The sequence below is a fragment of the Vibrio sp. ER1A genome, assembly GCF_000733315.1.
Taxonomy (GTDB): Bacteria; Pseudomonadota; Gammaproteobacteria; order Enterobacterales; family Vibrionaceae; genus Vibrio; species Vibrio mediterranei.
In genome coordinates this window covers 677,362-732,064 of record NZ_JPJA01000086.1, presented here as the reverse complement: position 1 = coordinate 732,064, position 54,703 = coordinate 677,362, and the positions used below count along the sequence as shown (strand labels likewise).

Below are 54,703 nucleotides of genomic sequence, written 5' to 3'. Positions count from 1 at the left end.
AATTATAACCTAACTAGACGATATATATCGTCGGTATTCGCTTGTATTTAATATTTACATATTTGCGCAAAGGAATAAGCAATGAGAAATGTAATAGTAACAGCAATAGCAGTAGGTATCGCATTTAACGTTAATGCGAAAAGGCAAGATCAAGAGCCGATCAAGGTGATTGAACCCGTTGTTGGCTTGGACCAACAAAAGGTCGACTTGGGTAAAGCCCTTTGGTTTGAACCAAGGTTATCTGCATCCAATACGATCTCGTGTAATTCTTGCCACAATGTGGCGAAAGGTGGCGTTGATAACCTTCCGAGCTCTATTGGTCATAAGTGGGCAATTGGACCTATCAATTCACCGACGGTTCTTAACTCAGATTTAAACTTCGTACAGTTCTGGAACGGACGTGCGAAAGACCTTCAAGAGCAAGCCACAGGGCCTATTGAAAACCCGATAGAAATGGCGTTTTCACATGAACTCGCTATTGGGACTTTGCAATCCATCCCTCAATACCAACAGTGGTTTGAAAGTGCGTATGGTTCAAAGAACTTTACCATTAACGAAGTAACAGATGCTATTGCAACGTTTGAAAAAACGCTTCGAACCCCCAATGCGGCGTTCGATAAGTGGCTAAAAGGTGATGATTCAGCCTTGACTGCCGAACAGGTCGAAGGCTATTCGTTGTTTAAGCAAAAAGGCTGTACCGCTTGCCATAGTGGACCACTTGCAGGAGGCCAGATGTATCAAAAAATGGGCTTGGTCAAAGCATTTAAAACAGATAATCCAGACATCGGCAGAGCCGCGGTAACAGGAAAGGATTTCGATAAATATGTGTTTAAAGTTCCTACACTCCGCAACATAGAACTTACCTACCCATACTTCCATGACGGCTCTGTATGGGATTTGCAAGAAGCAGTAGAAGTAATGGCTGATATTCAGTTAGGGCAAAGCTTAACTAAAGACGAATCGAAGAAAATCACCGCATTCTTAAGATCGCTTACAGGCGAGCAGCCTGAGATCACTTTACCTCACCTTCCTCCGTCAACGCACTCAACTGCAAGACCACAAATTTAAACAAGTTAAAAAGCGCTCAAAGTTGGGCGCTTTAGTCATTTTCAATCTAATCTTATCTTAAACTTCGTATAAGTCCGCGTTAACGTATATTAAGGAAGAAGTATTTATATGAAAAAGGTTGGCTGGGTTAAGAGTTTTGGCTTATTTGTCAGTTTGTTAATTGTAACAGGGTGTACAACCAAATTTCTATATAGCAATTTGGATTGGTTCATTGTTGATTATATTGATGACTATGTAACGCTTGAAGACGGCCAGGAGGAAATATTAACTGAGCGTATTCTTGTTCTTGGTGATTGGCATAAGTCCAATGAATTGCCTCGTTACCTACAACAGTTGACGGATATACGAAATAAGGACCCAAAAACTGTGGATGCAGAATATGTTTCTTTGCAGATGGAACAGGTGAGGCAGCATACAAAACGATTAGTCGCTCAGATTACCCCTGATCTGTATGCATTGACACAACAGATGACAGATAAACAAGTGAAAGAGTTACTTGAAAATTTAGAGCAGAAAGACGATAAGTTCATTAAAAAGTATCAAGGCCTCCAAGACGAAGATGTTCGACTTATTTACCAACAGCGAATTGAAGAGAATTTAGAGCGTTGGTTCGGACCTCTGACGGAGCAGCAAGAAACACTTGCGAGTCGTTGGGCAAATGAAATGGATGTTACGGTATTTGATTGGCAAGCCCATCGTCAGCAGATGCAACACTTTATGCGCCAGCTGCTTAACCGGCGTTCTGACCTAGGCTACTTTCAACCAGAATTTCAGCGTTTTTTAAATGACAGTGAGAGTTTTTATAGCGAGAAACTAAAACTTAAAATCGCTAACAATCGAATAGTGGCAGAAAAATACATAGCTCTTGCGCTCAACAGTGTGACAGAAAAACAACATCAACATCTAATAGAAGAAATTGACGGTTGGCGAGACATCGCTTCAGACTTAATGACAAGTGCGCTATTAGACTATAGTTCTACAGAAAAGTACGCCGTTCCATCATAAACTAGTTACGAACCAGTTTAAGGAGTGAGTTGGGTTATGATAGAGCAAGGTGTTTTTTGGACAGAGAAACTTCTGTTACTTGCCGGTGTATTGTTCATTATCACGGGTATCGTGCAATATGGTCGTCGTAGTCAAGATTGGAAGGGCGTCGTCACTATGTTCTATAAACGCGTTCCCATGAGCGTTGATGAATACAAACGATATCGATTAGGTGTAGCTTTGATCATTTTCGCCATTGTCCTGAGGTTTGCGCTGCATATTTTCTGGCCTCAGTTTTAACTTGTAATCTCATTCACACCTTTGTAGTGCCCTGTTTGCTAACATTTGGATAAATACCAATAAAAAGCGAATAGCTAACGCTTTAGATCCCCTTACTTGTTGCCTAACAAGCTGAAACTAGGGTTAAAACGGGAGCACACAATGATCTCTTCGAACCAAAATATAACTTCCTTGCCTGAATCGCTCTTCACTTCGCAACAAGTTCGCGAAGGAGAGAAGATCGTAGCTCAACAATTGCGTATAGAAATGTATACCTTAATGCAGCAGGCTGGTGCCTCAGTATTTGAACTTATGCAAACTTACTATTCAGAGACTCGAAAGCTACTAGTTTGCTGCGGTAAGGGTAACAATGGCGGTGATGGGTATATCGTCGCTAAACTAAGTCTTATTGCGGGCTACGACGTTACAGTTTGGCAAGTCGGCGACTCGAGCGCACTTAAAGGTGACGCATTGCGAGCTAGAGATGAATTTCTTGCCGCTGGTGGCATTATTGATTCACCGGGAAATGCGGTAACGGATGACGTTGACGTTATTATTGACGCTTTGTTAGGGACGGGTATTTCAGGTGAAGTACGTCCTTTCTATTCTCACGTGTTCGATCGTTTAAACCAGTCTTCTAAACCAATCATCTCGATAGATACTCCGTCCGGGCTTGATACTGATACCGGTGTTGTTTTAGGAAACGCGATCGAAGCAGATAGAACCGTGACTTTTATTGGCGTTAAACAAGGGTTAGTTACGGGTCGAGCTAGAGCATTCACAGGACAACTGCATTTTGCTGGATTAGGAGTGGATAGGGAGTTTGCTCAACAGAATAAAGCAAACGTCACATTAACCAACAAGCATTGGCTGAATTATCTCCCGAAAAGAGCAAAAGATTCTCACAAAGGAACGCATGGAAAGTTGCTAGTGGTTGGTGCAAACAATGGAATGAGTGGCGCGGCTTATCTGGCTTCTGCGGCTTGTTTGAGAGCAGGAGGTGGGCTTTGCGCCGTCTTAACCCACGAAGCGAGTGTCACACCAATAAGAACGTTGCTACCAGAGGCGATGATTGATGCGTGCACCACCCAATCATTGACTGAGCGCGTAAATTGGAGCTCCGCCATCGCAATTGGAGTGGGGTTAGGACGAACAGCTTGGTCCGCTAGAGTTTTTGACCAAACACTGAAGTTGGCGATGTCGTTGGATCTTCCAGTCGTCATTGATGCAGATGGCCTATATTGGCTTAACCAGATACAAAGCGACACAGCTGTCTTGAAGAACCATATCATCACACCTCATCCAGGTGAGGCCGCACAATTATTAAACTGTCGTATAAGTGATATAGAGAAGGACCGTTTTCAGGCAATTAGAGCATTACAAAAAACTTACGGTGGAGTAGTGGTACTGAAAGGTGCAGGAACACTGATTTATGATGGTCAGTCAATGGTTGTCTGTCATGCAGGAAACCCAGGGATGTCCAGTGGTGGAATGGGTGATTTATTGACTGGAACAATCTTAGCTCTATTAGGACAGGGAAAAAACAACATGCAGTCTGCAACTCTTGGCACTTTGATTCACAGCCTTGCGGCTGACCAGGAGTCAAAGGAACATGGAGAAGTAGGCATGCTAGCTTCTGATTTACTCCCACAAATTCGATTAGTTCGAAATCATGACAATTATGTTTCATCTTAAGCGTTTGAAGTATTCGTGATGGCGATAAGAACAATGACTTTTGATTTGAACAGTTCAGAGGTTATATAAAATAGCGGTTTTTTTCCGAATCAATCGGTAAAAATGAGCTAATAGATAACAAGAATAACCACAAAAATTGGTTAATAAATGCACATTCAGGTGTTGAGAGCTCGATATTTGCACAGTGCAAAAACGTTTGCGTCGAGTGCTAAAGTAAGCTTGTTTATGTAAATAACATGGGTTTTTTCTGTTATATCAGAGGGTTGGAGAGATTTTATTTCGTTAAGATAGGATTGATAATCAGCGGATTTGCAACTTGTCGGAATAGTAACACAAAAAAAATTAAAATATCAGTCTTGCGAGATTATTTTCGCGACCTATAATGCTGAAAACCGGAGCGTCTGCCAACGCTCCGGTTTTTTTGTGTCCGAAGAAAGGTAAACCGTCTGCCAACGGAGAGCCAACGCACTATGCTTAGTCATATGCCCACTGGAACATGTACTATATAAATCAAGGAATTTACACAATGCGTATCGAACAAGAACTTAAGTTAGGCTTTAAAGATGTACTGTTTCGCCCTAAGCGTTCAACACTGAAAAGTCGTTCTCAAGTAAATTTAACCCGCGATTTTACATTCAAGCACAGTGGTCGTCAATGGTCTGGTACACCAGTAATTGCAGCTAACATGGATTCTGTTGGTAGTTTTGAAATGGCTACAGCGCTAGCACAACACGGTGTAATGACAGCGATGCATAAGCATTACACAGTAGAGCAGTGGGCTGAGTTTGTTGCTGGTGCAACAAAAGAAACATTGAACAAAGTATTCGTATCAACGGGCACGTCTGAGCGTGATTTCGAGAAAACAAAAGAAATCTTAGCATTAAGCGAAGATCTAGAATTCATTTGTATCGATATTGCGAACGGGTATTCAGAGCACCTAGTTGAGTTTGTACAAAAAGTACGAGCTGAATTCTCAACGAAAACGATTTCAGCAGGTAACGTAGTAACTGGCGATATGTGTGAAGAGCTGATTCTAGCTGGCGCGGATATTGTTAAAGTAGGTATCGGTCCTGGTTCAGTATGTACTACACGTGTTAAGACAGGTGTTGGTTACCCACAGCTTTCTGCAATCATCGAGTGTGCTGACGCTGCACACGGCCTAGGTGGCATGATCATTGGTGATGGTGGTTGTGCGTGTGCGGGTGATGTTGCTAAAGCTTTCGGTGGCGGCGCAGACTTCGTAATGCTAGGTGGTATGTTAGCTGGTCATGAGCAATCTGGTGGCGAAGTCATCGAGCAAGATGGTAAGCAATTCATGAAGTTCTACGGCATGTCTTCTCAGTCTGCTATGGACAAACACTCTGGTGGTGTTGCTAACTACCGTGCCGCTGAAGGTAAGACGGTTCTTCTGCCTTACCGTGGTGACGTAAACAACACAATCCAAGACATACTTGGTGGCGTTCGTTCAACTTGTACATACGTAGGCGCAGCGAAACTGAAAGAGCTAACTAAGCGTACGACTTTCATCCGCGTACAAGAACAAGAGAACAACGTATTTGGTAAAGAAGGTTAATTAGCTTTTAATCCAAGTCCTGATAAAAGAGTCGCCTAGGCGGCTCTTTTTTGATCTTATCTTTCTGCATTGTTTCTGCTTCAATTCCAATACTAGACTCAAAAAAGTGCCTTGCTTACATGGTATTACGTATCTCACAACAGGGGTTTGGTACTATTGCGCCGATAATTCGTGCTGCAACCCGCAAAGAAAGGACTGCTTGCGTAATATGGACATTGGCAATATATATTCTAATCAATATGACACGGTGCAAAAGCTGCTAAAAATACAACCAGATGGCTCTGCCACTGGTGTGTATCAAGACATTCAATTTACTAGTGTGTTCCAACCGATTTTCAACCAACAATTAGAACTTGTTGCACTTGAGGGGCTAGCTCGGATAAAGCACATCTCTGGTCAGAAACTGGAACCGGCGCGTTACTTTGCTGATTTAGAGCGACAAGTAGAGATAAATGTTGTCTGTACTATTCTATGTTGTAAGTTACACCTGCATAACTTTTCTTGTTCTCGTTTTAGAAGACGAAAGTTATTCCTAAACGTCTCTCCGTGCGTGTTCGAGCTGCTTGCAAATGAACCTCTTGCCGTTGAACGTTTCATGACACGAATAGGTGAATTTGGTGCAGTACCATCACAAATAGTGTTTGAAATTACCGAGTTTAAAGAATCTGATATCCGCGCTATTGTCATGGGTAAGGGCAAACTCGCGAGATTTGGTGTGCAGACGGCACTTGATGACTATGGGACAGACTATTCCACTAAAGATCGCGCACTAGAAATTAAAGCTGACTATCTAAAAATTGATAGAAGCGTCTTATTGTGTGATGAGAAAATTTCTGAAGCGGTAACCATTGCGAATAAAATAGGCGCAACTACAATAGCAGAGGGCATTGAAAATCAAGATACATTAACGCGCTGTCAACTGCATGGAGTGTCATTGTTTCAAGGGTTCGGCTTAGCAAAACCCAATGCTATGAAAATATTGGAAAGTAACTTAGATTGATAGGAAGCAAGCCAATAAGGTTGCTTCCTAGAGCAGGAATTATTGCGCGAGGGAGTATGTGCGATCTTTAAACTGAATAGCCTCGAAATTCGCTAGGGTATCTGTTCCCGTGTTTGAACATTGCACTGCAACTGCGTATTTCTGCTCTGTGATAACGCAGTTAGCAAAGTCCTCATCAATAATATAGACGTCATTGCCATCCTTACCATCAACCACATTGTCTTTATTATTACCTTCAATATGATTGTCCTGGTTGTTGGCATTAAGGTTAATCGTTGCATCACCTACGATTTTTGCGTTAACTAGCCAGCGAGATTTAAAGGTATACGGTTCAAGAGGTGGATGAGTGCTTTTCGACATATTGAACGTCGGAGTTAAGCCCCCTTGCGGAAATCGGTGGTTGTAATACGTCTTGACACCGTTGGAATCGATATTTGCGGTGTATTGTAAGTAGTCGTGGAACATGTTTTCTATCCAAAAGGCTGACTCGGTATCAATAGAACGCATTTGAGAGCGAGTTACAGCTTGGTAGTTATCTAAACCTTCGCTCTTGTGCTCCCACATGCCCATGTAAGCTTCGAAAGCAGCCGCAAAGTACTCATGAGAATAACTTGGTCCGATAGCTGGGTCTATGTCGTCATTTTTCCAATCTTGCCAACTACTGTTGCTTGGTTGCCATGGTGAATACTGGCCGTTTTTGTGATTGGTATAGAGTGAGAGCGCTCGTTGTTGAATCTGTTGTTGAAACACATAAAACGTCGGATTAGGAGCGATACCTTGTGCTTGAAACAAGTGAAGTATTTCTTCAAACCCTGCGTCTCTATCTGCATGTTTACCTAAGTTTTCGCAATAGTTTGCGAAGTTACTCATATAGTGGCAGTCACCTTCAAGTGTTAACTCTCTGAACATTAATGATTGGCTGTTGATGAGCCACTTGGGGCTATCGGGACTTTGTTGTACGCCGGTTAAGATCGAAGTAATAATATTATCTAAGAGATCCTCATCAGACGACGCTAGCGGTATTAGAGAGTTTAAGAAATTAGATTCTGATGTTGTATCAAGGACACTTGGTGCAGAAGGAACTTTTGATACCCAATCATCTATTTTGTTTTGACGAAACGCTTCGCTGACAAAGAGTTTGGTGAGCATCATTTGGTTTTGATCATCGTTTTCCGTCATTATCAATGTGGCTTCTCGTTGAGCCATGAGTGCAGCGATTGATGATTTATTCTCTCCATACTGTGAGTTAGGGACGTTGGACATCAGATGTTGAAGAATCTTGGTTGCTCGTTCGATTTTATAGTTGACGATTGTTCTATGCTTCTCCTTTTCTACAGTATCTGGATATTTTGATTCATCAAAATACGCGATGATATGTATAGCACCATTATTTATACCTGACGATCTCAATTGCGTCGTCGCTGTGCCTGATGGAGTTACTGAAACGTAGAGGTTAAAACCAGCATTGGTTGCGATGTTGAGCTCTGGTGGAAGTGACTTACTAACTTGACTAATTGATATGTTGCTCACGGTCTTCGATGTTGGAATTGTTGGAGGGGGTGAAGTTGGATTACTTGAATCGCTGTCTGACTTACAGCCTGAAGCAATAGCTAGTGTCATTGCGCTCAAGCTTAGCAACTTAATCAAATGCATTTTATTTCCTAATGATTTCTAACGGTAACCTTTACAAGCTCAACATTATTAGAAATACGTTAATGCTTATAAACGAAGTGGGGCAGTTCTAAAACGTGAACCTAGCCTCTGAATTGTGCGCGATAGTAATAAATACAGAGCAGAAATCTAGGTGTAAAAAAGGAGTTACAGTACTCAATTAAGGTGTTTGTAAGTATGAGTTCAATAATTATTTAGTCACATTTAGTCATTAAATGTAATCTTTCGGTTCTGTGAGTAATTTGATACCACTAAAGTATTAATTTAAACGGGGTTGTGTACTGTATGTTTGGGAGAAGTAAGCTAATGTAAGCAAGGCCGTTGTAAAATCCGTGATACTAAACTTTTTTATGTTTTTTTATATTGGCATTGAGAAATGCTCAAGTTTCAATATACTCCGGCGCGTTTACGTTTTAAGGGGGAGTTATGGATTGCAATATTTTGCTTATCGAAGATGACATGCATATTGGAAATTTAACCAAAATGTTCTTGGAGGCAGAAGGCTATACCGTGAACTGGATTGAAGACGGATCAATAGCTCTGAACAAAATCGATTCTCTTAAACCCGATATAGTGATATTAGATTTAATGTTACCAGGAAAGTCAGGGGTGGATATTTGTCGAGAAGCGCGCGCATTTTATTCTGGAATGATTATGGTAGTTACGGCAGCAGAAGATGAAATGAGTGAGGTATCGCTATTCAAACTAGGGGCCGACGACTATATAACAAAACCAGTGAGAGGCCATATTCTTGTTGCTCGTATTGAAGCGTTAATGCGTCGTTATAAACCTGTGCAACAAGCTGAAAAAACACTATATATATCAGATGCGTATGGAATCGTCGTTAATAGTGAGAACCAGACTGCATACTATGAACAGAAACCTTTAAACCTTACTAACTCTGAGTTTGAAATTCTTCAGTTACTTATTGAAAATAAGGGAAAAACAGTTTCTAGAGAGCATTGCTGTCGAGTTGTAAGAGGGATTGAGTACAGTTCCTACAACCGTTCGATCGATATGCGAATCTCAGGCTTAAGGAAAAAGCTGATTCAAGCTGAAATATATGACGCAATTATCAAAACAGTTCGAAACCAAGGATACAGACTGGTTAAGGCTTAACGATGAAAATTAAGTCTCAGCCGAAAAACATGTTTACGTGCTTGTATATAGAAAGTCTAGTAGGGTTAGTATTAACCTTCTTCATCTTTATCAATGTCACGAACGTTTTATTAAGACACGAGGATATTGGCTCTTTTATCGACAGTGGTAATTCTTACGTTCAAGATTATATCGATAGTCAATATGAGAGGCACGGATTTTATCATAATCTCAACACCACGTCCTCTTTGCTGTATTACGACTACAAATTGATGCTATCGGACAGTGCTATTTCCATTACAGACGTCTGTTCAGATTGTGAACTATTCAAACGAAGAGATGGCATTGATGTTTATATAAAAAATAACCAGTTATTCGTAGCCGCTTTTCCAATACCACGTGCCAACAAGCAACTATTCTTTATAGAAACCGAAGACCCGTTTAGTGCTGACGCTCAATGGTATGAAGACAGCGATAACCAGTTCTTTTTTGCCTTATTCGTGACATTGAGCATCGCTTTAGCAGGATTAATTTACTTGCCGTTGCGCAGAGTCAACAAGCGCATTAACAAACTATTAGCTGTGCAGACAAAATTTGGACAAGGTGACCTTAGTGTTCGCTCTGAGGTGTTCCATATTTCACCGATAAAAGAGCTCGCTCAAAGTTTTAATGATATGGCTGATGATATCGAACTAAGAGTGAAAGAATCGCTGGTGTTTTCTCAGGCTATTCCTCATGAAATCCGAACGCCCCTAACTAGAATTCAAATGGCCAGTGATTTACTCAGGAGAGAGGATACAGAGGACAAACAAACGCTCTTTAACGACATAGACAGTTATATTGAAGACATTTCCCATTTAACCAGTGATATTCTTAAGTTATCGAGGCTCACTAACGGTCGGTGTGGTGATCTACCAATCGCTCGCGAGGTATTTTCTGTTTCTGAATTAGTTGAAAAACGTATCGATGTTATCGCTGATACTAAGCAAATTCAGTTTATCAAAGATTCAAATATCCAAGATGATAGGTATTTGGCTTCTAAGTGCTTGTCCAAATTGGTTATTGATAACTTACTTAAAAATGCACTTCGTTACGGCGGCGGGGTAGTCAATGTCACCTTGAGAGAGTACCAGTCATGTTGGACTTTGGACGTAGAAGATAATGGTCCTGGCATCCCTATTGAAAAGCGAGAGGAAGTATTTATCGCCTTCTCACGTTTGGACTCCTCGCGAAATCATAACAATGGTGGATTCGGTTTAGGGTTAGCTATTGTCGCTCAGGCAAGCAGAAACTTAGGTTGGAGTGTATCTGTAGATGAAAGCCACATTGGTGGAGCCCGTTTTACAGTAGTGCTCCCGAAAGCGTGATTTATTTTGTACCAAAGAACTCATGACTAGCAAGAGATAAAGCCATGAGTTCTTAATGTAGAAACTAGCGTTTGAACAAGCCTTTACGGTTTAGGTAACCGAGAATATGAGGTCGAGATTCACCTTCTAGTTTACTAGTAACTTGTGAAGACCAGGTACTGCTCTTTTGGTTTGTTGAACGATGCGCGTAATAGGAAAGCATCACATCGTCGTATTGTGCAACTGCATTTTTATCTAGCTGATGATATTCATTTTCATGCACTATGACATCGAGCGGCAAGCGTGGTTTTACCTCTGGTATTTGGTCTGGATATCCTAAACACATCCCAAAAAGAACGGCAGCGTGCTGGGGCAAACCTAACAGTTCATCAACCTCAGCCGCTTTATTCCTCAGGCCTCCGATATAGACGCCTCCTAAGCCTAGTGACTCGGCCGCCACTAAACAGTTCTGTGCCATTATTCCAGCATCAATAGCACCGATTAGACCTAACTCTGTGTAGTCAACTTTTACGTTTGGGTTCAACTCTTGGTGTCGCTGATAGTCTATACAGAAAACCAGAAATTCAGCGGCTTGGGCCACATAAGGTTGATTACCAGAAAGTTCCACCAGTTTGTTGCGCTTATCTTTCTCTGTAACCCTGATAATAGAGACGACTTGCAGTAGGCTAGATGATGATGCGGCAATTCCAGCTTTAAGAATAGTGTCTAGAATATCCTTATCGATAGATTGCTGCTTAAATTTTCGAATAGAACGGTGGTTGAGTATTGTTTCTAGAGTAGAGTTCACGTTCCTTTTGTCCCTATGGCTAAGATAACTTACTGAACCTTAGTTTCTTTTCATAGGAGATTGCAAGTTTGAATTGCATAGAGGATTGCAGAACAAAGAAAAAAGCCTCGCATTAAGCGAGGCTTTGGAATGTGGCGGAGAGATAGGGATTTGAACCCTAGATACGCTATTAACGTATGCCGGTTTTCAAGACCGGTGCTTTCAACCACTCAGCCATCTCTCCGTTTTGTGGCGCTAATAATAGAGTCATAAGAAAGGGCTGTAAAGAAGAAAATTCCCTTAGGGATACTGACTGCGTTAAATGTAGTCAAAGTGATGTTGATTTGTTCATGGTGCTCGTTGTTTGTGTGATTCTAAGAAGTTTGTTTTACTAAAAGAGCCCATTTGGGGAGCTTTACTGCTAAATAAAATAATGTTTTTTATTGCTAAAGTGTTGAAAAGTATAAATAAAACAGTGTTCAGAATACGCGTGTTCGCTCGAAATAGTTTGCGTGATGAAGGGACATGCTTCAAAATAGTAGGGTTAGTTCTTATGAACTGAGATTTGAGGTCAAGATGAAAGTTGTAAAATTGTTTAAACAAAGAGCTGATTCGGTTAAGCATCAGTCTGAGCTTATGCAATGGATGTCGCCCGCTATTCGCGAATATTGGACTGAGTTTGTCGACAAGACAAATCATAGCAATTTTTTAGCATGGGTCAGAGACTATCACAAGCCTGCAGTAAATGAACCACATGTAGTACAGGTCGAACCAGAAATTGTGCTCAAGCCCGCAGCACAGGCACTATTTGATGAACTGCAAGACAAGATTGGCACTGTGATTCATGAAGGTAACTGGATTCACGTAGGTCAAGAACGAATCAATCAATTTGGTTCAATTACGGAAGATAACCAGTGGATCCACACTGATCCAGAAAGAGCAGAGCAAGAATCACCATTTAAGACCACTATCGCGCATGGTTTCTTAACGCTGTCTTTGTTGCCAGCCCTAACTGATAGTGTTGACCCAGATAAACCTCTATTTCCGACTGCGAAGATGATGGTAAACATCGGGTTGAACCAAGTCAGGTTCCCATACCCAGTTAAGGTAGGTAGTAACCTTCGAGCTAAGAGCACATTGGTCAAAGTTACACCGATAAAGAAAGGTCTTGAGATAGAGCGTGAAATACGCGTAGAAATAGAAGGAATCCGTCGCCCCGCGTGTGTTGCGACATCTGTGATTCACTTACACTTCTAAGTCGAGTTTCATAAAAACCAGCATCATTGCTGGTTTTTTTTTGCCTGCTACTACATCAGTCATGATTTACGTAACACACTTCATAATTAATCTTTAATCTCTCCATCTGTTTAAACCAACGTTTTTGATTATTCTGAAGTTTGTCACCAGGTCCCTTTACCTCGCACCATAACCATTCGTTGCCTTTAAACGCGACAAGATCAGGCATACCATTGCGATATGCTCTTAGGTCTGAGAGAAGAACAGCAAACAAATCTGCTAATTGCTCATAGTTAATGGATGTCATTGCCAACTCTAACCATTCGGTATCCACTAGGTCCCAAACAATGAATGGGTTCTGAATATCTTTTTTGGTTTCTAGAATGCTTAGGTACGGTTTAATACCAGTTCGTTTAACTTCGGATAGTCTTTGCTCTATTGCGCCTTTTCGCCTTTCAGTAAATGACGGATGATATAAATCGAGCGGTTGGCGTTGGTATGGATTGATAAAAGCGCCTTCTACAGGGGCAAAAATAATGTCCCAAAATACCAAGCCAAACATAGTGTTGAGAAACTGATTCTCTAAATAGAAAACCTCCCATCCTAGATCAGATAACTTATTGCAAACAACTAACTCAACACGCTCATGAGATAAGTCAAGATTGAACCTACGTTCTAGAAAACTAGGTTTGACCGTCTTCTCAAGAGTTGTCTTTAATTTCCTGTCGAGTTTAGCTTTTAGTCGTTTTCCGACTTCTTGCTCATCAATGCTTAGAGGGTTTTTAATCATTGTTAGTGCAAGTTTAATGGCTGCCTCGAATCTTTCTTGATGAATAAGTATACGAACTTGTCGCTCCCTCGATGGCGGAAGTCGGGAGGATTCAAACAAGCGCAAAGCGAGGTCGAGGTCGCCCTGTCGTTCGAGATCTCTTGCGATTAAATTAGTGAGTTTGTCTAATTGTCTAGTGGCGTACTGTCCGTTTGCAGATGGGAGCAAGTGAGCAAATTGCCTTATGAGCTTAGAACAAGGCTTTGTGAGTTCTGTGTACGCTATTCTTAGATCTGTAATTTCTAGAGTGGAGTCGATTTCTGCTCTATTATTGAACAGCCTAGTTGCCTTAGACACTTCATAATTCTCGAACTTATGAATTCCTAAGTTCTCTAAAACGAATTGTGCAAACTCCTGGTGCCGATTTCCAAAGAATAGTAAACAAAGAAGGGGTAACACCTCATCGTCCAACAGTCTGACGACAGTGAACGGAAGTTTCGGCACATGATTAGGCTGTTGGTGATGTAACTCATCTATCAGTTCGTTCTTTTTAGCGGTACGTTTTAGACCTGAATAAAAAGTGAGAATCTCAGGTTTTGATAACAACGTGGATGCGAGTTCAAATGAACTTGTCGGTGGCTCTGTACTTATAAAACCATACTCTATGAGTTCTAATATAGGTGAATCGAGACAGCCGATCTCGGGATAGTTCAGTTTATCGTCTCTAAACCAAATCCCCTTGCGAGTCATTAACCGAATAACAAGGCATTGTGCGTTTTCACTAAGAGTGTGAAACGATTCAATCCAATGTCGTTCACTCTGTTTCAATAAATCAGAGTAGATAGACTCAACATGCAACAGCAAACGTATGAAGTTGTCTCGATAATACTTAGACGGCAGAGTAGGTGGTGAAAAAACAGGCACTAGGAACGACGCTTCTTGTTTAGGTGAATTCCGCTTTATTAAATAGTAGTTGAGTAATTTGAGCTATAAAAAATATCACATTACCAAAAACAGACCGTTTGTTGAGTCGTAGATTAGTGATGTAGATCTATCAGCTAAATGGATGTTTTTCTGACAACCCTAACTAACTGTATGATTATTATTCAAAAACGCCTGTATTGATATGTTTACACTGTGTCTAATTTTAAAAACGAGCAATTAATTTGCCTTTTTATTTAAATAGTGATTGAACTTATTGTTCGAAGCAGATAAGTTACAAGGAAAGAGCACGACATAAGTCACAAAATGGAATGCGGTCGTGTATCAAAGATGTAGATTTAAAAGAATAGGAAGAAGTAAGCAATGTTTCAAACTGATGATGTACGAATTAATAAAGTAAAAGAACTATTACCACCAGTTGCTGTTTTAGAGAAGTTTCCAGCGACAGAAGTTGCTTCTTCAACAACGTTTAACGCACGTAAAGCAATTCACAATATCCTTCAAGGCGACGATGACCGTCTACTAGTGATCGTCGGTCCATGTTCTATTCATGACACTGAAGCGGCGATTGAGTATGGCAAGCGACTAAAAGTACTGCGTGACGAACTTGGTGACAGACTAGAAATCGTAATGCGCGTTTACTTCGAAAAGCCACGCACAACAGTAGGTTGGAAAGGCCTTATTAATGACCCTTACTTAAACGACACATTTAAGATTAACGATGGCTTGCGTATGGGTCGTAAGCTACTCCTAGACTTGACTGATATGGGCATGCCAACGGCGAGTGAATTCCTTGATATGATCAGCCCGCAATATGTTGCTGATCTTATTAGCTGGGGCGCAATTGGTGCGCGCACAACTGAGTCTCAAGTTCACCGCGAACTGTCCTCTGGTATTTCTTGCCCTGTAGGATTTAAAAACGGTACTGACGGTAATATCAAGATTGCGTCTGATGCGATTCGCTCTGCTAGCGCTTCTCACCACTTCTTATCTGTAACCAAGTACGGTCATTCTGCAATTATTGAAACCGCCGGTAACCCTGATTGTCATATTATTTTACGCGGTGGTAAAGAGCCAAACTACAGTGCTGATCATGTAAAAGCCATCAAAGATGAGCTTACAGCGAATGGTCTACCTGCAAAAGTGATGATTGACTTTAGCCACGCGAACAGCTCAAAGCAATTCCAACGTCAAAAAGTCGTTGCTACCGATGTAGCTCAGCAGATGGCTAATGGTGAAGACGCTATCTTTGGTGTAATGATTGAGTCTCACCTAGTTGAAGGCCGCCAAGATTTAGTAGATGGAGTTGCACCAACTTATGGTCAGTCTATTACTGATGCGTGTATCGGTTGGGAAGATACTGAAAATGTACTTCGTGAACTGGCAGACGCTGTTGAGGCACGTCGTAAAGCATAAGCATTTTTGATAGATGTTTAAGCCCTTGGATAACCGAGGGCTTTTTTATTGAATTATACAGTACGTTATACTATAAAATTTGGCCTTATAATATTTCTAGGTTAAATATAATGAAGTTGTCTATCCATCATATGCTCATCGTCTGCTTGAGCGTTCTTGTTCCTACTACCGTAAGTGCAACCACATTGACCAATGAACAACTCTGTACGGCAGGTCTAGCGCTTGCCATTGATAAACAACCACGTGGAATCAACACAAAAGGGCTAGCCGGAAAACAAATATTGCTGGCGTTAAAAGATGGCAATAACGACTGGGATTATCGTTGTCACGTGAATCGTTCTTCGAAAACAATAAAACTTGGGCGAGGGAGTCTAGATTAAATGATGCTTACCTGAAGCAGGCTGTCCGTTACGATGTTTCCAACAAGGCTAGATCCGTAGAGGTAAAGATGAAACGAAGAAATGGTGGATTCAAATCAGAAAAGTATCAAGCCAGACAACTCAAAAGCTAATGCGTTTTATGACGGAAAAGGGAGCATTAAATGCTCCCTTTTAAAGTCACTCAACAATGATGTCTTTCACAGTGGGGTGTTCGTGAATCGAGACAGGATCAAGTTTCAAAGTTTGCGTAGGGTAGGCAATATCAGCGTCATTTTTCTTAATAATGTCCATTACTTGTAACAAGACATCTTGCTTTACTTCATGATAGCGAGCCCAGTTTACTGTTTTGGTAAAGGTATAGATAAAAAAGTTAAGCGAAGAAGGACCAAATTTATCGAAATTCACCATCAGTGTCTGTTTGGTGTCGATATCTTTATGATTTTCTAGCATGTTTTTCACTTCATCAACAATCTGACTGACTTTGCCTCCATCGTCATAACGAAGACCAATCGTTTCATAGATTCTACGATTAAGCATACGAGAGGGATTTTCGACGACAATGTTGCTGAAAACAGAGTTTGGAACATAGAGCGGTCTTTTATCAAAAGTTCGAATAATGGTCATCCTCCAACCAATACGTTCCACTGTTCCTTCTATTGCTCGGTCTGGAGAGCGTATCCAATCACCAACCTTAAAAGGGCGGTCAAAATAAATCATCATACCGCCGAAGAAATTAGACAGTAGGTCTTTAGCCGCGAGACCGACAATTAAGCCACCGACACCACCAAAAGTAAGTAGACCTGATAGACTTAGGCCTAGCGCCTGCATTACCGTCAAAATGCCTATAGAGATAAAAAACAAGCGCGCTACTTTTGCTATGGCCTGAACGGTCGTCTCATCGCGCTTTTTCTGAGCCAAGACATGCTCTTCAACGTTTTGAATAAGTCGAAGAAAAATCCAGATAAAGGTTGATATAACAAGCAGTAAGTCAACTTTATTTAACCAACTTGTATCCGTTTCTGTATGAGAGCTCAACACTAACCCAATAGAGACGGTGGCAGGCCATAGCCAAATGAGGACACTAATTGGAGACTTAACCGCTTTGATGAGTAGGTCATCCCATACAAGATTGGTTCTTTGAGTTAGTGCTTCAAGTCGCCCATAGAATATTCGCCAAATAACCCAAAGAAGGAAGCTACCACCAGTGATCAGCAGTAGATTACTTAATAGATCGTAGCCAAAAGATTGAATATAGTTTTGTAGTGTATCCATTGAACTATTCATCGCCGTTAGAAACCTTTCTTTAACTCAATGTCATTGTTCAGAACAATCAATGAGTAAATGAATTGTAATTATCGGATATTACTCAGGTTAATAAGGATAGTACATGCAGAAAGTGATTTTTATTTTATGGAACAGCTCCTTTTCTTGATACAAAAAAGAAACGCGATACCGAGATTCGACTGGTATCGCGTGCGTTCAACCTTTGAAAAATGAGCAACACTTGCAGCATAAGTTTATGCTGCCCACTTATTGGTCAAACAAAGCTAAGTATTGTTCATAACCTTGCTGTGCAAGCTTTGATTTTGGAATAAAACGCATTGCCGCTGAGTTCATACAGTAACGCAGTCCTGTAGGAGCGGGGCCATCCTTGAACACATGTCCAAGATGAGAATCTGCAAATCTGCTTCTTACTTCAGTTCTTGGAAAAATCATCTTGTAATCAGTATTTGTGACAACGTAACGTTCGTTTATAGGTTTGGTGAAGCTAGGCCAGCCTGTTCCCGACTTGTACTTGTCAGTGGAAGAAAATAAAGGCTCTCCGCTAACAACATCTACGTAGATACCATCCTCTTTGTTATCCCAATACTCATTGTTGAATGGCTTTTCTGTACCATCTTCTTGAGTAACATAGAACTGTAAGTCAGTAAGGGCCTGTTTGATTTCGTTGTCATTTGGCCTTGAATAAGGCTTTAATGAGCTTTTACTGGCCTGACTATCTATCATTTGGCGAAGAGTCATTGGATTATCTTTTCTGTCTTTACCGAAAATCTCATCTAGGTATTGGTCACGACCCGAGTTGTATCGATAGTATTTGTATTTCAAGCTACTTTTTTTATAAAAATCCTGATGATATTCCTCCGCAGGCCAGAAAGTATCAAAAGCAATCAACTCGGTAGCGAGAGGTTTTTGAAACACACCGAGTGAATCTATCTCAGACATAAATCGCTCCGCAATCTGCTTTTGCTCGGTGTTATGGTAGAAAATAGCAGGGCGATATTGCGGCCCTTGGTCTACGAATGAGCCTTTATCATCAGTTGGATCAATATGACGAAAGAAGTAGTCAAGAACTTGCTCGTACGAGACTTCGTCAGCATCATAGATTACTTGAACAACTTCAATATGACCTGATTTGCCACTCGCGACTTGGCGGTAAGTCGGGTTTTGTTGTTGACCACCCGCATAACCAGACACAACTTCTGTCACTCCAGGCAACTGTTCTAAATCAGATTCAGTACACCAGAAACAGCCACCCGCTAAAGTCGCGATCTCTTGATTCGCCGCTTGTGTTTTAGGGGAGTCTGCCATCCCTTCACGAGGTATAACAAGCCAAAGAAGTGGAACGGCCGCTACTAATGCAATAAGTAGTTTGGTGAATTTCGTCATTAATGCTCCAAATTAAGTAGTGTTTGTTATTTCTAGTAGACAGAGCAGCCCGGGGAAAAATTTCAAATTGCCGTTTTATCGGTTACTATCTCAGTCCTTACAATCAGTCGGACTGCAGAGGTTTATATGCAAGCGGAAGTGAAATGGATCGAAGGATTCAAGTTTTTAGGACAATCTCAATCTGGTCATTCAATCGTGATGGATGGCAGTGGTGGCGAAACCGCGCCAAGTCCGATGGAAATGGTTCTAATGGCAGCAGGTGGTTGTAGCTCAGTTGATGTAGTTGACGGATTAAAGTCAGAAAACCAAGCCGTAACGTCGGTAAATGCGAAGCTAACGACAGAACGACGTGAGATCGCACCAAGAATCTTTACTGCAATTAACATCCATTTTGAAGTCAGTGGCGACAATCTTGATGAAGCGTTAGTGGCTAAGGTAACTAAAGACTCATTAGAGAAATATTGCTCGGTATGTCTCATGCTTGGTGCCGGCGTTGAAATGACTCACTCCTGGGAAATTATTTAAAGGACGACATCGGTGAAAGAAAAGGAATTCGATCAACTTATCGTTGTTCTAGGAAAGCGCCTCAACAAAAATACACTCACTCTGGAAGGGATGTCTAGAGTGGAAGAAATCTTGCGTCATGTTGGCAGCAATGACTGTAGTTCATCGATCATTGCATTTTGTGGTGGTATGACGAATGGGCAATCAGTTTCCGAAGCTCGATTAATGTTTGAAGCGTTTGAAACCGGTCTTTCATCGATGACCAACTCCAACATTGGCGCTGTTTTACTTGAAGAAAAATCAACAAGTACGGTGGAAAACATCATTCACTTGTCTGAGGTACTACTGGAAAGTGAATTGCTACAAAACGGTGCGCAAATCGAGGTTAGGTTCGTTTCGAATGATTACCACTTGGCAAGAATGTTTACTATCCAGTCCTTACTCGATGAGCAAGGTTTGCTACGCTACCTAAAATCTGAATGCCAGCGAGCAGGGTTGAATTTAAATATCTCACCTGACATAAAGTCACATTTCCCAGTACCTTATCCTCACGGCTGTATAAATGGACAGTTGTTCCTCTTGCTAGATGAACTGACGACATACCGCGTGTATTTGGAGGGGGTTAGGGATAAGGTGTACAGACGTCCTTTATCTGAAGTTATCGTAAAACCGTTATCCATTGCCCATAGTGCATTAGCACAGTTAGAAGGTATCGTTTCGCCTACAACTCATGCTGTATTGTATGATCAACTGCCGGCTTTGAGGGCAGCAGTTGAAAGAACATCGTCAACAGAGAACACCAGTGATATAGAGAACGATCTTTCTTTATTCGACACTTTATTAAACTACTTAAATCGATATTTGGATCCTGAGCGTGACGAGAGTATTAAGTGGTGGCGATAACAGGCTTTTGGTAAAAAATTTTATTAAATTAGTCGATTAGTTCGACCTGTCTCTATGATGTCCTACACTCAAAGTATCTAAACTTTAGTTGGGCAAGGGAATGAGGCAACTTAACTTTTGGAATAATTTGTCGGTTCAACGTAAAATGGTTTTACTTGTGTTACTACCGATAGCACTGATTATCTTCTTGGCATCTCGTCAGATTTCTACCCTAAACCTCCAACTAAACAATCTTGAAAAAGTAGAAGCGCTAGTGCGTTTTTCAGAAATACTCTCTGATACACAGTCGCAGTCAAACAATACGAGGCTAAATAAGACGACGGTTGAGCTTTCCCCCGTTCTTGATTCTCTCCAGCAGTACGCGGCAAAAATATACGATGTGGAAGATCTAAAACGGATTGATAACCTTCTTACTGACTATTTTGAAACGATTGAATCAATTAGAGAGAGCCAAGACATAGCGGAGACTAATGAGCTCGTTGATTGGCAAAATGAGAGTTACAAGCAATTACTGTTGTTTGTAGAGAAAACGCCATTAACAGCGGTGATCCCACAAGTTGGTGGACATTTGGTATCTGTCGCACAATTAGAGTGGCTAATGTTTTGGGCGGGGGAAGAAATATGGCAGATCAATACTTTAGTAAATGACGATCAAACAGATAGTGTTGCGATGCTATCAACAAGAGAATCGATAATTAACTTAGTGCAAAGCCAGCAACTTTTTGTAGAGAGATTTATCGCGATAAACGCCGATGAAACTCAAGTTAGTTTGTTGCTTAGAGCCTTTTCCAACCCTGCTTTTGAACAAAGCAGGTTTTTTAGAGAGCAGCTTTTAAATGCTAAGAGTGCGATTGATTTACCTTTAGCTGATATTAAGCTTGGAATGGAAGCGCTAGACTTAAGGCTTAATCTGATTCAGGGCGTGTCCCAGTCTATTGAAGTACAACTTAGAATTGAAATTCGAGAACTTGTCTCTGGTTTTGAAAAGCAAAGACTATTGTTTTTAACATTAGTTGGCGTTTTAACTATCTTGGTGGTGGGCATTGGGATAAGCCTTGCTCATCGTGTCACTCGTAACTTGAGCTTGGTCCTATCGTTCCTAGAGAATGAAAAAAGTATTGGAAACATGCCGCTTACGGCTCGAATTGGTGGTAAAGACGAATTGAGCCGTTTTGCACGTGAAGTCGAAAGGCTCACGAACGAGCAGCAAGAGAGTCAACGGAAATTACTCGAAGCTAAAAACGCGGCCGAGCAGGCGAAAGAGAATGCCATCGAAGCGAGTAAAGCGAAAAGTAGTTTCTTGGCGAACATGTCACACGAAATTCGTACTCCTTTAAACGGGGTTATCGGTATATCTGAAGTTTTGTCTGATACGGAGCTGACTGCTACTCAAAAAGATTACGTTGATACAATTGAGACTTCATCCCAACTGCTATTAAGCCTAATAAATGACATCCTAGACTTTTCGAAAATTGAATCAGGGATGCTTCAAATCAACCCGCACTCCACCTCTATTCGGGAAACGATTTATGACATCGCATCGATCGTGGCACCAAAAGTCAAAGAGAAAGGCATAGAGCTAAACGTTGATATCGACCAGAACGTTCCGTTTCGTGTTCTTGCTGATGATCATCGTATGCGTCAAGTGTTAATGAATTTTATGTCTAATGCCGTCAAATTCACTGATAAAGGCAGTGTTACCATAGGGGTACGCTATCAAGGTGAGTCTAATAATATGGCATCGTTGATGTTTGAAGTTCAGGATTCAGGTATTGGCATCGACAAAGAAAGACAATCTAAAATCTTCGAAGCGTTTGCTCAGGAAGATGATTCCACAACGCGACAGTTTGGAGGTACGGGTTTAGGATTAGCGATCAGCACTCAATTGATTGAATTGATGGGAGGGGAAATTCAACTTGATTCTGTGAAGGGAGTAGGGAGTCGCTTTTACTTTACCCTAGAACTAGCCATTGATGAAAGAGAGTACCAGCACCGAAGTCCATTAGTCTTAGATGAGATCGTTATTGTTTGTGATTCATTAGCCTATGAGCGTCGTTTACGTACTGAACTTGGCTTTTATCAGCTGAATATTGCACGGGTTTGCCGTTCAATTCAGGAGGTTGATTTGCTCAACTCACACAACAAGACCTTATTAATTTATGTTGAAGGCGGAGACGTCAATTCAGATAAGGATGAAACACACTTTGCAGAGATTCAAGCTAATCGAACGGCGATATGTTTAATCAGGCAGTTTGCAAGCTCGAATAAGGACTTTGGCAATAACATTAGCGCACTCATTACTTACCCTTTGCTGGGTAATCGACTTTTGAAATCTCTTGAAGCTTGCTGTCGGACGTTAGATAAAGGGCTAGCTACTCCAAACAGCGACACTCACGCTACCAAACGAGTCAAAGTCCTATTAGTTGAAGATAATATCGTGAATCAAAAAGTAGCTAGCTTGCACCTCAACAAAATGGGGCTTGAATATGATGTTGCAAACAACGGCGTAGAAGCTATTGAGCATTACAAGAAAGATACAAGCTATGCGTTTATTTTGATGGACTGTATGATGCCTATTATGGACGGATTCGAAGCGACAGAAAAAATACGCAGTCACGAATCCGATAACCATCTACCTCATACTCCTATTATTGCTTTGACAGCGAGTGTGGTCGATGATGACATTCAGAAATGTTTTGACTCGGGTATGGATGATTATGTACCTAAACCCTTCAAAGCCGAAATACTAAAAGAAAAGATCGTATCTGCTATTGAGCTCAAAGGAGCAGTCGATAGTCCTGTTACGCTCGATAACAATACATCGATTGAACAGACACTTAAATATAGGCCAGCACCGGTAGAGACGAAGTCTGTATCTGATGCTCTCTCTTCTGGAAGAGTTTTGTTGGTGGAAGATAATTTAGTTAATCAGAAGGTTGCATCACTACATCTCAAAAAAGCCGGTTTTGATTACGTGATAGCCGCTGATGGCCAAGAGGCATTAGAGCTATTTATCAGTCAAGGTAAGTTCGATGTCATTTTGATGGACTGCATGATGCCAGTAAAAGATGGCTTTCATGCAACACAGGATATCCGCTCGTACGAGAAAGAGAATGGATTGAACCCAACGCCAATAATCGCGTTAACAGCGAGTGTGGTCGATGATGATATTCAGAAGTGTTTTGATGCTGGAATGGATGCGTATGTGCCAAAGCCTGTTCGCAGAGAAAAACTCCTACATGAAATGAACAACTATCTATAGATTCTCCAGGCTCAGTCTTTTTAACAATGGTACTGCCGCAGCAAATATAGTGTCTCGAAAGATAGCATCGCTATTGTACTATTAGAGAAGTGCATACTTTGCTCGCTTGCTTAGGTGAACCGTCGCCACGAAACACCTACTATGAAGCAACCTAAATTACGTGAGTGTTTCGATGCTACTTATTTCGATTTCTATTCTTATATTTGCCGTTCTATTGTTACCCATTATGCGTAACAAAGAGAAATGTTACCTCGACCAGTATAGCCGGGCCCTAGTTCCTGGAAGAGTTACTAAACTATCAGAGGGTTATGTTCACTATGAATTACAAGGTGACGAAAGTGGCGACGTAGTGGTTCTGATTCATGGTTTCTCTGCACCTTCATATATGTGGGAAAAAAACGTCTCTTCACTTGTTGACGCTGGCTACAGAGTACTCACATTTGATTTGTATGGACGCGGTTTTAGTGACCGACCCAATACAACGTATGATCGCCAGCTATTCGTTAACCAGATAGAAGATCTAACGCAGGCAGTTGTGCCGACGGATAAATTTCACTTGATTGGTTTGTCTATGGGAGGCGCAATAGTATCGGCCTACGCATCAACATTCCCACACAAAGTACTGAGTGTGGGTTACATTGCGCCGTTTAATCAGCCTATTGATCTTGGGCCATTGACATTACCAGTCATTGGCAAATGGCTTGGTTATAGTTTCTTTATTCCCAAACTTGCCGCTAATCAACTGGATGATTTAGTCCATCCGGAAAAACAGCCTAATTGGGAAAACAGATTCGCAGAACAGATGCAATACAAAGGTTTCAGAAGAGCCATTATTGATACGGCTAATAACCTAATTTCCACAGACCCTAGCGAAGATTATAAAGTAGTCGGACTAAGTGGCATAAACAAGTTGGTCATTTGGGGTGACCAAGACAAAGTAATACCGGTTAAAGATGCTAGCAGGGTAGTTAATATGTTGGGTGAAAACACAACCTTAGTGTTATTGAAGAATGCTGGTCACGTATTGCAGTTTGAAGCAGCGGAGCAAGTGAATGTTGCACTGTTGGAACATTTAGCTCGGACTTAAAGTCGCAAATTGACAGCGCCAGTAAGTAACTGGCGCTTTGCTTGAGTACCTAGACTCGCTCTGCTAGATATGCATCGTAATCTGGGACTTCGATTTCAACTTCTTGCTCTAGAAGGTTCGACTCAAACAGGAAGTTGGCCGTTGCACGGTTTGTAGCTACAGGGATATTCCAAACACTAGCGATACGCAGTAGGGCTTTTACATCAGGATCATGCGGCACCGCGTTTAGTGGGTCCCAGAAGAAAATCAGCATGTCTAGTTTACCTTCAGAGATCAACGCACCGATTTGTTGGTCGCCACCCATTGGGCCACTAATCATACTTTTGATTGCCAAGCCGGTCTCTTTACTTAACATGTGACCAGTAGTGCCGGTCGCATAGAGAAAGTGACCTTGTAACTTCTCTTTGTTCTCTTGTACCCAGCGCAGCAATTCTGGTTTGTAATGGTCATGTGCGACCAGTGCAATATGTTTATGTGCAGGCATGGTACGAATGGTTTTTTGCATTTGACTCAATTCCTAAGTGTTTATCTTCCAATTCCAATAACCAAGTATTGTCACATTCGTTATTGGAATTGAAAGGTATCAAGATACTTTGATGTTAATAGTTGTATTACTCAGTATCAATGATGATAACTGATATCTGTGACAGTTAATCCTCTTGGACTGAGAAGACAGGTCGGTAGCCTGTAGGAGATAGTGATTTTTCAATCGCTAGACTCGATAAGTGTGTCGGTGAAAGTACTTCAATACTCGGTGCTTGGTCTTTTTGAAATTTAATACCTCTCAAGTAAGAAGTTGCTTGGAGCAATGAGAGACGGCCTTGTTCAACCATTTTGTCTGTTGGTGCTAGCTGAACTTTATCTCGCAGTAACCCGCGGTATACACCGTGACTGAGGTAGATGGACAACAGTTCAATACTATCTTCTTTTCCAGAACTTCGCAGTTCGCTGATTGCTGCTTCAATCGCAACAGCGCTTCCAACGATATAGGCCAGATTATCATAGTCTTCTACAACTTGTTGAACCAAGTTACGCTGTAACTCTTTGTCATTGTCGGCCCATAACGTTTCGATTACATTGATGTCACTATCTTTGATGGCTTCGAGAAAGCCAAGAATGACGGGCTTCGTGCCACCACTAGAACGAGGACCAGGTAACAATGCTACAGAAGTGGTTCCAGAGCCCTTAGGGTGTTTCTTAGCAAGATAGTCGCCAACTTTGTAGCCCATCCAATACCAATCAACGCCAACAACGCCTTTCACGTGTTTCGCTTGTTGTTTGTCGACGACAAGGTGATTAACGGTGGCAAAAACTGGTACATCACCTGTATAGACCGATAAATCGTGAGTGAATGCGGTAGGCGAAACGGTGCCCAGAATAATGGCATCCGCGTTCCATTGACGACAAGCGCTTAACTGAGCCCTTTGTTTATCAATATTGGGGTAGCCACCAGACTCTAAAACTTTCAACTCTACTTTTTGCTCTTTGGCTTCTTGAACCATGCCGTAGTTAACGGATAGCCAATAGGAATCCTTGAGGTGAGGATAGATTGCACAGATCTTTTCCTGAGACGCGATGGCTTGCGAGCTAGAAATGAGCAAGGCAGCAGAGAAAATTGAATGGAATATGTTTTTTTTTGACATTGGTTAATCGTTTAGTGGCATCTCTATCTTCAACACTGCAAAATATAGCGTACTATCAAAGAGTAAAGAAGTGGATTCTGCCGGAGTGGTTAATGTTACTCTCTAAAGCCAGTATTGGCCGTAAATTATTATTCTCGTTTCTTGTTATGGCGATGTTGGTTTTGCTATCAACGGCTATCGGTGTATCAGGGTTCTCATTTGTTGCCAAAACAGAGCGTAATGTTGTCGATACCGCCATACCTTCAATGCTCGAAGCGCGTGAAGTATCAGAGTTGAGTACTCGTATTATCGCTTCTGTCCAAACCTTGTCGAATGCGAAAACCAAAGAACAACACCAAGAAGCCGGTAAGGTGCTGTTTTCACGTTTAGAAGCACTCCTCACTCATATAAAAACGCTAGGTTCAGACTCGTTTGATTCGCAATTGCTCAACGAGCTTGAGAACTATGTCCAATCAATTATTGATAGTCTCGTTGAACTTGGGGTTGCCGTAGAGCAATCTATTACTTTGGATCAGTCTATCAATGATGAAGTCGAACTTCTAAGAGTTAAGGCAGAAGAACTTGAGCAGCTAACGCGCACTCAGGTACTTAACACTAGTACTATCGCTGTTGCGAATGTCACTCACATATACCGCTTACTGGAGCAAGAAAATAAAGCCGACGCTCTAGATGCCCTAGACAGTTTGGTGGAAGTTGATCTTGACTTGTCTGAGCGATTACACGAATTGCACTTATTGGCTTTTAAGACTCTAAATCAAATAGAGGAGAGTCGTACAGTTTCAGTTCTTGGCCGAATTGAAGAACTGCAAAAGGACTACCAAAACAACATCAGTATTATGACAAGACGAGTCAAAGGAGTTGAAGACCCTGCTCGTTCCAAGCAAATGAGTGAGCTTTTGGCTGAACTATCTCAAGGAAAGCGCGTTTTCTCATTACTTACTCAGAAACACAATGTTAGACAACGCTCTAAAGCATTGATGCAAGAGACGCTAGAACAGTTTACGTCGTTAAACTCCACCGTGTCGAAGTTAGTCGATCAATCAAATGCGACGACCACGAAAGCGGTGGCTGAGCTATCTTCGACATTAAGCTTTGCGCAATGGACGTTAACTCTTTTATCTATTGCAGGTTTTGTCGTTGTTGTTTTGATTGTATGGCGAGTGGTTTATGTATCCGTAGTGAAACGTCTTGGTGAATACTCATCAGCACTACTTTCCATTGCTAAAGGCCAGTTAAAGGTGGATGTCACCGTCAAGGGTAATGATGAACTTGCTCATATGGGACAAGCCATCATCACCGCTCGCAATACTGCTCAGGCACTTAAGGTGGTTGCTGAGGCCGAAGCAGCGGCAAAAAGAGAGCTTCAAGAGCATAAAGAACATCTTGAAGAGATCGTGGCTGATCGAACGTTACAGCTTCAGAAGAGTAATGAACGATTAAATCAAGAAGTACTCAACCATGCTAAAGCGAGAAATGCCGCGGAGCAGGCCAACCGTGCCAAATCGGCATTCTTAGCGACAATGAGTCACGAAATACGCACTCCTATGAATGGGGTTTTAGGTACAGCAGCTTTAATGGAAGAGACACCACTAAACAACCAGCAACAGAAGTTTCTGGATGTCATTAATCGAAGTGGTCAGAACCTGCTTGCGATTCTCAATGATGTGCTCGATTACTCTAAAATAGAAGCGGGACATTTAGAAATCAGAAATAAACCGTTTGATCTTTATCGTATGATCCAAGACTGCTATCAACTTATGCTAGGCAAAGCTTTAGAGAAGGGTCTCGACTTTAAATTTCATATCGAAAGTGACGTGTCTGACGTCTATTGTGGCGATGTAACTCGATTAAGCCAAGTGCTTAATAATCTCGTCGGTAATGCTATTAAGTTTACACCTTCGGGCCAAGTGGATATATACGTCTCTCTCGATCCAGATGACGAAACGTGTGTAATGATTGAGGTCTCAGATACAGGAGTTGGTATCAGCCCTGAGGATCAGCTCAATCTGTTTGACGCATTTACTCAAGCTGAAAATGGGTATTCGACTGCAGGAGGCACCGGGCTTGGCTTAGCGATCAGCCAAAAATTGGTCAAAGCGATGAATGGGTCAATCTACGTTGATTCCTATTTAGAGGAAGGTAGCCGTTTTTGGTTTGTTGTTCCACTGGAACAGTGCACTATAGACAAACAAGAAATAATCCAACCGCTTGGTATTACTAAGACGGTAAATGGCCGTATCCTGTTGATCGAAGATAATGCAGTTAATGCAATGGTGGCTGAAGGCTTTTTAATGAATATGGGACATCATGTCATTTGCGCTGAAAGTGGTCATGATGCAAAACATATCTTTTCTCATAACGACTTTGATATCGTCCTAGTTGATATCAACCTTCCAGACTGCAATGGCGTCGACCTAATGCATCAACTTCGTGAAATCGAAGATTCTCAAGCACATAAACATCATGCTCCTATGATCGCCGTTTCGGCTCACGTATTTAGTGAGGAAGTTGAGAGTTATTTGGAAGCAGGTTTTGATGGCTATCTTCCAAAACCTGTAGATAGGGAAGCGTTAAAAGAAATGATTCAAACTAAGTTAAAAGGCAGCGATTACGAAATGAAAGATCAAGAACAAGTAATTTCTACTCACGAAGAACCTGCTATTGAACAAACGGGTATTATCGATTCTAGCGTTATTGAGGCAGACATCAAAGTGCTGGGAATCGAAAGAATGTCTAAGATTGTAGACGCATTTGCTAGCTCAAGTGAGCAGACATTACACGAGTTGGAACAAGCTGCGCAAATTGATAACGCTAAAGATATTAAGGCATTAGCTCACAAAATGAAGGGCTCTGCAGGCTCTCTTGGCTTAAGCAAGCTTTTTGAAATCTGTTTATCGATCGAATCTTCAGAAGATCAACTTGGGCGATATTTAGAATTACTGGAACCTTTAGTCACGGCTCAGAGAATGTCTGTAGACTCGCTGATATTAGTACTGGATAAATATACAGAACGAGACAAAAGGTGACTATTTGCTAAGCCTGACGTATAATTGACGTAATTTCATGTCATTAATATGTCGAGGTGCCAATGTTGAGTTTGCAACGTGAAGGGATAGAAGATCCTAAACTATGGGCCAACGCGTTTTACACGACAGTTGATCATATCGCTTTATTTGTGGACCTACCTGTTCAGTCACTAAAACGAGTGGATCGCATAAAGCAAGCGAGAATTCAAACCCGTCTTTTAGAAGTCCATGCATTGTTAAGAAGGGTTCAACCTTGGTTTTCGAGTGAGCAAGCGGCTTGGTCATGGTTTATTGGAGAACCGATCGCTTCGTTTGGCAGATTGACGCCTTCAGAGGTCATTAAGCAGTATAAAGCTGACGGTGTAGCCGCATTGAACGATTATATAACAGCAAAAGAGATGGGTTCTTTTGAGTGATGTTGAGTCAATCCAATCCACTGATATCCACTCTGCTTTCTGCCCCTTTAACTAGGTTTCAAGGTGTTTGTTATCGAATGCACAACCCGGTTTGGGCATGGTCTCCACTGAGTACTGAAGGAGCTTCGCGTGTGGGTGGGCGATTCAACCCCAAGGGGTCGCCCGCACTGTACTTAAGTTTGAAGCCGGAAACGTGTATTGCCGAGGTAGCAGGTGGTGCATCGACACGTTTGCTCGACCCGATGACGTTATGTTCATACCATATCGACATAAATGGTGTACTCGACTTACGTTTATATTATCAAGAGTTCTCTCCAGGCTGGCGACTTGAGCTGTTGAAGAAAAAACAGCCTTTGGGTTGGGTTCTATACCAAGCACTTCAACAACGTCCCGAGGTAAAGGCACTATTAGTGCCTAGCTATCAAATGGTAGGCGAGTATAACTTGGTAGCAATCCGTTGGGAGGATGGTGAAATCACCTTATATGACCCGGATGGGCGCCTCGCTGCCGTGTATGGTAAGCAGCTCATAATTAAATCATAAAATAAAAAAAGGGCTCAAATGAGCCCTTTGTTAGATCGTCCTTGATGGTTTACCGTTCGTCTTCATAGAAGGTACGATGTTCAATCGCATAGGGGTCTTCATCAAGTCCTCTGTTTGAGAGTCCTCTCAAATGTTCAAGTTGGTGTTCCAACATATTCACGGCCTCGTAGTCGCCGTCTGAACAGGCAACATATATCTGTTGCTCGATGGCTTCAATGCTATCTTTAATGCTCATCATACACCTCCTAAGAGTTCCGGAGAGCACCTATCTGTTCTCAAATCGATTATAGTCCAAAAGACCAAATTCGATAGGCTGGGTGCGTTGGTAAAACTCATGAACGCGGTCGCTAAAACCCCAAAACTCTTTGCTACTACGTCTAACTGCATAATTGTCGAGCAGTTTTATGTAGCTCTGTTCATCCTGAATATTTTTAAGGTCGTTAACGAAATTTCTAATTTCGCGTTCTTTGAGAGTTAGGTACGCAGCAGGGTAGCTGCCGATCACTCCACGCACAAATGTGAGACTGTCATTCTTGTAATCGCGGTTGGCTTCTTCTGAAAATAAGCTCGAAATATTTATGTGAGCATTATTGTGTAGTAGCGTAAATAACTGTTCATTACCCGACTCGGTTTCTATCATCACCATAATAATCTGCGGTACGGATTTAAGCCCTTCACCTGTGATGCTATCGATTTGCTGAAGCAAGGCTTCATTTTCTGCTGAAAGACCTGTGTTGACGATCTGAAATCGGTCATGCAGCACTGGCTCAAGTTTGGCTTCAATCTTGTCAAATAGCTCAGATTTGTAATCTGTAGTTAAGTAAAGCTCTTGAGTCGGTTGACTAAATGGTTTGATGTTTCGTTGTAAGAACGCACTAAATTGCGGACTTTGGTCTTGATACCAACTGCTGAACTCTTCATGTCTAACTGTATTTGGTAGCAGTGCCAAGAAGTTACTTTCTCCTTCCATACGCAAGAAGTCCATAAACATACGAGTGATAAGTTGATGGCCAAAGTTCCCATAAACATCAAAGCCTGCAACGAGTAGGTAATGAATACGCTCAAGCAACGCATAGTCTAGGATCCATGCTGTTTTGGGTTTAGTGCCAACTAGCCCTTGAACAACCGATGCGCTGTCGAAATGTCTAAAGACGGTTAGCGCAGCATTTGGGTTCTCGCCATCCCCGGTCCAAAGTACGTCAGTAGTCAGATGCTTTCCACCCTTAAACCACGTGTTCATAAACTCAGATTTTGCCTCAAGGTATCGAGCCTGTTGATTCGAATACTTGACCCAGTTAGTGATTGGAACGGTATTGCTTTCTAGCTCGCTAGGGAGCTTTAAGTTGTCAGCTTGATCTTGATAAAATTGGTTTACCGCGGGTATATCGGATTTCTCTGGATCTAAAAAGAACACCCAGAAACGATCGTTAATTACATTAAGCGCTAACTGACCGCGACAAACAGGCCCCTTGATATACGCCATAATTGTGTTTTGTGCGTTGTCTAACATAAAGCTAAAACGCGCTTTCACAGGTATGTCCTTGAAAGCCGTCATAGGGTTCGCTGCTATATTGATATCGTAGCTTGGCAAGGACTGAACGACATAATCCGGTTCAATAAACCATTCATACCATTGTTCCAATTTCTGATCGTTAAGTGCAAACGGCATATGGGTTTTATCAACAATGGTGCTTCGAACGGGAACAAGACGATAGTAGACACGGTCCACGCCCGGAGCGTCATAAGGTCTTCTGGTGACGATACGTTTTAATTGTTCTCCTGGAGGCGTAGCTGAGCGAACAATGGTGAAAAATCGACGTTGAGACTCAATCTCTGAAAAATACAAGTGAGACAAATACAAATGTTCATATATATAGCGAGCGGCAAGTTGGTTTTTGCGAGCACTTTTGTTTAATAACACTTCATACTTGTCGACCATCATTTGTTCTTCTGAGTTCAGCGGGATAGGCGCATTCATTTTTGCTCCCGCACTTAACCAAGCAATCAGCGTTTGATACTCCGATGGTTCCAAATTAGGCATACCAAAAGGCATTCCCCAAAGCGGATAATCTGATTCATAAGCGTCATATTCTTCAATAGTCGGGCAAACTTGAGTACGATCAATAGAGAAATCAAAACCTTCAAGTTGTGCCGTTTCCGGAAGAGGATGTCTGGCTTTTTGAGTGATCATTCGAGAGACCAACCCAGCGTCCAAGTTACCAGCTAATGTCTGCTGACGTTCGTTCAAAACAGGAAAGAAACCGAGTTCACGCCACTCAGAGGTATTTTGTGCGTCTTCAAACAATCGCGTTGGTTGAGACGCCGTTAGGCGAGTGCCTTGATATACCATTTCTTTACTAGCACCTCGGTCTATTCCATCGACAGAAGACAGTTTTAACTGACAAGGAGCGTCATAACATGCATGACATACGACACAGCGATTATCGATAATAGGTTTAACTTCAGTAAGAAAGTAATCTGCGGTGGGTGAGGTTGGGGTAACGGTTCTTTCCCGGACTTCTGGTTTTCCAAATAGCTGGTCATAGTTTAGGCCGGCGTAAGTGGCACAACCAGAAAACACCAGTACGAGTAAATAAAGGACAATACTTTTCGTTTTCATCATTAGCTCTCAATGCTACGCAAATTGCGTTCAAATTCCTTGTTATGCATAGTGCTAATTTTTGTTAATAAATCAATATTTTTCCAACGTTTAACAAAAAAAAGGCCCAACGGAGCGTTGAGCCTTGATAAAACAATATTCGACTAGAATTGTTAAGCCGCTGAAAGTTGCGCCGCTTTTTGCTCTGAGATTGGTTTAGTAATGAAAGACAGAACCACACAGACGCCCATCATTGCCGCTGAAATAGTGTAGGCTAGGTTATAACCACCGCCGTGAGTCATTGAGTAACCAACGATTGCTGCGCCAATTGCACCACCAATACCCCAAGAGGTATAAAGTACGCCGTAGTTAGTACCGTAGTTCTTAAGACCGTAATATTCTGCAGTTAGAGAAGGGAATACAGCTAGAAGCGTACCATAACCAACCGCAGCAACTGCGGTACCGATAATTAGCATGAATTCACTAGTGAAAGTCGAAAACATTACCATGTTTACGCCTTGTAAGATAAATGCAAGCATCAGCGTGCGAACGCCACCAATTTTGTCAGATAGTATGCCTGCAGCAATACGACCACCGGAGTTGAAAATAGCCAGTAGTGAAGCTAGGTAAACAGCATTTGGTAAGTTAGCTTGAACACTTGCGATATTGGTGATGTTACCGATAATCATCAAGCCTGCTGCCGCTGCAAATGCATACATGATCCAAAGCGAGTAAAATTGAGGTGTTTTAAGCATCGCTTTCCAGCTAATATCTGCAGCCTTTTTAACTTGAACCGGTGCTTTACCGGCTTTTACTTTTGGTTCTGCTGGAACGTAACCTGCTGGTGGGTTATTGATAGTAGCAGCAAGTGGAACTGCAATGATTAAGACACCAACACCCAGAACCATAAACGCAGAACTGATCCCCATTTGTCCAATCAGAGATGAAGTCAAAGGCGCCAGATAAACCGCTGCTAAACCAAATCCAGCAGCGATTAAGCCATTAACCATACCTTTCTTAGAAGGGTGGAACCACTTCATAGCTGAAGGAGACAGGCATGCATAGCCAAAACCGATACCTGCGCCAGTGATAACACCAAAGGTAATATTTAGCATTAGAACTGATTGAGCAAAGCTTGAAGCGATCATGCCTAAGCCAGTTAGTGCTGCACCTAGAATTAGGATGTTACGTGGACCCATACGGTCTTGAAGAATACCCGCAACTAAAAGACAGATCGAGAAGGTGATGGTTGCAATAGCATAAGGTGAAGATGCATCAGCAGCACTCCAGCCCCATTCGCTAACTAACGCTTTATTGAAGACACTCCAAGCATATAGGATGCCAAGACAAAGGTTGATACAGAATCCAGCAATTAGGATTCGCATAGCTTTATCAATCTTGCTCATTTTGGTTCTCTGATATTTCGAACAATGTTCGGGGGTTAAAAATTCAAATTAAGTTTGCGTTTATCAACATATGTCGCAAATGAGCGCGGATTATAACCAATAAAACTGTGATTGGAATCGATTTCTTTGAATTAGTTCAAATAAACTCACTCATGTAAAATTAGGTGCACCTTTAGGTTAATATTTTGTTTCATTGATTGTGTTTCCGGTTCTGTTCACAGAAATTCAAATTAATTCGAACACGCTTTTATGTAATTTAATTGTTAACCAGGTTGCCATTGGCATAGGTAAAATACGTAACATACTGTAAATAAAGGCGACCAAGGGTAAGTTGTGTTATCTATTTGTTACAGCAAAAATAGCGTCGATTTAAACAAAGAAATTGCGTAAAAAACGTGCTTGAATTTCGATAAAATAACGCAGACAATACATGTAAAATGAGTTTGCATATTTGAAAAATGGATATTTCAAATACTATTTTTCTATTTTGTTGAGGTAGCTTATGTTCATGACTAAGATTTTAATGTTGCTTGGTGTTTCACTTGGAGCAGGTTATGCGGCAGCTGATCACCTTCACTCATACCTTTTAGGCTTATCTATTGCTTCACTGGCAGTAGGGGCTTGTTACATGATTGCTTTTGCAAGTACTAGGTTCCCTCAGTTTGCTATGGGCTTATTGTTGTTAGGTACAATGGCCAAATTGACCGTTACTGTAGTTGGTGTTGGTCTCAGTATCTCAAATGACCTGATTACATCTCCTATAGTTTTTGCACTTTCATACCTGTTCTACATTATTGCAGTAAGTTACTTGTGGTTTAGCTATAGAGATAGCATTACTCCAACGCCAAAAGTGATGAAGTCATCCTTGGCTTAAAGATATCATTCAAGTTTTCTAAGAAAGGAAGGGGTTACCTTCCTTTTTTTGTGCCTAAAAGACTATATAAAATAAAGCGCATATTATCGTGTAAATCAATGTAAAGATGAAAATAATTACCATTAACGCAAGTGGAAATGATAGTAATTCGTATTTATATTTGTAATAATTAACATCCTTGATGTGATTCGAACAGATATAAAGAAGGAACTATGAAACTTAAACTGTCGATTATAGCTAGCTCAGTGGTGCTAGCACTTTCTTCAAATGCTATGGCAGAAGAGGATGTGTCCTCTCTAAATGAAGTGGTTGTAACGGGCTCTCGAGCGGAAAAAACGGATCAGGACAAAACTCGTTCTGTAGCTAAGGTGGATTTGGAGAAGCTCGATGAAATCCAGCCCAACTCGGTAGCAGAAGCTATAAAATACGAACCCAACGTATCGATTGACGGAGCAAATGTACCAGGAAATCAATCAATAAACATTCGAGGATTAAGTGGTAACAAGGTTCTTCAAATTATTGATGGCAACCGCCAAAATATGCAGTACGGACATCGACCTACTTACTTTTTAGACCCTTCTCTTTTAGGTAGCGTTGAAGTTGTAAAGGGACCTATAAGTTCATTATATGGCTCAGGAGCTATTGGTGGTGTAGTAGTACAAAATACGTTGAGTGCCGACGATATCCTTGAAGACGACGGTTTAGGTGGTCGTGTTAAAGTAGGTTATCAAGACAATGGAGATGTTTGGACTAACACAGCGGCGTTAGCTAACAAAAAAGACAACATCGATTGGATTCTTGCAGGTAGTTATAAAGATAGTGGCTATATGAAGCAGGGGGATGGTTCAACGCTTTATGGAACAGAAGCGACTAATAAAACAGGTCTAGCAAAGTTTAATTGGCAAATTAACCAAGCTCATAAACTCGGTTTCAATCTACGTTATGCGGATCTGGATGGACACCCGCCCGTAGTTGGCGATTCTAGTGGGCAGCTTAACGACCCTGATTCTTTAATTAGCCGTAGGACTAAAGATCAATCTTACGGCGTTGACTACAGCTTCAACCCTAACAATGAATGGGTGAACCTAGAAGCATCTCTTTATAGAAATGACACCAAGATTACAGAGAACGATCCATCGATTAACGGAGACGATATTTCTCAGTTAAATACTACCGGCTTTAACATTACAAACCAGTCTGAATCTGGAAAACTGAAACTATTTACCGGTGTTGATGGATACTTAGACGAACTAGATGCACATCGCGCTGCTTCTGTCTCGGGAAGACCTGAATTACCAACAGATGCACAAACGTCTGTTATAGGAGCGTTTGGTTATATCAACTACCAAATCATTGAATCTGTAGTTGCTGACATTGGCGTACGTTACGACTCTTTTACATCGAAAGCGAAAGGGTACGATGACAATAATCAGTCTTCTTGGTCACCTTCTGTTGGCCTATTTTGGCAAGCGCAACAATGGATGGCATGGTCAGTACGTTACGATGAAGCATTTAGAGCTCCGGACACGTCAGAACTTTTTATGAGCGGAACGCATTTTGCTTACTACCCTGGCGGGCCCAGCAACATCTTTGTACCAAATCCAGAACTAAATCCAGAAAAGTCGCATAATATTGAATTGAAGGGCCAATTTAACTTTGAAAACGTGTTTGCGGATGACTCTTTAGACATAACGGCAGCAGCTTTCCAGAATAAAGTTAAAGACTTCATCAATCTAGATGTCGACATGACTCCAGCAGGAACTTGCAATCCTCCGGGCTCCTTTGAGGGTTGTGCTGGTACAAGTAAATCAAGCAATATAGATAACGCTGAGCTTACGGGGTATGAAGTCGCCGCTGACTATCGTTGGCAACAACTATTAGTTGGTCTTTCTTACGGACAGACTCGTGGTAAAGATACCGATACTGATGAATGGATTACTAACATTCCGGCGGATAAATGGGTTGCACATTTACAATATGGTTTTTGGAATATCGACACCAAAATCGGTACTAGGGCTACTTTCGTAAGTGCACAGGATCGAGTTCCAACAGGTTACACCGAGGGGCCATTTGACTCTTACCAACTTGTTGACTTTTATGCATCTTGGGAACCTACAAGCAACCTCGAAGGGCTAAAGGTTGATTTATCTTTAATTAATGCCTTTGATGAAAATTACAGAACAGCATGGACGCAAGTATATCAACCAGGTCGTTCTGTTCGCTTAAATGCTCAATATACATTTTAATATGCTCAGATTTTAAAATGCTATAACGTAGAAAAGCGGCTTCTAAATGAAGTCGCTTTTTTTATTTGCTCTAGGTTGTATTATATATTTATCTGTTTCATTGATAAGGAAGTTAAGTGCATAACCCCATAACACTAGAGGCTCTTCATATTCTTGACGCGATTGAAAGAAGAGGGTCGTTTGCTGCAGCTGCATCAGAACTCGATAAAGCAACGTCATCCCTGAGCTATCAGATTCAAAAACTTGAACAAGATTTAGATATTATGATCTTTGATCGTTCGGGCCACAAAGCATCGTTAACGGATGCTGGGAAGCTGATTCTAGAGAGAGGACGAGTCATACTCCAAGCTACAGAGAATATGGTCAATGAGGCACGTTTACTCGCAAACGGCTGGGAGCTCGATCTTACTATTGCATACGACAGCATTATTCCTGTTGGCAATTTTTTTGATTTAGTTGATAAACTTGGCATGGTGAGCAAAACCAGAATCAAACTAGAGGAAGAGGTGTTAGCGGGTTGTTGGGAGTCCTTAAATGAAGACCGTTGCGCTTTGTTGGTGTGTCCTCAACCTGAAGTAGTGCCTCAAGGGGTGAAAACACAAATACTCGGACCCATGTCGATGACCTGGGTCGCTGCAACTGATCACTATGTACATAAACGAAGTGGTGTGTTTGACAGTAGTGCTCGAGAAAAATATCGAGTCATTGCTATCGCCGATACTGCGAGAGAACAACCTGCATTAAGTGTAAATATTCTGGAGAAGCAGCCGCGTCTTACCGTATCAAATTTGGTGACTAAAATAGATGCATTGGTAAAAGGGCTTGGCATTGGGACCTTACCCACACAAGTAGCTGATACCCTGATCAAAGAAGGTAAGCTCAAACGAATCAAGGACACCGATGAAGCGACAGTTGATATCGTTATGGCTTGGAAAAGAAACAATATTGGAGAGGCCAAGTCTTGGTGCATACGCCATTTAGCCAACACTTGGGATCTGCAATAATTGTTAAAGTTATCGATTTAACACTAAAACCATATCTGCCACGCCATCTTCGAACTGCACGTCTAGCTCAAAACCCAATTTTTGAGCTAGCGTGAGCATCCCACGGTTTGTCGGCATGGTCATTCCAGAAATCTGTCTAGTATTCTTGCTTTTACAGTAATCAATTATTTTGTTCATTAGTACTCGCCCAAGCCCTTTGCCTTTCAAATCGGAACGTATCAAGATGGCAAACTCGGCATCAGAATTATCTGGGGTAACCAAAACTCTAGAAACGCCAATAATATGTGGATTAGCATAACTAAGATCAACAGCGACAAATGCCATTTCGCGGTCGTAATCGATTTGAGTTAAGTTTGCTAACGCCTCATGGTTGAACTCACCGACGTCTGAAAAAAAGCGCTTATAAAGGTCTTCTTTGGTGACGTTATTAATGAAGTCTGCATGAAAGGGTTCATCCTCAGGTCGAATAGGGCGTAACGAGATTTTTGAGCCATCTTTCAATGTTATGAGCTCCTCCATCTCAGTAGGATACGGCCTGATTGCGAGCCGAGCTTGAGGCTCACCCTCGTAGCCTTTTATTACCACTGAAGCGTCTAATATAGTGATGTCGTTACCATTTAAAAGGAGTGGGTGGATATCTAATTCGTGTATCTCAGGACAAGCGACAATGATTTGTGAAATTTTCACTAAAAATTGAGCTAAGTTTCCAAGATTCACAGGATTCGGAGATTGCTGGAACCTTAACGTTCCTTTGTTGATTGCATTAATAATTAAGTAGCGAGCGAGAGCCATATTGACTGGTGGCAATGCGGTGACCGCCTCTTTTTCAATTTTCCAGTCTGAACCACCTTGGCCTAGAAAGATTGCTGGCCCGAACGTAGCATCAGTGATCACTTTGACGCGAATCTCTTGACCACCTGCAATCTTAGCCATTTGTTGTACCGTCAATCCTTCAATCCTTGCTTCGGGATAGGAGAGCTTGGTGCGGTCGAGTATTGACTGTGCCGCGCTACTGACTTCATTGGCATCTCTCAAGTTTAACATGACGCCATGTATATCAGACTTGTGAGCAATATCAGGAGAACGAAGCTTTACTGTGACAGGGTAACCTATATTTTCTGCTAGATGTATCGCCTCTGTTGGGTCATGAGCCAACCAAGTGGGAAGAGTAGGCAGCTCAAATAAATCAAATAGTTGTTCGCAGATATGAGATTCGAGTTGCGTGAACTCTTTATCTTCTGATATGGATTCAACATGGGATGCGAGCCATTCGTGAGCTTTAGAAAGCTGCTCTGTGGTATACGAGTCTGTCGTTGTTGGTGTTTCCATTAACTGCCATTGATTTCGTCGGTATTCGACCAAATGCATGAAGGCCGTGACGGCGCTCTCAGGAGTTCTGTATGTCGGTATGCCATGATTGGTAAATAAAAGGCGGGCGTCTTTAGCTGTCGCTTCTCCAGACCAGTTCGTCAAAACGTTAAATCGTTTGGATTTAGGATGTTTTTTTATTGTTTCAATCAGATCCGTTGCCGTTTGCTGCGAATCTGCTGTCGCAGATGGACTATGCATGATTAGAATAGCATCCACATCATCACTGTCTAAGACTATGCTCAGTGCATCACAGTACCTTTTCGCTGTTGCGTCACCGACAAGGTCAATAGGGTTTCCTTTGGACCAAGTATCAGGTAGAACGTTAGACAGTTTGGATATTGTGTCATCGGAAAGTTGGGCGATACTGCCACCTCGATCGGTCAACGTATCCAGTGCCATGTTTGCTGGACCAATTCCATTCGTAATCACAGCCAGTCGTTCCCCCCGAAGCGGGACGGAATGTGTTAGCGTTTCTACTGCCGCGAATAGTTCGTGTGTGTTGTTTACCCTCAGCATACCAGCGCGCTGAATCGCCGAGTCGTAAACGATATCAAATGAGTCGGATTCATGGCCTTTGACTAAATTAGTCAGATTGTTTCTTCCTGCCTTTAAGACCAGAATCCGGCGGTTACGTGATGCAGCACGCGCAGCCGACATAAAACGGCGAGCATCGCGAATAGAGTCTACATACAACAGAATGGATTCAGTCTTACTGTCTCTCGCTAGGTAATCAAGTAACTCGTCGAAATCCACATCCAATCCAGAACCAATAGATAAGAACGCGGAAAAACCGATGTTCTTATCATTAGCCCAGTCAAGTATAGTGGTACAAACCGCTGATGATTGAGATATGAACGCTAGTTTACCTGGCTTACAGTTAACAGGAGAAAATGAGGCATTGAAGTTTTGCCAAGGTAAAAGGATGCCGAGGCTATTTGGACCTAATATACGCATGCCAGACTGCTGCGCTATCTGAAGGCATTTTTGTTCTATCGTTGCCGTATCATCAAACGGACGACTCATATCTGATGCCATTACGATAACGGTCTTCACGCCAGAAATCGCAAGATCATTGAATAAATCTACGTTTCGCTCGCCTTTAGTGCACAAAATAGCTACGTCTGGTTTTAGCGGAAGTTCACTCACTGCGCGATAGCAGAGTATGCCGTTAACAGATTTATATCGAGGATGAACGGGCAAAATCGTACCTTGATAACCTCCCAAGAGAAGGTTTTTAATCACTACGCTACCTGCTCGATGAGGCTTTATCGATGCGCCGATAACAGCAATAGAAGATGGCTTGAAAAGAGTATCTAACGACATGGTTTACCTCTACAGCAGTAAAAGACGACGGTGACCTACATGCGATCCTTATAAGACCTAACTATAGTAGTCTAGTAAGGCATCACTTAGACACCGTTGGCTCCTAAAATTAGACATAACATATTGCTGTACCTCAATTATTGTGTAACATGTCACAGGAAGAAAGGACAGGTGCTGTGAATCTTTGATTCAAGAGAATTCTGTCTGCATGATTTAGGGAATTATTAACTCAGGCAGTAATAAAATGAAAAAAGTCGTTATTATAAGTTTAGTTTCATTGTTAGCAGCGTGTTCTTCTAGTGAGTATACAACCGAGGTGAAATCTGAAAGTTACCGAGAGGATTACACTCCTGTAGAAACGACGACAGTTGCTCCTGTTGCTGTAGCGGCCACACAAACAGAAGATGTTAAGAAAGAGCCAGCGGCACAGAAAGCTCCTGTGCAAGAGCAAAAAGTGGCTGCAACTACCACGACAACGACCCAAACACAGCCTGCTAAAAATGATGTAGTAAAAATCGTACCACCATCAAAAAAACAAGCTGAACAAGATTTCCGTTTTGGCTACACAATTCAAGTAGTTGCCGTTGGCAGCCAAGCCAAAGTTGCAACTTTTTCGGATAAACTACCAAAGAACGGCCAGCCAATTTGGCAAAACTACAAGGTAGTAAACGGAACGAAATGGTATTCAATTCTCTTCGGTGACTATGCAACGAAGCAACAAGCGAAGGAAGCTATCGCAACACTGCCAAATGAGTTTAAAAACCTTAAGCCGTTTGTACGTAGCATCGACCAAATCAAGAAGTCGGAATATCCGACATTGAGCAAGCTGAACTAATTGATACACCTAATGTTATAACGCGTTCAATCCAAAATTGAGCGCGTTTTTGTATGTATTATGTGCAGACAGTAACTATGGTGGCAGATTTAACAGATTTAGAACTGAATGTTGTTTCTCGATCGTTTATCATTTAGTGAAAGCAATTTAAGGACAAGCTTAAGATGTCAGAACTCAATATCCTTCTTCTATGTGGTGGTGGCTCTGCTGAGCACGAGGTGTCTCTCGTTTCAGCTAACTTTCTAGAAAGCCAACTCAAACTCAATCCTAGATTCAATGTTACCCGGGTTGAAATAACTCAAGAGGGCTGGAAGTGCAGTGATGGTCATTTAGTTGTTTTAGACCTTAATCAAAAAGCCCTTGTTAATGATCAACAAACTCTACATATAGATTACGTTGTTCCTTGTATTCACGGTTTCCCTGGTGAAACCGGCGATATTCAATCTCTTTTTGAGATGGCTGGTATTCCGTATTTGGGCTGTGGTCCTGAAGCTAGTAGCAATAGCTTTAACAAAATTACCTCAAAGCTGTGGTATGACACATTAGGCATACCTAATACACCTTATCTATTCCTTACCGAAAACGATAAAGACGCTCATACTAGAGCTGCTCAAGCTTTTGAAAAGTGGGGAAAAGTGTTCGTAAAAGCCGCAAAGCAGGGCTCTTCGGTAGGTTGTTACAGCGTAACTAATATCGAACAGTTAGATGCTAGTATTAACTCTGCTTTTGGTTATTCGGACCAAGTTGTTATTGAGCAGTCAGTAAAACCAAGAGAGCTTGAGGTCGCAGCGTACGAGTACAAAGGACAATTGTGCGTCACCAAGCCTGGTGAAATTATTGCTCCTGATGGTGCATTTTATACTTATGATGAAAAGTACAGTGCAGACAGTCATTCAACTACAACAGTAGAAGCGAGTGACCTAACAGACGAGCAGTTAGAAATCATTCATACCTGTGCGGTCAAAGTATTCACTCAAATGAAACTCAGACACTTATCAAGAATTGATTTCTTTTTGACAGAAGATAACAAGATTTACCTAAACGAAGTTAACACTTTTCCTGGTATGACACCGATTTCTATGTTTCCAAAGATGGTCGAGCATTCTGGTCTTGAGTTCTCTGAGTTCTTGTCGGACTGTATTGAATCTTCATTCCGTTAATCATAGTTATTGTCGTCTTTAAACTTTGCTTTTTCCTTTTCGGATAATGTCCGCTTGCCGCTATATTGTAGTGGCATGGCGGGGCTAGCCCATCGACCAAATTCTTGAATTTCTTTTATTTTCAGGCCATCCTGAGCCAACTTTTTAACAGCACCTACACGACACGATTGGGAAGAGAATTTAACTTCAAATGGCAGGTCAAGTATGTCGCTGGCTTGACGTAGGATTCGAAAAATTGAAGAATCATTTAGTTCATTGTCCTTAATGTTGCCGTGTCGGTCAATACCGGTAAAAACAGTAGAGCAGGGTGTCAATTCGAGCCATCGCAATAGAATAGTGCTTGATTCATTACTCAATTGGTAAACTGCGCCTTCAATTTCCACGAAACAATCACCGTATTCGTTAAGCTGAATATTCGTTCGAGATAGTTGACGTAAATCTCGCCGCTTTAATGCGCATTCGAACATCACGCTATATATTGCCATGTCTCTAATATCTTTCGGAGATTGACTACAACCAAGTATCAACCTCAACTGTTTTAAGTGTTCCTGTGTTAATGCTTGAGTTTCTGAGACAGAATCAACACCTAAAACTCTTATTTTTTCAAGAAGTAAGCCAACTTCTCTTGATTTGATAGGGTCTTTAAACTCGAACAGGTAGTGAATTAAAGATATAGTTACAGCGTAACGTTTTAGCGTTGAGTACTTTCGTGTTTGTTGCTCACGCTCGAAAAATGCTTTTATGGTGGCAACGGACGCTGGAAGCGATGGGTAGTGAGAATGGACACAAAATTCATTGAACAAATGCCAATCTTTGGTCATTGCGACGACGGAATTCTTAGAGTAGCGATAAGACGTTAGTTCATCAAAGGTATTGTTATCTATAGAACTTCTAAGTTTCGTCAAATATCTATCAATTTGTTTTGTTTCTGTGATTCTGGGTATGTCTTTTTTCATACTAATGCACTATAACTCAATTGATTGGTTTAGAATAACTGATACCATGTGAAACGCAATGTAAAGCATCAACGTACACAATAAGAGATAGATCTTTATGGCTCTAGCGAGTTATCGTGGGTTTACCCTCAAGTCCATTGGTACAACAAACCAGATATGGAAAGTAACTATTAAAAATAGAGAGTTACAAGGCTCTCTACCTGCGGTTAAAAAAAGCATTGATTGGTGGTGTGATACGGCGTCTATCATAGACCCATCACAGCTGACGCAAGCAGCAACAGAACGCGCGAGCGGGTCAGCTGGCACCCAAGAGAACTTTCATGGGTTTACTATAAAGAATGATACAGGTGCAAATAATGCCTGGTACTGCATGTTTAATGGTAAACTTATCAAAGGTGGTAAGCTTGCAATTCAGCGACACATTGAAGCTTATCTAATCGCAAAGAAGAAAGCAGAACAAACTAAGAACTAACATGACTCTTGTATATTCAACAGAAACCGGACGCATTAAAGAAGAAAAACAAAAGCCAGAACGTCCAAAAGGCGATGGTATCGTTAGAATTCAAAAACAGACAAAAGGACGCAAAGGCAAAGGTGTTTCAATTGTCACTGGCTTAGACTTAGAGGATGCCGCGTTAAAGCTTATCGCAGCAGAACTGAAAAAAGTTTGTGGTTGCGGTGGTTCTGTCAAAGACGGCAACATCGAAATACAAGGTGACGCAAGAGACAAAATAAAAGCCGCGTTAGAGAAAAAAGGATATACCGTTAAACTTGCAGGCGGTTAATCCAACAGCGTACAAGCCAGCATTTTTATGCTGGCTTTTTTAAACCTAATCGACACTGAGTTAAGCGTAGATTAACTCATGTGGTTATTAGGTATTTTATGGTAAATATCGTTTATGGTTAAATCTGGGATAAAACAAGGTAGTGGAGCGGGTTTAAGGTAAGGATTTTAATCTCCTGCATATATAATTTAACATAAGATAGATAATACGCACTTGTATTGGGTGTGGAATATTAACAAAGACGTAGTACCGTCTTTAGTCTGCTGCAACAACCGATAAACTTAGTTTCTAGCAACCTAGCAACTAAACACCACTTCGTAAGAACTCTTAGGAACAAACTGCTCTCTTATTAACGAAACCTCACATACAACAAACATTATGACGATAAAAAAAGCCACTTGAATGTTGGGGAGTTCAAGTGGCATCAAAACACACCTGACGGTGTGTGCAAATTTTTTTGACTGACGTCCCGAATTAAAAGCAGCATCACTTTGAAGGAACCTAGATAAACTACCTTAAACTTCTCCGTTTATATAATAACGTTTTAACACGAAACCACATTTACACTTTTTTAAGCAACGTTTTGGGCGTCGTTCTAGTTCATCGTGTTGGATCGTTGACTTTAACCTAGGAGCAACCTTTATGGTTAACAAATGAGAATCAATTAGTCGGGCTTATTTGTTATGGGTATGTGTCATCACAACGGTTCAGATGTTCAAAACACACGTCCAATATGGCGTGTACTTCTAATCGTCGCAACTCTAGTCTTGGTTCTGGTTGCCTTATTTGGTTAACGTCGTGAATAAGTTTCCATCACAAACGTGACACTGTCATGTTTCATCTAGTTTAAACTAATCAACATCATCTATTAGCCTCTCCAATTGTTGGCATGCCTTTTTATTGTCACAAGTCTCGCCCCTTAAAAACGATCAAATTATGATCGTAACTACTTACTATTGCTAAATCTCTTGTTTTTATTACATAGCACAATTCACTACTGGGCTTGAACCACAAAAGTAAACATGTAACTTAATTACAACTTAAGATTTTTCAACAAACCCGCCAGTAGATTATGCTGCCATAATTAGCTGATATATAAGGATATATATTATTTATTGCCACTAATTAACTGGTAGGTACGGGTCTTTCAACTCTACTCTGTAATATGTATTCGATATGCGAATGGGTGGATTTTGGGTACAAAAAAAGCCCTTTAAAAGGGCTTTTATAAATACACTTCAATAATAGAAATCAGTTTTGTTCGTCAGAACTTTCTTTCGATTTTTCTTCTCGGATCTCTTGAGCTATGATTTTGATCGCTTGAGCAGTACTAATCCCCTGCTTCATCAGTTCTTGAATTCGTTCTACTGCAGCTTGCTGCTCTTCATGGCTCAGGGACAAATCGTCAAACATAAAGTCCTCCCAAAAACACGGACATTAATTAATGGCAGAACTATAGACGATTTAGATTTTCTAGCAAGCGAATTAAACCTAATAGGTTGCAATAAAGTTGATTGAAGCCCCCATAGCCTTAGGTGATGTGTAACTTGCGGCAATATCCATTTCAATAATATTTAGAGGACGTAAGCCTATACCTGCTGTAATTGTTCCATCTGAATTACCAGCCATGTTTTTCATGTACCCTCCCCTTAACTGAACTTGCCGAGCTAAGTCGACTTCTATACCTGCTCTTAGCATTCTTACGTCATCGTCAAACTGTGTGAATTTCTTTTCAGTATTAAGGTCGTAGTCCACAGAAAATTGAAAGTAATCTGCTATAAAACCAGCACCAACAGTATACAGAGGAGACAATTGGTATTCATAACCATATTGTATGTCTTTACCCCCAATATTCTTAGTGCCGCTCGCAGTTTCAATATTTCGAGACAACATATTTTTGGCCGAAAATCCAACTCTAAACGGACCATGGAACCATAGTGCTCCAGCATCAACGTTGAATGCAGTATCGCCCTGAGAGTTTTCTCTTATATTGTTTAAATTGAAATCATTTAGTGAACTTACTGAGGCATAGGTATAGGTTCTTTGGATTTTTGGAGATACGCCGAATGAAAAATGTTGTCCAAATAAGGTTTGGTACTTAGCCAAGGATATTCCGATTTCAGTAACGGCTACTGAAGCGGTTTTGACTGCTGACCTAGCCGCTTTTTCCGCATCATTACTACCTGTTTGGTCAATATCTGGCGTTGCTACGTTTTCCACATAAGCTTTGCCAAAAATATTTGCAGCGATATAGCGGTTGGGAATCCCAAATGCTATTGCACCACCAAAATCCACTTTGGCCTGTGTACCATTTAACTCATTAAGCGCCGAAGCACTTGGGTTATTTACGACGTTATCAATTTTATCCAACATTTTGTCTTCGTCGTTGTAGTTAAGCCCTAAGCTAGGTAACAACATTCCTGCATCATCGTTTCGTCGATAGATTGCAACCAGTGCTGGATTATAGAATGGAGCAGTAAGATAAGAAGCAGAGACAACCCCCGTTCCGCCCATTGCATCGCCACGAGCATCGATCGCTAACGTCGAAGCACCTGCCGACATAGAAGTAGTAATAATAAGGGCTGCTAGTGTTTTTAATTGGGTTTTCATCTAAAAATAACGCCGTTAATCCTTTGTGCATTTATTAACGGCGTCGATTCGAGATTCTTTAGTGATTTCAGAGGGAAATCTTTCTAATGAGCTATTCGTCGGCGGAAACGTCAAACGTTTTACTAATTATTTGAGAGCGCTCGAAAAGTATTGGACCTTGCCAACGACTTTGCTTCATTGAAACCGCTAATACATAGCGGTCAGGCGTGATGTTGTTGGCTTCTAGACTCGTCGGGTAATCAGATTCGTATTCTTTGCCCCATACTTGAGTATATTTGCCGCCAATGTAATCGTATAAACCAACTTCGAGTTTTGGCAACGGGCAATAAGGGTTTAGAAGTGCATTTTTTTCGATACGCCATTCATCTTTCGCTGACCAACGAACTGTCTGTTTTAATGATTGATCGGTAAAGATTAACCACTGACTCCAAGTTTCGCCATCAAGTAAGCGCACATCAAGACGATAAAGACCGACATCTAATGGAGATGTTAAGTTGTAGCGAATTCCATAAGCCGCCTCTTCAGTTACAACGTCACTAATCGGATTGACGTAAAATTCGCTGTCATTAGAAACTCTCCGATCAACCCATTTTTTTAGGCTTATTTCTGAAATGACACGCTTTGATTCAATTTCTATCGCAGATAAATAGGTGTCTCTTCCTGGACTTTGAATAGATTGTTGTCTTACTACCACGGAGTCAATCCATTCAGGTAGAGGTTGGGAGGAGTAACCCTTACCGCAATCCACTTCTAAAGATTGTAAAAACAACCTGTTTATATGGTTTTTGATACTCTTAGTCGGTTGTTGCTGCCACTCTTCGACTAGCGATTGGAACATAGACTCCAAATCACGATTAAGTAAATGACGGTGCGCTTGCGTAATAGTTGTATTATTTTCAAACCAATCGGCACCAACTGATGTTGATGCCGTAAGGATTGCTAGCGCTAATAATTTTGATGCTCTAGACATTAGCCTTTCATTTTGTAGCCAACACCACGAAGTGTTTCGATCTCTAGTCCAGGAAGTTTCTGTCTAAGTTGTAACACGTGGGTATCAACAGTTCGTGTCGTTGGGAAGTGATTGTAACCCCAAACATGATCAAGCAGCTCATCACGAGTAAACACGCGTCCCAAGTTACTTGCTAGGAATAGCAGCAAATCAAACTCAGTACGCGTTAATGTAATCAGTTCACCTTTATAGTTCACTTCACGAGTCGCTTTATCGATCACCAAACTCTCTGTTACAACCTTCGTTGCATCTTCCGAGTCAGCTTCTGGCGCGCGAAGTTGTGCACGAATACGAGCAAAAAGCTCAGCTTCGGCGAAAGGTTTGGTTAAATAATCATTTGCACCTGCATCTAAGCCGGTTACTTTGTCTTTTACTGTGACTAACGCAGTGAGCAATATCACTGGAACATCTTTGATTTTCTTCCAACCAGCAAGGTGCTCTACTGAATCACCATCCGGAAGTTGTCGGTCGAGAATTACCAAGTCTGCTTCTTCCCAGTGTTGCTCGACCTGAGAGATGAATTCAGCGTGAAGGCAGTTATAACCAGCCAACTCTAAACTCACCAAAAGGCCGTCAGCTAGATTCTTGTCGTCTTCAACAAGTAGCAGTGTCTGTTTCACAAGGTATCTCCAAAATAAATGTTGTTGGTGGCCCGACAAGGTACATCTTACCGCCCATTCGACCAACCATAGATTCTACTATAGTAAGGCCAAGGCCGAGGCCTGCCTTACTTACAAATGGCTTTCTAAGCTCACGCCAGTCCTTTGAAGTTAATTGTCCGTTGTCGATGACTTCAATTTTGATAGAGTTTGAAGAAGTCACAACATTCAAACTCACTGGTGCAACGCCGTACTTAATCGCGTTACGTATTAGGTTATCAATACAAGTTCCTAACCAATATATGTTAATTTTAGCGGCTACGTCTTGATTAATAGTCAAATTCACGTCAGCTTCAAATTCTTCCTCTGCTTTGAAACTTAACCAATCCTGTACAGATGGTAGCCATTCTGTCGATAAAGGTTTGTTATCAGATTGCAAATAATCCTTACTGGCTTCAGCTAACTGACGCAGTCTACGCGTATCTTCACATAGTCTTCTAAACTCATCATATACAGTTTCTGGTAAGTGCTCAAATTCACGTCTAAACCCTTCGACTGTCAGAGATAAACTGGCGATGGGTGTTCTCAATTCGTGTGTAAGGATTTGTAACACTAGCATACGGCTTTTCATCTCTTGACGTTTCGTATTCCAGCGATAGATTGCCCAACCAATTACTAAAAGTATGTTAGCGATGATCAAACTGATCATGCTAATACGAAGTACATCAGAATGATCCTCAACTTCCCAACATAGGTTTCCTCGTTGCACGAAACACGTATTGGTTTGAGAAGCCAGTTTAAAGTTGAGGCCAGCCTCTTTGGCTTTCGAGGTCCAAATGTTTGAAGGGAACAAATAGTAAATATCACCTCTTCTCAACCACAACTCCTCGTTTTCAACGAACATTGAGGAACCTCGGATTAAAGAAATGACGGTTTGTTCATCCATTACTTGCAGCCTACCCAAGAGAGAACCTGGAGGTGCCAACTCTCTTTCTTTGATGTGCATAAACTTTTGAAGCTCATGTTTTTTATCTGGGTATTTAGTGATGTACCTAGCGGCGTAAGTACCACCACCTGGATGAATCAATCCACTGCGCGCAAACCATTTCGTCGATAGCTTACGTCCACCACACATTGCCCTGGTAAAAACCAAAGGTTCTGTGATTAGAGGGCTTAGTGGTAATGTACCGCTGCATTTTTCAGCTAACCGATAGAGTTGTTGTACTTCTTTCAGGGGGTATTTACTTGTTTGCGGAAGCATAGATATAGGGGTGAGAAGCTGTGTCGGGTAGTCAGCTTGAATAACCCTTACATCGTATGAAGCGGTCGCTTGCTCAAAATCAAAAAAACTGACGAAATTATCTATACGTTCAGGTAGCGACTCAGCAAAAGCCAGAGGAGCAAGAACAATAGATAGAATGGTAAGCAAAGGGCGCGCTAGTTTCTTCAAACGAATAATCTTGTCTGGTCAATAATACAAAAACACTAATTTACATATTATCGGCAAGATTCGCGCCAAGTGCACGCAATTATTTTGTCAATTATTGGAAAACACGATTCGCGACTCTATTTACCATTCTGACTTAAAGGAATAGCCCGAGTTATGAAGTCAAGATCTTTCCAACTCGACCTTTTAGCTTTGCTAGCCGCAGTTCAGCTATGCGTTTTTGACGCAAGATGCTATTTGCAGTTCCATGATCTGGATCGATACAAGCTTGATACTTTGGCTGTGAATAAAGGGGTGTTGAACAACTAAAATACTGTGTACAGGCTTCGTGTCGTTTATTGAGCGTTGAGGCGATATCAGCGAGATGAGTTTTATGAACTAGATAATAAGATTTAGAGTCCTTTGCATAGTTCACTATTCCAACTGACATAATCGCGGCAAAGACTGTAAAGCAAACAAAAGATTTTATCATCGGAGTCCCCTAATTGAAGTGCTGTTCCTACAGAGTGGTTAGGCTTAGATCAATTCAAAGACTACAAGTTAACCGAGGTTTTATAGGTTATAGTAGTTATAACCTAACACAAAAAAAGCCAGCTTATGCTGGCTTTTTTATTTTTGATTGGGCTCTAAAGCGCTTTGGAAATAGCGTCCACACTCTCTTTCGCATCACCGAAAAGCATCGAGGTGTTTTCTTTAAAGAACAGTGGGTTTTGCACACCCGCATAACCGGTATTCATCGAGCGCTTAAACACAATTACATTCTGCGCATTCCACACCTCTAGAACTGGCATACCAGCAATAGGACTATTTGGATCTTCAAGAGCTGCTGGGTTAACCGTGTCATTTGCACCAATAACTAGGACCGTATCAGTTTCGCTAAAGTCATCGTTGATTTCATCCATTTCCAGAACGATATCATAAGGTACTTTCGCTTCTGCCAATAGAACGTTCATATGTCCAGGCAAACGGCCAGCGACAGGGTGAATACCAAAACGCACCTCTACGCCTTGAGCACGCAATTTTTCAGTAATTTCATGCACTGGATACTGAGCCTGAGCCACCGCCATACCGTATCCAGGAGTAATAATAACTGACTTGCTATTTTTGAGCATATCGGCAACATCTTCAGCCGATGTCTCACGATGTTCACCTTGCTCTTCATCGCTTGAAATAACGACTTCTTGACCGAATCCGCCGGCAATAACGCTCACGAACGAGCGGTTCATCGCTTTACACATGATGTAAGAAAGGATTGCACCTGACGATCCGACCAATGCACCTGTAACAATGAGCAGGTCGTTTGCTAACATGAAACCAGCTGCAGCTGCTGCCCAACCTGAATATGAGTTAAGCATTGAAACGACTACTGGCATATCTGCGCCACCAATGGAGGCAACCAAGTGATAACCGAATGCGAAGGCAATCAGTGTCATCACAATTAGAGCAAACATGCTGCCGTCTGCTTTCACGAAGTAGATCATCAGCAAGGTTGAGACAACAATCGCAGCAAGGTTGAGTTTGTGTTTGTGCGGAATATTAAGTGGCGATGATGAAATAACCCCGCGTAATTTACCGAATGCAACTATAGAACCTGTAAAGGTTACTGCACCGATAAACACGCCTAAGAAGACTTCTACCATGTGAATTACATGATGAGCATGAACTTCGGCTTCAGAAAGCATTTCAACGTTAGCGATTGCCGGTGGATCAATATAGCTATTGTAACCAACAAGAACAGCCGCTAAACCTACGAAGCTGTGAAGAATTGCTACTAGCTCGGGCATTTCAGTCATTTCTACTTTACGTGCGTAGAAAATACCAATCGCCCCACCGATTACCATTGCTACAATAACCCAGCCGAAGCCTTGCGCATCAGGACTGAAAATAGTCGCAATTAACGCGATTGCCATACCAGCGATGCCGTAATAGTTACCAGCACGTGCTGAGGTCTGCTTAGACAGACCCGCTAAACTCATAATGAAAAATAATGCAGCAACAATGTATGCTGCTTGTACTAATCCTGCAGACATGTTGCCTCCTATTTATCTTTACGGAACATTTCAAGCATGCGCTTGGTTACGGTAAAGCCACCAAAAATGTTGATGCTTGCTATTAATACCGCGATAAAGGATAAAAACGTGACAACGCCACTTCCTTGTCCAATTTGAAGAAGTGCACCTACAACGATAATCCCTGAAATCGCGTTAGTTACCGACATGAGTGGTGTATGTAGTGCATGTGTGACGTTCCATACCACGTAATAACCTACTACACACGCCAATACGAAGACTGTAAAGTGAGATAAAAACGCGGCCGGTGCAACAGAAGCAACCCAACCAAATACACCAACGGCAGCAGCAAGACCCAGCAGCTTTTTCACTGGTGACGTTGGCTCTTCTGCTTTTTCCGCAGGTTTAGCTACTTCTACTTTTGCCGGAGCTGGTTGAGCAGAGACTTGAATTGGCGGTGCTGGCCATGTGACCTCACCTTCTTTAACTACGGTTACACCGCGAAGTACAACGTCTTCAAAATCGATGTCAATATTGCCATCTTTCTCTTTACAAAGAAGTTTTAGAAGATTGACTAGGTTAGTCGCATAGAGCTGAGAAGATTGAGTTGGAAGGCGGCCTACCATGTCTGTATAACCGATAACTTTAACACCGTTCTCTGTTGTCACCACTTGGTCAGCAACAGTGTATTCGCAGTTACCACCATTCGCTGCAGCTAAATCAACGATAACGCTGCCAGGCTTCATTGCATCAACCATTTCCTTTGTTACCAGCTTTGGAGCTGGTCGACCAGGAATCAATGCCGTGGTAATAATGATATCAACATCTTTCGCTTGCTCCATGTAGAGTTCAGCTGCTTTTTTGTTGAATTCATCTGACATTTCTTTCGCGTAGCCATCACCTGAGCCCGAGTTTTCTTGGTAATCAACTTCCAAGAACTCTGCACCCATCGACTCTACTTGCTCTTTTACCTCTGGACGCACGTCGAATGAACGAACGATTGCGCCAAGACTACCTGCAGCGCCGATCGCGGCTAAGCCAGCAACCCCAGCCCCAGCTACCAGCACTTTAGCGGGTGGCACTTTACCAGCAGCGGTAATTTGACCAGTAAAGAAGCGTCCAAATTCATGTGCTGCTTCAACGACGGCTCTATAACCAGCAATATTGGCCATGGAGCTTAATGCATCTAAAGCCTGTGCACGAGAGATTCGCGGTACCGAATCCATAGCCATCACGTTAATGTTCTTACTTGAAAGCTTTTCCATTAACTCTGGATTCTGGGCCGGCCATATAAAGCTTACTAAACTCGCTCCATCTTTAAGGAAAGCAATTTCCTCATCAGTAGGCGCATTTACTTTTAGCACTAAATCCGACTCCCATACTTCCTTTGAAGAAGTGATGGTTGCTCCAGCGGCTTCATAAGCTGAATCGTCAAAACTCGCAAGCAGACCCGCTTGTGATTCTATTGAGACATCAAACCCCAATTTTAGTAACTGCTCAACCGACTTGGGCGTCGCAGCGACTCGCGTTTCTCCCGCGAGAATTTCTTTTGGCACACCAATTTGCATAGCTATTCCTTAACTATTGGCAGAAGTATTGTTCTTTTTTAACCAACCAAGTGCACAACATCAAGCAATTTGTAATAAAAAAACAATATTTCATTACATATAACTGAACGTAATGACTTTTAAACAGGCATCTTTAGTAAAAAAACCACACGAAACCCTCAATATAGAGGTCTTACCAGTGCTATAATACGCTTTCGCAGAGGAATTTCGTGTAGGTAGGTCATATTATGACAATAAATGCTGCAAGCAGATGACCAACATCAATTAAATCAAACAACTAATACTGGTCTTGCCAGAATAAATCTTCATCAATCGACATCAATATATTGGTGGCTGGGTTGACTTTAGAAAATACTGTCTCCCATTTGGTCGATGAACATTTGTGCTTTTTTTAACATCAGCTCATTCGCATCAGACTCAGACCCAACCACATCAGAGCGAATAAAACGATGCTCTTTTGTTTCATCACCAAATTGCTTCGTAATTCTGCCAGCAATCCTGTATTGACCACTTTCAGCCAATGCTTCTTGGTAGATCAAAAAGCCTTTGTACTCTACTGGCTCAACGATTTTTGGCTCGGCAGCCTTAGTGTCGAGTAGACGACACTT

Annotated in this window: 45 protein-coding genes and 1 tRNA gene; 25 read left to right on the top strand and 21 right to left on the bottom strand. The window is 41.6% G+C overall.

The window, feature by feature from the left end; translation table 11 throughout:
* Positions 1 to 81 precede the first annotated feature (81 nt).
* The 6 genes from HW45_RS10565 to HW45_RS10540 all read left to right on the top strand — a co-directional run bounded on the left by HW45_RS10565 (position 82) and on the right by HW45_RS10540 (position 6,599).
* On the top strand, positions 82 to 1,068 hold the full coding sequence (locus HW45_RS10565) for a cytochrome-c peroxidase (RefSeq protein WP_038226928.1): 987 nt from the start codon (positions 82 to 84) through the stop codon (positions 1,066 to 1,068).
* Between the two features lie 108 nt (positions 1,069 to 1,176).
* On the top strand, positions 1,177 to 2,073 hold the full coding sequence (locus tag HW45_RS10560) for a DUF6279 family lipoprotein (RefSeq protein ID WP_051868005.1): 897 nt from the start codon (positions 1,177 to 1,179) through the stop codon (positions 2,071 to 2,073).
* 36 nt (positions 2,074 to 2,109) lie between these two features.
* Positions 2,110 to 2,352: a hypothetical protein gene (locus HW45_RS10555; RefSeq protein WP_006073638.1), complete on the top strand. Its 243-nt coding sequence runs from the start codon at positions 2,110 to 2,112 to the stop codon at positions 2,350 to 2,352.
* 141 nt (positions 2,353 to 2,493) lie between these two features.
* The gene (locus HW45_RS10550; RefSeq protein WP_038226925.1) at positions 2,494 to 4,026 is read left to right on the top strand and encodes a bifunctional ADP-dependent NAD(P)H-hydrate dehydratase/NAD(P)H-hydrate epimerase; all 1,533 of its coding nucleotides are present in this window, start codon (positions 2,494 to 2,496) and stop codon (positions 4,024 to 4,026) included.
* Between the two features lie 526 nt (positions 4,027 to 4,552).
* Positions 4,553 to 5,599, top strand: coding sequence for a GMP reductase (locus HW45_RS10545; protein ID WP_038226922.1), 1,047 nt, complete (start codon positions 4,553 to 4,555; stop codon positions 5,597 to 5,599).
* 208 nt (positions 5,600 to 5,807) lie between these two features.
* A complete protein-coding gene (locus HW45_RS10540) occupies positions 5,808 to 6,599 on the top strand; it encodes an EAL domain-containing protein (RefSeq protein WP_038226919.1) in 792 nt (263 codons plus the stop codon).
* Between the two features lie 39 nt (positions 6,600 to 6,638).
* On the opposite strand, the gene HW45_RS10535 is transcribed toward HW45_RS10540, so the two are convergent.
* Entirely contained in the window at positions 6,639 to 8,252 is a 1,614-nt protein-coding gene (locus HW45_RS10535) for a hypothetical protein (RefSeq protein ID WP_038226917.1), read from the bottom strand.
* A 444-nt stretch (positions 8,253 to 8,696) separates the two neighbouring features.
* On the opposite strand from HW45_RS10535, the gene HW45_RS10530 reads away from it, so the two are divergent.
* Positions 8,697 to 9,389 (top strand): response regulator transcription factor, encoded by a 693-nt coding sequence (locus tag HW45_RS10530; RefSeq protein WP_038226915.1) that lies wholly within the window; start codon positions 8,697 to 8,699, stop codon positions 9,387 to 9,389.
* A gap of 2 nt (positions 9,390 to 9,391) precedes the next feature.
* Positions 9,392 to 10,735: a sensor histidine kinase gene (locus HW45_RS10525; protein WP_038226912.1), complete on the top strand. Its 1,344-nt coding sequence runs from the start codon at positions 9,392 to 9,394 to the stop codon at positions 10,733 to 10,735.
* Positions 10,736 to 10,799: 64 nt separating this feature from the next.
* On the opposite strand, the gene nfsA is transcribed toward HW45_RS10525, so the two are convergent.
* Both nfsA and HW45_RS10515 read right to left on the bottom strand, forming a co-directional pair.
* The gene (nfsA, locus tag HW45_RS10520) at positions 10,800 to 11,522 is read right to left on the bottom strand and encodes an oxygen-insensitive NADPH nitroreductase (RefSeq protein WP_038226909.1); all 723 of its coding nucleotides are present in this window, start codon (positions 11,520 to 11,522) and stop codon (positions 10,800 to 10,802) included.
* 132 nt (positions 11,523 to 11,654) lie between these two features.
* A tRNA-Ser gene (locus tag HW45_RS10515) sits at positions 11,655 to 11,745 on the bottom strand.
* 332 nt (positions 11,746 to 12,077) lie between these two features.
* Here HW45_RS10515 and HW45_RS10510 point away from each other — a divergent pair.
* Positions 12,078 to 12,758, top strand: coding sequence for a MaoC family dehydratase (locus HW45_RS10510; RefSeq protein WP_038226906.1), 681 nt, complete (start codon positions 12,078 to 12,080; stop codon positions 12,756 to 12,758).
* 55 nt (positions 12,759 to 12,813) lie between these two features.
* Here HW45_RS10510 and HW45_RS10505 read toward each other — a convergent pair whose 3' ends face one another.
* Positions 12,814 to 14,430: a VRR-NUC domain-containing protein gene (locus HW45_RS10505; RefSeq protein ID WP_038226904.1), complete on the bottom strand. Its 1,617-nt coding sequence runs from the start codon at positions 14,428 to 14,430 to the stop codon at positions 12,814 to 12,816.
* 381 nt (positions 14,431 to 14,811) lie between these two features.
* Here HW45_RS10505 and aroG point away from each other — a divergent pair, with 381 nt between their 5' ends.
* Both aroG and HW45_RS10495 read left to right on the top strand, forming a co-directional pair.
* A complete protein-coding gene (gene aroG / locus HW45_RS10500) occupies positions 14,812 to 15,864 on the top strand; it encodes a 3-deoxy-7-phosphoheptulonate synthase AroG (protein ID WP_038226902.1) in 1,053 nt (350 codons plus the stop codon).
* A 110-nt stretch (positions 15,865 to 15,974) separates the two neighbouring features.
* Positions 15,975 to 16,244, top strand: a complete 270-nt coding sequence (locus HW45_RS10495; RefSeq protein ID WP_235225443.1) for a hypothetical protein — start codon at positions 15,975 to 15,977, stop codon at positions 16,242 to 16,244.
* Positions 16,245 to 16,421: 177 nt separating this feature from the next.
* On the opposite strand, the gene HW45_RS10490 is transcribed toward HW45_RS10495, so the two are convergent.
* Both HW45_RS10490 and msrB read right to left on the bottom strand, forming a co-directional pair.
* Positions 16,422 to 17,516, bottom strand: coding sequence for a mechanosensitive ion channel family protein (locus HW45_RS10490; protein ID WP_081875797.1), 1,095 nt, complete (start codon positions 17,514 to 17,516; stop codon positions 16,422 to 16,424).
* A 258-nt stretch (positions 17,517 to 17,774) separates the two neighbouring features.
* Positions 17,775 to 18,911 carry a peptide-methionine (R)-S-oxide reductase MsrB gene (gene msrB / locus HW45_RS10485; protein WP_038226899.1) on the bottom strand — a complete coding sequence of 379 codons (1,137 nt, stop codon included), beginning with the start codon at positions 18,909 to 18,911 and terminating at the stop codon, positions 17,775 to 17,777.
* A gap of 126 nt (positions 18,912 to 19,037) precedes the next feature.
* Here msrB and HW45_RS10480 point away from each other — a divergent pair, with 126 nt between their 5' ends.
* The 4 genes from HW45_RS10480 (at position 19,038) to HW45_RS10465 (ending at position 24,667) form a co-directional block, all read left to right on the top strand.
* A complete protein-coding gene (locus HW45_RS10480) occupies positions 19,038 to 19,436 on the top strand; it encodes an OsmC family protein (protein ID WP_038226897.1) in 399 nt (132 codons plus the stop codon).
* Between the two features lie 12 nt (positions 19,437 to 19,448).
* Positions 19,449 to 20,318 (top strand): YdcF family protein, encoded by an 870-nt coding sequence (locus HW45_RS10475; protein ID WP_038226894.1) that lies wholly within the window; start codon positions 19,449 to 19,451, stop codon positions 20,316 to 20,318.
* 100 nt (positions 20,319 to 20,418) lie between these two features.
* Positions 20,419 to 23,580 (top strand): response regulator, encoded by a 3,162-nt coding sequence (locus HW45_RS10470; RefSeq protein WP_038226892.1) that lies wholly within the window; start codon positions 20,419 to 20,421, stop codon positions 23,578 to 23,580.
* A 172-nt stretch (positions 23,581 to 23,752) separates the two neighbouring features.
* Entirely contained in the window at positions 23,753 to 24,667 is a 915-nt protein-coding gene (locus tag HW45_RS10465; protein ID WP_038226891.1) for an alpha/beta fold hydrolase, read from the top strand.
* A gap of 49 nt (positions 24,668 to 24,716) precedes the next feature.
* On the opposite strand, the gene HW45_RS10460 is transcribed toward HW45_RS10465, so the two are convergent.
* Both HW45_RS10460 and torT read right to left on the bottom strand, forming a co-directional pair.
* Positions 24,717 to 25,172 (bottom strand): methylglyoxal synthase, encoded by a 456-nt coding sequence (locus HW45_RS10460; RefSeq protein ID WP_006074898.1) that lies wholly within the window; start codon positions 25,170 to 25,172, stop codon positions 24,717 to 24,719.
* Positions 25,173 to 25,317: 145 nt separating this feature from the next.
* A complete protein-coding gene (gene torT / locus HW45_RS10455) occupies positions 25,318 to 26,310 on the bottom strand; it encodes a TMAO reductase system periplasmic protein TorT (protein WP_038226889.1) in 993 nt (330 codons plus the stop codon).
* Between the two features lie 92 nt (positions 26,311 to 26,402).
* Here torT and torS point away from each other — a divergent pair, with 92 nt between their 5' ends.
* The 3 genes from torS (at position 26,403) to HW45_RS10440 (ending at position 30,294) form a co-directional block, all read left to right on the top strand.
* Positions 26,403 to 29,336 (top strand): TMAO reductase system sensor histidine kinase/response regulator TorS, encoded by a 2,934-nt coding sequence (gene torS, locus HW45_RS10450; RefSeq protein WP_038226887.1) that lies wholly within the window; start codon positions 26,403 to 26,405, stop codon positions 29,334 to 29,336.
* 62 nt (positions 29,337 to 29,398) lie between these two features.
* Positions 29,399 to 29,752 (top strand): hypothetical protein, encoded by a 354-nt coding sequence (locus HW45_RS10445; RefSeq protein ID WP_038226885.1) that lies wholly within the window; start codon positions 29,399 to 29,401, stop codon positions 29,750 to 29,752.
* A 77-nt stretch (positions 29,753 to 29,829) separates the two neighbouring features.
* Positions 29,830 to 30,294 carry an RES family NAD+ phosphorylase gene (locus HW45_RS10440; protein ID WP_051868000.1) on the top strand — a complete coding sequence of 155 codons (465 nt, stop codon included), beginning with the start codon at positions 29,830 to 29,832 and terminating at the stop codon, positions 30,292 to 30,294.
* A 49-nt stretch (positions 30,295 to 30,343) separates the two neighbouring features.
* Here HW45_RS10440 and HW45_RS10435 read toward each other — a convergent pair whose 3' ends face one another.
* The 3 genes from HW45_RS10435 to HW45_RS10425 form a co-directional block, all read right to left on the bottom strand.
* Entirely contained in the window at positions 30,344 to 30,529 is a 186-nt protein-coding gene (locus HW45_RS10435; RefSeq protein ID WP_006074903.1) for a hypothetical protein, read from the bottom strand.
* Between the two features lie 30 nt (positions 30,530 to 30,559).
* Complete coding sequence (locus HW45_RS10430) at positions 30,560 to 32,914, bottom strand: fatty acid cis/trans isomerase (protein ID WP_038227736.1); 2,355 nt, start codon at positions 32,912 to 32,914, stop codon at positions 30,560 to 30,562.
* A 152-nt stretch (positions 32,915 to 33,066) separates the two neighbouring features.
* Positions 33,067 to 34,299: an L-lactate MFS transporter gene (locus tag HW45_RS10425; RefSeq protein ID WP_038226883.1), complete on the bottom strand. Its 1,233-nt coding sequence runs from the start codon at positions 34,297 to 34,299 to the stop codon at positions 33,067 to 33,069.
* A gap of 508 nt (positions 34,300 to 34,807) precedes the next feature.
* Here HW45_RS10425 and HW45_RS10420 point away from each other — a divergent pair.
* The 3 genes from HW45_RS10420 to HW45_RS10410 all read left to right on the top strand — a co-directional run bounded on the left by HW45_RS10420 (position 34,808) and on the right by HW45_RS10410 (position 38,423).
* Positions 34,808 to 35,173, top strand: coding sequence for a hypothetical protein (locus tag HW45_RS10420; protein ID WP_006074906.1), 366 nt, complete (start codon positions 34,808 to 34,810; stop codon positions 35,171 to 35,173).
* Positions 35,174 to 35,385: 212 nt separating this feature from the next.
* Positions 35,386 to 37,419 carry a TonB-dependent hemoglobin/transferrin/lactoferrin family receptor gene (locus HW45_RS10415; RefSeq protein WP_038226881.1) on the top strand — a complete coding sequence of 678 codons (2,034 nt, stop codon included), beginning with the start codon at positions 35,386 to 35,388 and terminating at the stop codon, positions 37,417 to 37,419.
* A 116-nt stretch (positions 37,420 to 37,535) separates the two neighbouring features.
* A complete protein-coding gene (locus tag HW45_RS10410) occupies positions 37,536 to 38,423 on the top strand; it encodes a LysR family transcriptional regulator (protein WP_038226877.1) in 888 nt (295 codons plus the stop codon).
* A gap of 9 nt (positions 38,424 to 38,432) precedes the next feature.
* Here the strand turns inward: HW45_RS10410 and HW45_RS10405 are convergent, their stop codons facing one another.
* Positions 38,433 to 41,117 (bottom strand): bifunctional acetate--CoA ligase family protein/GNAT family N-acetyltransferase, encoded by a 2,685-nt coding sequence (locus HW45_RS10405; RefSeq protein WP_038226875.1) that lies wholly within the window; start codon positions 41,115 to 41,117, stop codon positions 38,433 to 38,435.
* A gap of 244 nt (positions 41,118 to 41,361) precedes the next feature.
* On the opposite strand from HW45_RS10405, the gene HW45_RS10400 reads away from it, so the two are divergent.
* Positions 41,362 to 41,952, top strand: a complete 591-nt coding sequence (locus tag HW45_RS10400) for an SPOR domain-containing protein (RefSeq protein ID WP_038226873.1) — start codon at positions 41,362 to 41,364, stop codon at positions 41,950 to 41,952.
* 164 nt (positions 41,953 to 42,116) lie between these two features.
* Positions 42,117 to 43,112: a D-alanine--D-alanine ligase gene (locus HW45_RS10395; RefSeq protein WP_038226871.1), complete on the top strand. Its 996-nt coding sequence runs from the start codon at positions 42,117 to 42,119 to the stop codon at positions 43,110 to 43,112.
* On the opposite strand, the gene HW45_RS10390 is transcribed toward HW45_RS10395, so the two are convergent.
* Positions 43,109 to 44,068 (bottom strand): tyrosine-type recombinase/integrase, encoded by a 960-nt coding sequence (locus HW45_RS10390; protein ID WP_038226869.1) that lies wholly within the window; start codon positions 44,066 to 44,068, stop codon positions 43,109 to 43,111. The genes HW45_RS10395 and HW45_RS10390 overlap by 4 nt on opposite strands.
* Positions 44,069 to 44,165: 97 nt before the next feature.
* Between HW45_RS10390 and HW45_RS10385 the strand changes: the two genes are divergently transcribed.
* Both HW45_RS10385 and yciH read left to right on the top strand, forming a co-directional pair.
* Positions 44,166 to 44,540 (top strand): DUF3319 domain-containing protein, encoded by a 375-nt coding sequence (locus HW45_RS10385; protein ID WP_038226866.1) that lies wholly within the window; start codon positions 44,166 to 44,168, stop codon positions 44,538 to 44,540.
* A gap of 1 nt (position 44,541) precedes the next feature.
* The gene (gene yciH / locus HW45_RS10380; protein WP_038226864.1) at positions 44,542 to 44,853 is read left to right on the top strand and encodes a stress response translation initiation inhibitor YciH; all 312 of its coding nucleotides are present in this window, start codon (positions 44,542 to 44,544) and stop codon (positions 44,851 to 44,853) included.
* Between the two features lie 1,251 nt (positions 44,854 to 46,104).
* Here yciH and HW45_RS28785 read toward each other — a convergent pair.
* The 8 genes from HW45_RS28785 to HW45_RS10345 all read right to left on the bottom strand — a co-directional run.
* A complete protein-coding gene (locus HW45_RS28785; RefSeq protein ID WP_081875794.1) occupies positions 46,105 to 46,266 on the bottom strand; it encodes a YoaH family protein in 162 nt (53 codons plus the stop codon).
* A gap of 78 nt (positions 46,267 to 46,344) precedes the next feature.
* Complete coding sequence (locus HW45_RS10375) at positions 46,345 to 47,463, bottom strand: conjugal transfer protein TraF (protein ID WP_038226862.1); 1,119 nt, start codon at positions 47,461 to 47,463, stop codon at positions 46,345 to 46,347.
* Between the two features lie 91 nt (positions 47,464 to 47,554).
* Positions 47,555 to 48,433: a DUF2861 family protein gene (locus HW45_RS10370; protein ID WP_038226859.1), complete on the bottom strand. Its 879-nt coding sequence runs from the start codon at positions 48,431 to 48,433 to the stop codon at positions 47,555 to 47,557.
* Positions 48,433 to 49,092 carry a response regulator transcription factor VxrB gene (gene vxrB, locus HW45_RS10365; protein WP_038226856.1) on the bottom strand — a complete coding sequence of 220 codons (660 nt, stop codon included), beginning with the start codon at positions 49,090 to 49,092 and terminating at the stop codon, positions 48,433 to 48,435. Before vxrB ends, HW45_RS10370 begins: the two co-directional genes overlap by 1 nt.
* The gene (vxrA, locus tag HW45_RS10360; RefSeq protein ID WP_088878479.1) at positions 49,067 to 50,521 is read right to left on the bottom strand and encodes a sensor histidine kinase VxrA; all 1,455 of its coding nucleotides are present in this window, start codon (positions 50,519 to 50,521) and stop codon (positions 49,067 to 49,069) included. The genes vxrB and vxrA overlap by 26 nt, the downstream gene beginning before the upstream one ends.
* A 623-nt stretch (positions 50,522 to 51,144) precedes the next feature.
* The gene (gene pntB / locus HW45_RS10355) at positions 51,145 to 52,548 is read right to left on the bottom strand and encodes a Re/Si-specific NAD(P)(+) transhydrogenase subunit beta (RefSeq protein ID WP_006072736.1); all 1,404 of its coding nucleotides are present in this window, start codon (positions 52,546 to 52,548) and stop codon (positions 51,145 to 51,147) included.
* Positions 52,549 to 52,556: 8 nt separating this feature from the next.
* A complete protein-coding gene (gene pntA / locus HW45_RS10350) occupies positions 52,557 to 54,095 on the bottom strand; it encodes a Re/Si-specific NAD(P)(+) transhydrogenase subunit alpha (RefSeq protein WP_038226853.1) in 1,539 nt (512 codons plus the stop codon).
* Positions 54,096 to 54,439: 344 nt separating this feature from the next.
* The coding region (locus HW45_RS10345; protein ID WP_081875831.1) for an HlyU family transcriptional regulator at positions 54,440 to 54,703 on the bottom strand (264 nt) is incomplete at its 5' end.

What these genes read in the sequence shown, in the direction of transcription:
- HW45_RS10565 (WP_038226928.1), top strand. Translation starts at nt 82, where the DNA reads ATGAGAAATGTAATAGTAACAGCAATAGCAGTAGGTATCGCATTTAAC.
- HW45_RS10560 (WP_051868005.1), top strand. Translation starts at nt 1,177, where the DNA reads ATGAAAAAGGTTGGCTGGGTTAAGAGTTTTGGCTTATTTGTCAGTTTG.
- HW45_RS10555 (WP_006073638.1), top strand. Translation starts at nt 2,110, where the DNA reads ATGATAGAGCAAGGTGTTTTTTGGACAGAGAAACTTCTGTTACTTGCC.
- HW45_RS10550 (WP_038226925.1), top strand. Translation starts at nt 2,494, where the DNA reads ATGATCTCTTCGAACCAAAATATAACTTCCTTGCCTGAATCGCTCTTC.
- HW45_RS10545 (WP_038226922.1), top strand. Translation starts at nt 4,553, where the DNA reads ATGCGTATCGAACAAGAACTTAAGTTAGGCTTTAAAGATGTACTGTTT.
- HW45_RS10540 (WP_038226919.1), top strand. Translation starts at nt 5,808, where the DNA reads ATGGACATTGGCAATATATATTCTAATCAATATGACACGGTGCAAAAG.
- HW45_RS10535 (WP_038226917.1), bottom strand. Translation starts at nt 8,252, where the DNA reads ATGCATTTGATTAAGTTGCTAAGCTTGAGCGCAATGACACTAGCTATT.
- HW45_RS10530 (WP_038226915.1), top strand. Translation starts at nt 8,697, where the DNA reads ATGGATTGCAATATTTTGCTTATCGAAGATGACATGCATATTGGAAAT.
- HW45_RS10525 (WP_038226912.1), top strand. Translation starts at nt 9,392, where the DNA reads ATGAAAATTAAGTCTCAGCCGAAAAACATGTTTACGTGCTTGTATATA.
- HW45_RS10510 (WP_038226906.1), top strand. Translation starts at nt 12,078, where the DNA reads ATGAAAGTTGTAAAATTGTTTAAACAAAGAGCTGATTCGGTTAAGCAT.
- aroG (WP_038226902.1), top strand. Translation starts at nt 14,812, where the DNA reads ATGTTTCAAACTGATGATGTACGAATTAATAAAGTAAAAGAACTATTA.
- HW45_RS10495 (WP_235225443.1), top strand. Translation starts at nt 15,975, where the DNA reads ATGAAGTTGTCTATCCATCATATGCTCATCGTCTGCTTGAGCGTTCTT.
- HW45_RS10490 (WP_081875797.1), bottom strand. Translation starts at nt 17,516, where the DNA reads ATGGATACACTACAAAACTATATTCAATCTTTTGGCTACGATCTATTA.
- msrB (WP_038226899.1), bottom strand. Translation starts at nt 18,911, where the DNA reads ATGACGAAATTCACCAAACTACTTATTGCATTAGTAGCGGCCGTTCCA.
- HW45_RS10480 (WP_038226897.1), top strand. Translation starts at nt 19,038, where the DNA reads ATGCAAGCGGAAGTGAAATGGATCGAAGGATTCAAGTTTTTAGGACAA.
- HW45_RS10470 (WP_038226892.1), top strand. Translation starts at nt 20,419, where the DNA reads ATGAGGCAACTTAACTTTTGGAATAATTTGTCGGTTCAACGTAAAATG.
- HW45_RS10465 (WP_038226891.1), top strand. Translation starts at nt 23,753, where the DNA reads ATGCTACTTATTTCGATTTCTATTCTTATATTTGCCGTTCTATTGTTA.
- HW45_RS10460 (WP_006074898.1), bottom strand. Translation starts at nt 25,172, where the DNA reads ATGCAAAAAACCATTCGTACCATGCCTGCACATAAACATATTGCACTG.
- torT (WP_038226889.1), bottom strand. Translation starts at nt 26,310, where the DNA reads ATGTCAAAAAAAAACATATTCCATTCAATTTTCTCTGCTGCCTTGCTC.
- torS (WP_038226887.1), top strand. Translation starts at nt 26,403, where the DNA reads ATGTTACTCTCTAAAGCCAGTATTGGCCGTAAATTATTATTCTCGTTT.
- HW45_RS10445 (WP_038226885.1), top strand. Translation starts at nt 29,399, where the DNA reads ATGTTGAGTTTGCAACGTGAAGGGATAGAAGATCCTAAACTATGGGCC.
- HW45_RS10440 (WP_051868000.1), top strand. Translation starts at nt 29,830, where the DNA reads ATGCACAACCCGGTTTGGGCATGGTCTCCACTGAGTACTGAAGGAGCT.
- HW45_RS10435 (WP_006074903.1), bottom strand. Translation starts at nt 30,529, where the DNA reads ATGAGCATTAAAGATAGCATTGAAGCCATCGAGCAACAGATATATGTT.
- HW45_RS10430 (WP_038227736.1), bottom strand. Translation starts at nt 32,914, where the DNA reads ATGAAAACGAAAAGTATTGTCCTTTATTTACTCGTACTGGTGTTTTCT.
- HW45_RS10425 (WP_038226883.1), bottom strand. Translation starts at nt 34,299, where the DNA reads ATGAGCAAGATTGATAAAGCTATGCGAATCCTAATTGCTGGATTCTGT.
- HW45_RS10420 (WP_006074906.1), top strand. Translation starts at nt 34,808, where the DNA reads ATGACTAAGATTTTAATGTTGCTTGGTGTTTCACTTGGAGCAGGTTAT.
- HW45_RS10415 (WP_038226881.1), top strand. Translation starts at nt 35,386, where the DNA reads ATGAAACTTAAACTGTCGATTATAGCTAGCTCAGTGGTGCTAGCACTT.
- HW45_RS10405 (WP_038226875.1), bottom strand. Translation starts at nt 41,117, where the DNA reads ATGTCGTTAGATACTCTTTTCAAGCCATCTTCTATTGCTGTTATCGGC.
- HW45_RS10400 (WP_038226873.1), top strand. Translation starts at nt 41,362, where the DNA reads ATGAAAAAAGTCGTTATTATAAGTTTAGTTTCATTGTTAGCAGCGTGT.
- HW45_RS10395 (WP_038226871.1), top strand. Translation starts at nt 42,117, where the DNA reads ATGTCAGAACTCAATATCCTTCTTCTATGTGGTGGTGGCTCTGCTGAG.
- HW45_RS10390 (WP_038226869.1), bottom strand. Translation starts at nt 44,068, where the DNA reads ATGAAAAAAGACATACCCAGAATCACAGAAACAAAACAAATTGATAGA.
- HW45_RS10385 (WP_038226866.1), top strand. Translation starts at nt 44,166, where the DNA reads ATGGCTCTAGCGAGTTATCGTGGGTTTACCCTCAAGTCCATTGGTACA.
- yciH (WP_038226864.1), top strand. Translation starts at nt 44,542, where the DNA reads ATGACTCTTGTATATTCAACAGAAACCGGACGCATTAAAGAAGAAAAA.
- HW45_RS28785 (WP_081875794.1), bottom strand. Translation starts at nt 46,266, where the DNA reads ATGTTTGACGATTTGTCCCTGAGCCATGAAGAGCAGCAAGCTGCAGTA.
- HW45_RS10375 (WP_038226862.1), bottom strand. Translation starts at nt 47,463, where the DNA reads ATGAAAACCCAATTAAAAACACTAGCAGCCCTTATTATTACTACTTCT.
- HW45_RS10370 (WP_038226859.1), bottom strand. Translation starts at nt 48,433, where the DNA reads ATGTCTAGAGCATCAAAATTATTAGCGCTAGCAATCCTTACGGCATCA.
- pntB (WP_006072736.1), bottom strand. Translation starts at nt 52,548, where the DNA reads ATGTCTGCAGGATTAGTACAAGCAGCATACATTGTTGCTGCATTATTT.
- pntA (WP_038226853.1), bottom strand. Translation starts at nt 54,095, where the DNA reads ATGCAAATTGGTGTGCCAAAAGAAATTCTCGCGGGAGAAACGCGAGTC.